53 protein-coding genes and 1 riboswitch (2 of these 54 cut by a window edge) are annotated in these 56,189 nt (G+C 72.8%); of the genes, 33 read left to right on the top strand and 20 right to left on the bottom strand.

Features of this window, described 5'->3' with window-relative positions:
• Window positions 1-111, top strand: partial view of a nucleopolyhedrovirus P10 family protein gene (locus HEK131_RS08565; RefSeq protein ID WP_244334275.1) — the end only. 609 nt of this gene lie to the left of the window's left edge; 111 of the gene's 720 nt are visible here — the last part of the coding sequence; the start codon falls outside the window, past its left edge; the stop codon is at window positions 109-111.
• A gap of 11 nt (window positions 112-122) precedes the next feature.
• On the opposite strand, the gene HEK131_RS08560 is transcribed toward HEK131_RS08565, so the two are convergent.
• The 3 genes from HEK131_RS08560 to HEK131_RS08550 form a co-directional block, all read right to left on the bottom strand.
• Window positions 123-926, bottom strand: a complete 804-nt coding sequence (locus tag HEK131_RS08560; RefSeq protein WP_244334274.1) for an enoyl-CoA hydratase/isomerase family protein — start codon at window positions 924-926, stop codon at window positions 123-125.
• Window positions 927-1,055: 129 nt separating this feature from the next.
• Window positions 1,056-1,277, bottom strand: a complete 222-nt coding sequence (locus HEK131_RS08555) for a helix-turn-helix domain-containing protein (protein ID WP_004002281.1) — start codon at window positions 1,275-1,277, stop codon at window positions 1,056-1,058.
• Window positions 1,278-1,650: 373 nt separating this feature from the next.
• A complete protein-coding gene (locus HEK131_RS08550; RefSeq protein ID WP_217461607.1) occupies window positions 1,651-3,249 on the bottom strand; it encodes an ABC-F family ATP-binding cassette domain-containing protein in 1,599 nt (532 codons plus the stop codon).
• 217 nt (window positions 3,250-3,466) lie between these two features.
• Between HEK131_RS08550 and ypfJ the strand changes: the two genes are divergently transcribed.
• Together ypfJ and HEK131_RS08540 are read left to right on the top strand one after the other, a co-directional pair.
• Window positions 3,467-4,357 carry a KPN_02809 family neutral zinc metallopeptidase gene (gene ypfJ, locus HEK131_RS08545; RefSeq protein ID WP_244334273.1) on the top strand — a complete coding sequence of 297 codons (891 nt, stop codon included), beginning with the start codon at window positions 3,467-3,469 and terminating at the stop codon, window positions 4,355-4,357.
• Window positions 4,358-4,439: 82 nt separating this feature from the next.
• Window positions 4,440-4,850, top strand: coding sequence for a VOC family protein (locus HEK131_RS08540; RefSeq protein WP_244334272.1), 411 nt, complete (start codon window positions 4,440-4,442; stop codon window positions 4,848-4,850).
• A 28-nt stretch (window positions 4,851-4,878) separates the two neighbouring features.
• On the opposite strand, the gene HEK131_RS08535 is transcribed toward HEK131_RS08540, so the two are convergent.
• The 3 genes from HEK131_RS08535 to HEK131_RS08525 all read right to left on the bottom strand — a co-directional run bounded on the left by HEK131_RS08535 (window position 4,879) and on the right by HEK131_RS08525 (window position 8,250).
• A complete protein-coding gene (locus HEK131_RS08535) occupies window positions 4,879-6,282 on the bottom strand; it encodes a hypothetical protein (protein ID WP_217461539.1) in 1,404 nt (467 codons plus the stop codon).
• 122 nt (window positions 6,283-6,404) lie between these two features.
• Window positions 6,405-7,526: an alpha/beta hydrolase gene (locus HEK131_RS08530; RefSeq protein ID WP_244334271.1), complete on the bottom strand. Its 1,122-nt coding sequence runs from the start codon at window positions 7,524-7,526 to the stop codon at window positions 6,405-6,407.
• 55 nt (window positions 7,527-7,581) lie between these two features.
• On the bottom strand, window positions 7,582-8,250 hold the full coding sequence (locus tag HEK131_RS08525) for a class II aldolase/adducin family protein (protein ID WP_244334270.1): 669 nt from the start codon (window positions 8,248-8,250) through the stop codon (window positions 7,582-7,584).
• Window positions 8,251-8,427: 177 nt separating this feature from the next.
• Between HEK131_RS08525 and HEK131_RS08520 the strand changes: the two genes are divergently transcribed.
• The 10 genes from HEK131_RS08520 to cobI all read left to right on the top strand — a co-directional run bounded on the left by HEK131_RS08520 (window position 8,428) and on the right by cobI (window position 22,031).
• Window positions 8,428-9,183 carry a lysozyme gene (locus tag HEK131_RS08520; RefSeq protein ID WP_217461542.1) on the top strand — a complete coding sequence of 252 codons (756 nt, stop codon included), beginning with the start codon at window positions 8,428-8,430 and terminating at the stop codon, window positions 9,181-9,183.
• Window positions 9,184-9,324: 141 nt separating this feature from the next.
• The gene (locus tag HEK131_RS08515) at window positions 9,325-10,581 is read left to right on the top strand and encodes an inorganic phosphate transporter (RefSeq protein WP_217461543.1); all 1,257 of its coding nucleotides are present in this window, start codon (window positions 9,325-9,327) and stop codon (window positions 10,579-10,581) included.
• 27 nt (window positions 10,582-10,608) lie between these two features.
• Window positions 10,609-10,830, top strand: coding sequence for a hypothetical protein (locus HEK131_RS08510; RefSeq protein ID WP_217461544.1), 222 nt, complete (start codon window positions 10,609-10,611; stop codon window positions 10,828-10,830).
• A gap of 140 nt (window positions 10,831-10,970) precedes the next feature.
• Window positions 10,971-11,089, top strand: a riboswitch (cobalamin riboswitch).
• A 97-nt stretch (window positions 11,090-11,186) separates the two neighbouring features.
• Entirely contained in the window at window positions 11,187-12,128 is a 942-nt protein-coding gene (locus tag HEK131_RS08505; protein WP_244334269.1) for a cobalamin biosynthesis protein, read from the top strand.
• Window positions 12,125-13,633 carry a cobyric acid synthase gene (locus HEK131_RS08500; protein WP_244334268.1) on the top strand — a complete coding sequence of 503 codons (1,509 nt, stop codon included), beginning with the start codon at window positions 12,125-12,127 and terminating at the stop codon, window positions 13,631-13,633. The genes HEK131_RS08505 and HEK131_RS08500 overlap by 4 nt, the downstream gene beginning before the upstream one ends.
• Complete coding sequence (cobN, locus tag HEK131_RS08495) at window positions 13,630-17,280, top strand: cobaltochelatase subunit CobN (protein WP_244334267.1); 3,651 nt, start codon at window positions 13,630-13,632, stop codon at window positions 17,278-17,280. The genes HEK131_RS08500 and cobN overlap by 4 nt, the downstream gene beginning before the upstream one ends.
• A complete protein-coding gene (locus HEK131_RS08490; protein ID WP_244334266.1) occupies window positions 17,277-19,277 on the top strand; it encodes a putative cobaltochelatase in 2,001 nt (666 codons plus the stop codon). The genes cobN and HEK131_RS08490 overlap by 4 nt, the downstream gene beginning before the upstream one ends.
• Complete coding sequence (gene cobO / locus HEK131_RS08485) at window positions 19,277-19,876, top strand: cob(I)yrinic acid a,c-diamide adenosyltransferase (RefSeq protein WP_244334265.1); 600 nt, start codon at window positions 19,277-19,279, stop codon at window positions 19,874-19,876. The genes HEK131_RS08490 and cobO overlap by 1 nt, the downstream gene beginning before the upstream one ends.
• Window positions 19,876-21,303, top strand: coding sequence for a cobyrinate a,c-diamide synthase (locus HEK131_RS08480; protein WP_244334264.1), 1,428 nt, complete (start codon window positions 19,876-19,878; stop codon window positions 21,301-21,303). The genes cobO and HEK131_RS08480 overlap by 1 nt, the downstream gene beginning before the upstream one ends.
• Window positions 21,300-22,031, top strand: a complete 732-nt coding sequence (gene cobI / locus HEK131_RS08475) for a precorrin-2 C(20)-methyltransferase (protein WP_244334263.1) — start codon at window positions 21,300-21,302, stop codon at window positions 22,029-22,031. The genes HEK131_RS08480 and cobI overlap by 4 nt, the downstream gene beginning before the upstream one ends.
• A gap of 5 nt (window positions 22,032-22,036) precedes the next feature.
• Here cobI and HEK131_RS08470 read toward each other — a convergent pair whose 3' ends face one another.
• A complete protein-coding gene (locus tag HEK131_RS08470) occupies window positions 22,037-22,768 on the bottom strand; it encodes a ZIP family metal transporter (protein ID WP_217461552.1) in 732 nt (243 codons plus the stop codon).
• A 139-nt stretch (window positions 22,769-22,907) separates the two neighbouring features.
• Between HEK131_RS08470 and cobM the strand changes: the two genes are divergently transcribed.
• Genes cobM through cobC form a run of 6 tightly spaced genes read left to right on the top strand, consistent with a single transcriptional unit; the run spans window position 22,908 to window position 29,198 of the window.
• Window positions 22,908-23,726, top strand: coding sequence for a precorrin-4 C(11)-methyltransferase (gene cobM, locus HEK131_RS08465; RefSeq protein ID WP_161148254.1), 819 nt, complete (start codon window positions 22,908-22,910; stop codon window positions 23,724-23,726).
• Complete coding sequence (gene cbiE / locus HEK131_RS08460; RefSeq protein ID WP_244334262.1) at window positions 23,723-24,958, top strand: precorrin-6y C5,15-methyltransferase (decarboxylating) subunit CbiE; 1,236 nt, start codon at window positions 23,723-23,725, stop codon at window positions 24,956-24,958. The genes cobM and cbiE overlap by 4 nt, the downstream gene beginning before the upstream one ends.
• Window positions 24,955-26,646, top strand: coding sequence for a precorrin-3B C(17)-methyltransferase (cobJ, locus tag HEK131_RS08455; RefSeq protein WP_244334261.1), 1,692 nt, complete (start codon window positions 24,955-24,957; stop codon window positions 26,644-26,646). The genes cbiE and cobJ overlap by 4 nt, the downstream gene beginning before the upstream one ends.
• On the top strand, window positions 26,643-27,230 hold the full coding sequence (locus HEK131_RS08450; protein WP_244334260.1) for a precorrin-8X methylmutase: 588 nt from the start codon (window positions 26,643-26,645) through the stop codon (window positions 27,228-27,230). The genes cobJ and HEK131_RS08450 overlap by 4 nt, the downstream gene beginning before the upstream one ends.
• Entirely contained in the window at window positions 27,227-28,147 is a 921-nt protein-coding gene (locus tag HEK131_RS08445; protein WP_217461556.1) for a sirohydrochlorin chelatase, read from the top strand. The genes HEK131_RS08450 and HEK131_RS08445 overlap by 4 nt, the downstream gene beginning before the upstream one ends.
• Complete coding sequence (gene cobC / locus HEK131_RS08440; RefSeq protein WP_244334259.1) at window positions 28,137-29,198, top strand: Rv2231c family pyridoxal phosphate-dependent protein CobC; 1,062 nt, start codon at window positions 28,137-28,139, stop codon at window positions 29,196-29,198. Before HEK131_RS08445 ends, cobC begins: the two co-directional genes overlap by 11 nt.
• On the opposite strand, the gene sigJ is transcribed toward cobC, so the two are convergent.
• Window positions 29,186-30,067, bottom strand: a complete 882-nt coding sequence (gene sigJ / locus HEK131_RS08435; protein WP_244334258.1) for an RNA polymerase sigma factor SigJ — start codon at window positions 30,065-30,067, stop codon at window positions 29,186-29,188. The genes cobC and sigJ overlap by 13 nt on opposite strands.
• Window positions 30,068-30,169: 102 nt before the next feature.
• On the opposite strand from sigJ, the gene HEK131_RS08430 reads away from it, so the two are divergent.
• The gene (locus HEK131_RS08430; RefSeq protein WP_244334257.1) at window positions 30,170-30,547 is read left to right on the top strand and encodes a hypothetical protein; all 378 of its coding nucleotides are present in this window, start codon (window positions 30,170-30,172) and stop codon (window positions 30,545-30,547) included.
• Window positions 30,548-30,565: 18 nt separating this feature from the next.
• On the opposite strand, the gene HEK131_RS08425 is transcribed toward HEK131_RS08430, so the two are convergent.
• From HEK131_RS08425 to HEK131_RS08405, 5 genes are all read right to left on the bottom strand, one after another.
• A complete protein-coding gene (locus HEK131_RS08425) occupies window positions 30,566-31,519 on the bottom strand; it encodes an SCO1860 family LAETG-anchored protein (protein WP_244334256.1) in 954 nt (317 codons plus the stop codon).
• 147 nt (window positions 31,520-31,666) lie between these two features.
• On the bottom strand, window positions 31,667-32,758 hold the full coding sequence (locus HEK131_RS08420; protein WP_244334255.1) for an amidohydrolase family protein: 1,092 nt from the start codon (window positions 32,756-32,758) through the stop codon (window positions 31,667-31,669).
• A gap of 46 nt (window positions 32,759-32,804) precedes the next feature.
• On the bottom strand, window positions 32,805-33,587 hold the full coding sequence (locus HEK131_RS08415; RefSeq protein ID WP_217461562.1) for an amino acid ABC transporter ATP-binding protein: 783 nt from the start codon (window positions 33,585-33,587) through the stop codon (window positions 32,805-32,807).
• Window positions 33,584-34,417: an amino acid ABC transporter permease gene (locus tag HEK131_RS08410; RefSeq protein WP_217461563.1), complete on the bottom strand. Its 834-nt coding sequence runs from the start codon at window positions 34,415-34,417 to the stop codon at window positions 33,584-33,586. The genes HEK131_RS08415 and HEK131_RS08410 overlap by 4 nt, the downstream gene beginning before the upstream one ends.
• Before the next feature lie 4 nt (window positions 34,418-34,421).
• Window positions 34,422-35,261 (bottom strand): basic amino acid ABC transporter substrate-binding protein, encoded by an 840-nt coding sequence (locus tag HEK131_RS08405; protein WP_244334254.1) that lies wholly within the window; start codon window positions 35,259-35,261, stop codon window positions 34,422-34,424.
• A gap of 199 nt (window positions 35,262-35,460) precedes the next feature.
• Between HEK131_RS08405 and HEK131_RS08400 the strand changes: the two genes are divergently transcribed.
• The 5 genes from HEK131_RS08400 (at window position 35,461) to thpD (ending at window position 40,016) form a co-directional block, all read left to right on the top strand.
• Window positions 35,461-36,561: a pyridoxal-phosphate-dependent aminotransferase family protein gene (locus HEK131_RS08400; protein ID WP_244334253.1), complete on the top strand. Its 1,101-nt coding sequence runs from the start codon at window positions 35,461-35,463 to the stop codon at window positions 36,559-36,561.
• A gap of 317 nt (window positions 36,562-36,878) precedes the next feature.
• The gene (ectA, locus tag HEK131_RS08395) at window positions 36,879-37,397 is read left to right on the top strand and encodes a diaminobutyrate acetyltransferase (protein WP_217461566.1); all 519 of its coding nucleotides are present in this window, start codon (window positions 36,879-36,881) and stop codon (window positions 37,395-37,397) included.
• Between the two features lie 23 nt (window positions 37,398-37,420).
• A complete protein-coding gene (ectB, locus tag HEK131_RS08390; protein WP_217461567.1) occupies window positions 37,421-38,692 on the top strand; it encodes a diaminobutyrate--2-oxoglutarate transaminase in 1,272 nt (423 codons plus the stop codon).
• Window positions 38,693-38,710: 18 nt separating this feature from the next.
• Entirely contained in the window at window positions 38,711-39,115 is a 405-nt protein-coding gene (locus HEK131_RS08385) for an ectoine synthase (protein WP_217461568.1), read from the top strand.
• Window positions 39,116-39,122: 7 nt separating this feature from the next.
• Complete coding sequence (gene thpD / locus HEK131_RS08380) at window positions 39,123-40,016, top strand: ectoine hydroxylase (protein WP_244334252.1); 894 nt, start codon at window positions 39,123-39,125, stop codon at window positions 40,014-40,016.
• A gap of 76 nt (window positions 40,017-40,092) precedes the next feature.
• Here thpD and HEK131_RS08375 read toward each other — a convergent pair whose 3' ends face one another.
• The 4 genes from HEK131_RS08375 to HEK131_RS08360 all read right to left on the bottom strand — a co-directional run bounded on the left by HEK131_RS08375 (window position 40,093) and on the right by HEK131_RS08360 (window position 44,216).
• A complete protein-coding gene (locus HEK131_RS08375; protein WP_244334251.1) occupies window positions 40,093-41,154 on the bottom strand; it encodes an aminotransferase class V-fold PLP-dependent enzyme in 1,062 nt (353 codons plus the stop codon).
• A gap of 76 nt (window positions 41,155-41,230) precedes the next feature.
• A complete protein-coding gene (locus HEK131_RS08370) occupies window positions 41,231-41,950 on the bottom strand; it encodes a DsbA family oxidoreductase (protein WP_244334250.1) in 720 nt (239 codons plus the stop codon).
• Between the two features lie 104 nt (window positions 41,951-42,054).
• Complete coding sequence (locus HEK131_RS08365; RefSeq protein ID WP_217461572.1) at window positions 42,055-42,663, bottom strand: DUF1349 domain-containing protein; 609 nt, start codon at window positions 42,661-42,663, stop codon at window positions 42,055-42,057.
• A gap of 26 nt (window positions 42,664-42,689) precedes the next feature.
• Window positions 42,690-44,216, bottom strand: a complete 1,527-nt coding sequence (locus HEK131_RS08360) for an aldehyde dehydrogenase (NADP(+)) (RefSeq protein ID WP_244334249.1) — start codon at window positions 44,214-44,216, stop codon at window positions 42,690-42,692.
• A 174-nt stretch (window positions 44,217-44,390) separates the two neighbouring features.
• On the opposite strand from HEK131_RS08360, the gene HEK131_RS08355 reads away from it, so the two are divergent.
• Complete coding sequence (locus tag HEK131_RS08355; protein WP_217461574.1) at window positions 44,391-45,164, top strand: IclR family transcriptional regulator; 774 nt, start codon at window positions 44,391-44,393, stop codon at window positions 45,162-45,164.
• A 100-nt stretch (window positions 45,165-45,264) separates the two neighbouring features.
• Entirely contained in the window at window positions 45,265-46,722 is a 1,458-nt protein-coding gene (locus HEK131_RS08350; protein ID WP_244334248.1) for a peptidoglycan D,D-transpeptidase FtsI family protein, read from the top strand.
• 14 nt (window positions 46,723-46,736) lie between these two features.
• Here the strand turns inward: HEK131_RS08350 and HEK131_RS08345 are convergent, their stop codons facing one another.
• The 3 genes from HEK131_RS08345 to HEK131_RS08335 all read right to left on the bottom strand — a co-directional run bounded on the left by HEK131_RS08345 (window position 46,737) and on the right by HEK131_RS08335 (window position 49,903).
• Window positions 46,737-47,531, bottom strand: a complete 795-nt coding sequence (locus HEK131_RS08345; protein ID WP_217461576.1) for an HAD family acid phosphatase — start codon at window positions 47,529-47,531, stop codon at window positions 46,737-46,739.
• Between the two features lie 532 nt (window positions 47,532-48,063).
• Complete coding sequence (locus HEK131_RS08340; RefSeq protein WP_244334247.1) at window positions 48,064-48,651, bottom strand: TIGR03086 family metal-binding protein; 588 nt, start codon at window positions 48,649-48,651, stop codon at window positions 48,064-48,066.
• An 88-nt stretch (window positions 48,652-48,739) separates the two neighbouring features.
• A complete protein-coding gene (locus HEK131_RS08335; protein WP_244334246.1) occupies window positions 48,740-49,903 on the bottom strand; it encodes a hypothetical protein in 1,164 nt (387 codons plus the stop codon).
• Window positions 49,904-50,146: 243 nt separating this feature from the next.
• On the opposite strand from HEK131_RS08335, the gene HEK131_RS08330 reads away from it, so the two are divergent.
• The 6 genes from HEK131_RS08330 to HEK131_RS08305 form a co-directional block, all read left to right on the top strand.
• Window positions 50,147-50,992 (top strand): NAD-dependent epimerase/dehydratase family protein, encoded by an 846-nt coding sequence (locus HEK131_RS08330; RefSeq protein WP_244334245.1) that lies wholly within the window; start codon window positions 50,147-50,149, stop codon window positions 50,990-50,992.
• A 288-nt stretch (window positions 50,993-51,280) separates the two neighbouring features.
• Window positions 51,281-52,051 (top strand): DeoR/GlpR family DNA-binding transcription regulator, encoded by a 771-nt coding sequence (locus HEK131_RS08325; protein ID WP_161146498.1) that lies wholly within the window; start codon window positions 51,281-51,283, stop codon window positions 52,049-52,051.
• Window positions 52,052-52,147: 96 nt separating this feature from the next.
• A complete protein-coding gene (locus HEK131_RS08320) occupies window positions 52,148-53,518 on the top strand; it encodes an ABC transporter substrate-binding protein (RefSeq protein WP_217461580.1) in 1,371 nt (456 codons plus the stop codon).
• Window positions 53,515-54,450 carry a carbohydrate ABC transporter permease gene (locus HEK131_RS08315; protein WP_217461581.1) on the top strand — a complete coding sequence of 312 codons (936 nt, stop codon included), beginning with the start codon at window positions 53,515-53,517 and terminating at the stop codon, window positions 54,448-54,450. Before HEK131_RS08320 ends, HEK131_RS08315 begins: the two co-directional genes overlap by 4 nt.
• Window positions 54,447-55,301, top strand: a complete 855-nt coding sequence (locus HEK131_RS08310; protein ID WP_217461582.1) for a carbohydrate ABC transporter permease — start codon at window positions 54,447-54,449, stop codon at window positions 55,299-55,301. The genes HEK131_RS08315 and HEK131_RS08310 overlap by 4 nt, the downstream gene beginning before the upstream one ends.
• On the top strand, window positions 55,298-56,189 hold the 5' portion of the coding sequence (locus HEK131_RS08305) for a zinc-dependent alcohol dehydrogenase family protein (protein WP_217461583.1). The gene runs 98 nt beyond the window's last position; the window shows 892 of its 990 coding nt (coding positions 1-892); the start codon lies at window positions 55,298-55,300; the stop codon falls past the right edge of the window. Before HEK131_RS08310 ends, HEK131_RS08305 begins: the two co-directional genes overlap by 4 nt.

Genomic DNA, 56,189 nt, shown 5'->3' with positions numbered 1-56,189 from the left:
ACGGACCCCGCCCACCGGGCCGTCGAGGTGGCCCAGCGGGTGCGCGCGGCGGTGCGGGAGACGCTGGAGGACCGCCCGACGGTGGCGGTCCTGGTGACCGGCGTGGAGTGACGCGGCGTGACTCAGTCGCCGATGCCCGCGAGGTCCCGCAGGCGGCGGGTCTGGGCGGCGCGTTCGGCGGTGCGCTGCTCGTCGAAGGAACGGCCGGTGGCGCCGCGCAGCAGGGCCTTGGTCTCCACCACGGCGTCGCGCGGCGCGGCCAGCACGGCGGAGGCCAGGTCGGCGGCCGCGCCGTCGAGTTCGGCGGCGGGCACGGCGACGCTGGCGAGGCCGGAGACGACCGCCTCCTCGGCGTGCACGAAGCGGCCGGTCACACAGATCTCCAGCGCGCGGGCATAGCCGACGAGGCCCACCAGCGGATGGGTGCCGGTGAGGTCGGGGACCAGGCCGAGGCTGGTCTCGCGCATGGCGAACTGCACGTCGTCGGCGACGACGCGCAGGTCACAGGCGAGGGCGAGCTGGAATCCGGCGCCGATGGCGTGTCCCTGCACGGCGGCGATGGACACGATGTCGTTGCGCCGCCACCAGGTGAACGCCTCCTGGTACGCGGAGATGGTCGCGTCGATCCCGGCGTCGTCACGGCGCGCGAGATCGATGAAGGTCGGCTCGCCCTCGATCCCCTCCGGGGTGAACATCTGGCGGTCCAGCCCGGCGGAGAAGGACTTGCCCTCGCCGCGCAGCACGACGACCCGGACGGAGCCCGGCAGCGCCTGGCCCGCCTCGGCCAGCGCCCGCCACAGAGCGGGGCTCTGCGCGTTGCGCTTGGCCGGGTTGGTCAGGGTCACCGTGGCGAGCGCGTCGTCCACGGTGAGCCGTACGCCGTCCTTGTCGAGTACAGGAGCGAGGTCCTGGTCGAACGAAGCCATGGGGCGCCTCCGGTGGGTGCGGTCATCGCGCGATGCCGTACGGCACCGCGAAGTGACTGCACAGTAACCACCCGGACGATCACGGGACCGACCGGGTGGCCACCATCGACGCCGATGGGCCGCCCGGAGTCAGGACGACGCGGCCTTCTTGCCCCGCGTCGCACCGCCACGCCCACGGAGCGTGACGCCCGACTCGCTGAGCATCCGGTGCACGAAGCCATACGAGCGACCGGTCTCCTCGGCCAGCGCTCGGATGCTCGCACCGGAGTCGTACTTCTTCTTCAGGTCTGCCGCGAGCTTGTCGCGCGCGGCGCCGGTTACCCGGCTGCCCTTCTTCAGAGTCTCGGCCACCCGTGCCTCCTCATGGGAAGTGCGCTCTGGTCTTCTCATGATCACCCCTCAGCGTCGGGTTGGCCACCCATTCGGCAAGGTCCGTGAGACGAGGTTGTGACGACAGGAGCGGGTCCCCACATACGGAATCGGCCATTCCGAAGCCGTGTGCGCGTACCGCCGAACGGGTGGATTCGGGAAGTCGCAGGTCAGAGACGCGCGACGGCCGGCCCCCCGGTACCGCTCGGGTACAGGGGAACCGGCCACGAAATCCGTGTATGACACACCTCGGTATGAGGAGATCTCACTCAGATGATGGATCACCGCTGGGCCGAATGATCCGGTCGGGATGGATCACCGGGCCTCGCCGGGGCGCGAGAGGGCCCGTACGAGGTCAGGCGAGCGCGACCAGATCGGCGTAGTCGGAGCCCCACAGGTCCTCCACGCCGTCCGGGAGCAGGATGATCCGCTCCGGCTGGAGCGCCTCGACGGCGCCCTCGTCGTGGGTGACCAGGACGACCGCGCCCTTGTAGGTGCGCAGCGCGCCGAGGATCTCCTCGCGGCTGGCGGGGTCGAGGTTGTTGGTGGGCTCGTCCAGCAGCAGCACGTTGGCCGAGGAGACGACCAGGGTGGCCAGCGCCAGACGGGTCTTCTCGCCGCCGGAGAGGACACCGGCGGGCTTGTCGACGTCGTCGCCGGAGAACAGGAACGAGCCGAGCGTCTTGCGGACCTCGACCAGGTCCAGGTCCGGGGCGGCCGAGCGCATGTTCTCCAGGACCGTGCGCTCGGGGTCCAGGGTCTCGTGCTCCTGGGCGTAGTAGCCGAGCTTGAGGCCGTGGCCGGGGACGACCTCGCCGGTGTCGGGCTGCTCGGCACCGCCGAGCAGGCGCAGCAGGGTGGTCTTGCCGGCGCCGTTGAGGCCGAGGATGACGACGCGGGAGCCCTTGTCGATGGCCAGGTCGACGTCGGTGAAGATCTCCAGCGAGCCGTACGACTTCGACAGGCCCTCGGCCATCAGCGGGGTCTTGCCGCAGGGCGCGGGCTCCGGGAAGCGGAGCTTGGCGACCTTGTCGGACTGGCGGACCGCCTCCAGTCCGGCGAGCAGCTTGTCGGCGCGCTTGGCCATGTTCTGCGCGGCGACCGTCTTGGTGGCCTTGGCGCGCATCTTGTCGGCCTGCGAGTTCAGCGCGGCGGCCTTCTTCTCCGCGTTCTGCCGCTCGCGCTTGCGGCGCTTCTCGTCGGCCTCGCGCTGCTGCTGGTAGAGCTTCCAGCCCATGTTGTAGACGTCGATCTGGGCGCGGTTGGCGTCCAGGTAGAACACCTTGTTGACGACCGTCTCGACCAGGTCGACATCGTGGGAGATCACGATGAAGCCGCCGCGGTAGGTCCTCAGGTAGTCCCGGAGCCAGACGATCGAGTCGGCGTCGAGGTGGTTGGTCGGCTCGTCGAGCAGCAGGGTGTCGGCGTCCGAGAAGAGGATGCGGGCCAGCTCGATACGGCGGCGCTGACCACCGGAGAGGGTGTGCAGCGGCTGGCCGAGCGCGCGGTCGGGCAGGTTGAGGGCGGCGGCGATGGTCGCGGCCTCGGCCTCGGCGGAGTACCCGCCCTTGGTGAGGAACTCCGTCTCCTGGCGCTCGTACTGCCGCATGGCCTTGTCGCGGGTGGCGCCGGAGCCGTTGGCGATCCGCTGCTCGTTCTCGCGCATCTTGCGGATCAGCACGTCGAGGCCGCGGGCGGAGAGGATGCGGTCGCGGCCGAGGACGTCGAGGTCGCCGGTGCGGGGGTCCTGCGGGAGATAGCCGACCTCGCCGGAGCGGGTGATGGTGCCGGCGGCCGGGATGCCGTCACCGGCGAGGCACTTGGTGAGGGTGGTCTTGCCTGCGCCGTTGCGGCCGACGAGGCCGATGCGGTCGCCCTTGGCGACACGGAAGGTGGCGTTCTCGATGAGGACGCGCGCACCGGCGCGCAGCTCGATACCGGAGGCGGAGATCACGGACATACTCCTGGGCGTGCGTGGTTGACGGATGGGCGGCTGTCGAGGGCGTTCCCGCCGTCTAATGCGCGAGGAGAATGGCCATGGGGCCAGTCTAACGGGGGCGGGCAAGCCCTTTTCCTGCGTCGGGTGGCGGCGTGCGGGGCGTCACGGGGTAAGGATGGCGCCAGGGCTGCGGGCGACAGGCGTGGCGGCACGGACCGAGGGTGGTGGGCGTGTGCAGTTCGACGACGACGCGGATCTGGACACCTCCGAGGTGCAGGACGTGCGCGGGAGCAGGGTGCCGGGCGGCCGGGCGACGATCGGCGGCGGTGTCGTCGGGCTGATCGGGCTGCTGCTGGCGCTGTTCCTGGGTGTCGGCCCGGACCAGCTCGGCCTCTCCGAGGGCGGGGACGGTGCCGCGGCCCAGCCCTCGACGCTGGGCGAAGTCCAGCGGGACTGCCGGACCGGCCGGGACGCGAACGCCAGGGACGACTGCCGGGCGGTCGCGGTGGTCAACAGCGTGCAGGACTACTGGTCGCAGGAGTTCCGGCAGCGCGGACAGCGGTACACCCCCGCGCAGACGGTCTTCTTCAGCGGGCAGATCCGCACCGCCTGCGGGGCGGCGACGGCGGCCGTGGGGCCGTTCTACTGCCCCGGCGACCAGAAGGTCTATCTGGACCTGGGCTTCTTCGACGAGCTGCGCACGAAGTTCGGGGCGAGCGGCGGGCCGTTCGCGCAGGCGTACGTGATCGCGCACGAGTACGGCCACCATGTGCAGGACCTGATGGGCACGCTGGACCGCAGCCAGGACGGGATGACCGGCACCGACAGCAACTCGGTGCGCGTCGAGCTCCAGGCGGACTGCTACGCCGGGGTGTGGGCGCACCACGCGACGACGACGCCGGACGAGTCGACGGGACGGCCGCTGATCACCAGCCTGACCCCGGCGGACATCAAGGACGGGCTGAGCGCGGCGGCCGCCGTGGGCGACGACCGCATCCAGGAGCAGTTCCAGGGGCGCGTGACGCCGGAGACCTGGACCCACGGCTCCTCGCTCCAGCGCCAGCAGTGGTTCGACCAGGGCTACCGGACGGGCGATCCGGACCGGTGCGACACCTTCGGCTGAGGCGTTGTCGGTGGCGGGTGCCAGACTGACCGGACCAAGTGGTGCGAATCACCACGGAACCGCTCACGAGGGAGTGATCGGCATGGCGGACACGAGTGGGCGCCCGAGTGTGTACCCGACGCTGCTGTACGCGGACGCGCCGGCGGCCATCGCGCAGCTCACCCAGGCGCTGGGCTTCACCGAGCTGGCGGTGTACGAGTCGGAGGACGGCACGGTGCTGCACGCCGAGCTGACCCAGGGGAACGGCGCGGTGATGCTGGGTTCCAAGGGCCGTGGCGGCGCCTTCGACGAGGCGATGGGGAGCGCGGGCCCGACGGGGGTGTACGTGGTCGTGGACGACGTGGACGCCCATCATCGCCGGGCGGTGGAGCACGGGGTGGAGATCCTGATGCCCCCGACGGACCAGGACTACGGCTCGCGGGACTACATGGCGCGGGACGCCGAGGGCAACATCTGGAGCTTCGGGACGTACGCCCCCGCGATGACTCCCTGAGCGGCGGGGGCGCTGCGGCGGGCCGCTCTCAGCCGCCGGTGTGCACCTGGAAGGCTGCGCGGCGTACGGCCTTGGCCAGGGCGGGGTCGGGGTGGGCGGCGGCGAGCGCGACCAGGACCTGCACGGTGCGCGGGTGGCCGACGGCCCGGACCTCGTCCAGCAGGGCGGGGACGGTGGGCTGCACCGCCGCCTCCAGGTGCCGGACCAGCATGTCGCTCTCGCCGTGGTCGGAGACGGCGGCGGCGGTGTCGACCCAGAGCCAGGTGGCTTCCTCGCGGGTGAGGACCTCGTGGGCGTCCTCCGGGTCGATGCCGTCGTACTCGGCCAGCCAGAGCAGGGCGTAGGGCCGCAGCGCGGGCTCGGCGACGACGGCGCGGACGTCGTGCTCGGCCGGGGCGCCGACCACGCGCAGCGCCTCGAAGGCGAGGCCGCGCAGCAGGGCGTCGTCGCCACGGGCGGCGGCCAGGAGCTGGCCGACGGCGCCGCCGACCGTGCGGGCGGCGAGCCAGGCGCGGTACTCGGCGCGGGCCGCGTTGGGGCGGAGCTGGGCGCAGCCGCGGAGCATGTCCTCGGCGGACTGCTCGATGTTGCCGGCGGGGCTCTGCGCGGCGACGCAGATCTGCTCCAGCTTGACCCAGACCGCCCAGTTGCCGAGCGGGGTGAGGGTGGCCTGGCCGTCGCCGTGGGTGAGGGCGCCGACGGCCGCGAGCGCTTCGACGGCCCAGTCGAGGAGGGGGGCGAGGGGGACGTCCGGGGCGGGGGCGGCGAGGCGGGGGGCCTCCACGGCGCCGGGGGCGTAGGTGATCTCGCAGCGCTCGGTGCGCAGTTCGGTGACCCGCTGCTGGAGCAGGTCGAGCAACTGCTCGGCGGGGACGGGCCCGGCGGAGAGCTGGAGGAAGGAGAGGACCTGGGGCATGGCCGAGACGACTTCGGCGACGGTGGCCGGTTCCTGCCCCCGGGGTTCCGGGCAGGCCAGCGACCAGGCGTCGAAGAGGGCGACCCAGCCGCGCAGTACGGCGCTGTCGTCGCGGTCCCAGGCGCGCAGGCGCCAGCCGGGGCGCGCGCTGTCGCCGTGCACCTCGACGAGTCCGGAGAGCCGGGCGGTGTCCCAGTCGGCGCGGATCTGCGCGGTGGTGAGACCGAGGTCGGCCGCGGCGCGCTCGGCGGTCGCGTCGGAGAGGGTGGCCTTGCCGTCCGCGGTGGCGCCGTCGCCACCGGGACCGAGGGCGTGGTCGGCCCACCGGGCCACGCGGACCGCCCCGGCGAGGACGGTACGGGCCAATCTCGCCAGTTCGGCGGGGGCCGGTGTCCCCTCGGGCGGCCGGGGCGCGGCGCGGCGCGTGCGCCGCTGGTTCACAGCTCTGGGGGCGGCGGCCAGGGGTCGCGGTCGGACGAGTCGAAGCCTGGAGTCGCGCGGGATACGGGACGTCACGGGTGCAGTCTTCCGGTTGACGGTCCGAAAACCCAAACGGGATGTCACAGCGGGCGACACAGAGGGCCAAGGCAGCAGTCCCGTGGCACGGCCGGGGGGACCGGATCAAGCCATCTCCGGCCCTACAGCAGGGGGGTCAGGAATCGGCGGAGGAGGTCTTCGTAGGCCGTGGGGCTCGCGTTCCACATGGCGGCGTGGGGAGCCCTGGGGACGGGGTGGAGGGAGACGAGGCCGGGCTGGCGGGCGGCCAGGCGGCGGGAGTCCGACCAGGGGGCGATCTCGTCGTCGGGGCCGTGGATGATCAGGGTGGGGACCTCGAGGGGTTCCACGCCGACGGCCTGGCGGGCGGTGCGCATGCCGGCGCGGCCCTGGGCTGCGCGTACCGCGAGGGGCAGCAGCGGGCCGGGGACGTGGCGGGCGTGGGCCAGGGCGCGCAGGGTGGACTCCCAGCCGAGGACGGGCGAGTCGAGGATCAGCCCGGCGACACGGTCCCGTACGGAGGAGCGTTCGGCGGCGCGCAGGGCCATGGTGGCGCCGGTGGACCAGCCGAGGAGGACGACCCGGTGGGCGCCGTAGCGGACGGCGTAGCGGATCGCGGCTTCCACGTCCCGCCACTCGGTCTCGCCGAGGTGGCTGAGGCCGTCCGGGGAGCGGGGGGCGCCGAGGTCGCCGCGGTAGGCGAGGGCGAGCACGGGCAGCCCGAGCGCGTGCAGTATCCCCATGACGTTGAGGGTCTGCTCGCGGGTGGCGCCCAGACCGTGCACGGCGATGACCCAGGTGTCCCGCTGTCCGGGCACGAACCACGCGGGCAGCGCGCCGAGTTCGCCGGGCACGTCGATGTCGGCGTGCTCAAGACCGAGGGCGGAGCCGGGGTCCCCCACGTACGCGTTGGGGGTGAGCCAGGCGGAGTCGCCGGGGGCGAAGGTTCCGTGGGTGACGCGTTCGAGGGCGCGTACGACGGTGTCGGCGCTCTGCTCGGCGCCCTCCAGGACCGGTCCGACCACGGCGTGGGAGCCGTTGCCCGCGAGGCCGTAGACGCCGGGGCGGCGGGAGGCGAGGTCGCGGGTGAGGGTGATCCGGCCGCCCTCCACGGCGTGCACGGTGAGCCGGGGTTCGGTGGGCAGCGGGCGGCCGGGCGGCAGCTTCAGCGCGGCACCGCTGGCCAGCCTGCCGACGGCCACGGACGCGGCACCGGCGGCCAGCACGGCACCGATCGCGGCGGCGACTACGTGGACTTTGCGCACGGCTCCAGTGTCGGGGGGCCGGGCGGTACCGGCCAGCGGAGCGCCCCCGCCGGGCTCAGCCCCGCTGCCCGTACCCCCGCAGCCGCTCCCCCGCCTCGGCCAGCTCCGCCTCGCTCAGCAGGGCCGGGGTCAGGCCCGGCACGGAGGAGGCCGTGAGCCACAGGCGGCACATCCACTCGAGCTGGGCGGTGCGGTCGTAGGCGGCGGTCAGGGTGTCGCCGTAGGTGATCGTGCCGTGGTTGCGCAGGAGGCAGCCGGAGCGGTCCTCCAGGGCGCGGAGCATGTGCGCGGCCAGCTCGGGGGTGCCGTAGGCGGCGTAGGGGGCCACTCGTACGGGGCCGCCGAGCGCGCAGGTCATGTAGTGGACGGGGGGCAGCTCGGTGACGAGGGTGGAGACGGCCGTGGCGTGCACGGCGTGGGTGTGCACGACCGCGCGGGCATCGGTGGTGCGGTACACCGCGAGGTGCATGGGCAGTTCGCTGGTCGGCACCAGCGTGCCCAGCACCTGGCGGCCGGAGAGGTCGACGGCGGTGACGTCGTCGGGGGTGAGCCGGTCGTAGGGCACGCCCGAGGGGGTGACCAGGACCGTGTCGCCCACGCGCGCCGAGACGTTGCCGGAGGTGCCGACGACCAGCCCGTCGGCGACGGTCCGCCGGGCCGTGGCCACCAGTTCCGCCCAGGCCCGCGCCTCGTCGCCGTCCGCGTCCCGCCGCTGTTCCGCCATGCGGCGATCCTGCCAGCCGGCGGCCGGGCGCGAGTCGGCTTCCAGGTCACCCCCGCGACTCCGAACGAGCGAAACCAGCGGGAAACGCAGCAAATAGTCACACTTCTCGCGATCCCCCGTCATTGACTGATCCCTCTTGCTTGCTGGACGCCGTTTCACCGCCACTCGGGGGACCGCATGGCCCGTGACCGCTCATCAACCCGTCGCCGCGCGGGCGTCCTCGCGGCGGCCCTCTCGGCACTCGCCCTCACCGGCGCCCACGCCCCGCCCACCGAGGCGTCCGGACCGCGTCCGGGCCTGCCCAGGGGGCACGACGTGTCCTCCCACCAGAAGCGCGTCGACTGGCCCTCGGCCCGCGCCGAGGGCGCCCGGTTCGCGTACGTCAAGGCGACCGAGTCCACGACCTACCGCAACCCCTACTTCACCGGCCAGTACGACGGCGCGCGCCGGGCCGGACTGATCCGCGGCGCCTACCACTTCGCCCTCCCCGACCGCTCCTCCGGCGCCGCACAGGCCGCGTACTTCGTCCGGCACGGCGGCGACTGGCGGGCGGACGGCAGGACGCTGCCGCCCGCGCTCGACATCGAGTACAACCCGTACGACAAGCACCACAAGTGCTACGGGCTGAGCCGCAAGCGGATGGTCCGCTGGGTCAGGTCCTTCAGCGACGAGGTCCGCCGGGAGACCGGCCGCCGCCCGGTCATCTACACCACCACCAACTGGTGGACCGCCTGCACCGGCAACAGCCGCGCCTTCTCCGCCGACCACGCCCTGTGGATCGCCAGCCACGGTTCCGCCGACCCCGGCAGACTGCCCGGCGGCTGGCGGTACTGGACCTTCTGGCAGTACGACACCAAGGGCCGGCTGCCGGGTGACCAGGATCTCTTCGACGGCTCCTCCGCGCGGCTGCGGGCCTTCGCCCGCGGGCGCTGAACGGGCCCTGGAGACGGGCCTGGCGACCCTGGAATCCGGGCCGCCGCTTCCGACACCGTGGCGCCCGGCCCAGTTCACCTTCCGTTCACCCAGGTTGCCTACGTTCATCCCGCCAACGACTTCGAACGATTGCCTGGGTAAATGGAAAGCTTGTCGCTGATCCTCGCGATTGTGGTGGTAACCGCACTCGCGTTCGATTTCACGAACGGTTTCCACGACACTGCCAACGCGATGGCCACGACCATCTCGACCGGTGCACTCAAGCCCAAGGTCGCGGTGGCCATGTCCGCCGCACTCAACCTGGTGGGCGCTTTTCTCTCGGTGGAGGTCGCCAACACGATCTCCAAGGGTCTCGTCGACGAGACCGGCATCCGTCCCGAGGTCATCTTCGCCGCCCTGACCGGCGCGATCCTCTGGAACCTGCTGACCTGGCTGGTGGGCCTGCCCTCCAGCTCCTCGCACGCCCTGATGGGCGGCCTCGTCGGTGCCACCGTCGCCTCGGCGGGCTTCGGCGCCGTCCACGGTGACGTGCTGGTCACCAAGGTGCTGCTCCCCGCGGTCGCCGCGCCGCTCGTGGCGGGCCTCGCCACGATGCTCGCCACCCGCCTCTCCTACCGCATCGGCCGCGACGACGACAGCGACGCCACCCGCAAGGGCTACCGCGCGGGCCAGATCGCCTCGGCCGGTCTGGTCTCCCTGGCGCACGGCACCAACGACGCGCAGAAGACGATGGGCATCATCACCCTCGCGCTGATCGCGGGCGGTGCGCTGGCCCCCGGCTCCAACCCTCCCACCTGGGTGATCCTCTCCGCCGGCCTGGCCATCGCGCTCGGCACCTACATCGGCGGCTGGCGCATCATCCGCACCATGGGCAAGGGCCTGACCGACCTGGAGCCCCGTCAGGGCTTCGCCGCGCAGACCAGTGCCGCGACCGCGATCCTGGCCTCCTCGCACCTCGGCTTCTCCCTCTCCACCACCCACGTCGTCTCCGGCTCGGTGATGGGCGCGGGCCTCGGCCGCAAGGGCGGTGTGGTCCGCTGGTCCACCGCGACCCGGATGTTCGTCGCCTGGGCGCTCACCCTGCCGGCCGCCGCGCTGGTCGGCGCGGGCGCCGAGGCCGTGACCGGCCTGGGCGACTGGGGCACGGCGCTCGTCGCCGCCTTCCTGATCGGCTGCAGCTTCGCCATCTGGAAGATCTCCCGCCGCCAGGTCATCGACCACACCAACGTCACGACCGAGGAATACGTCGAGCCGGCCGGCGTGGTGACCACCGCGATGGCCATGGTGACGCCGCCCCCGGCGGGCACCGTCACGGACGACCTGACGGCCACCATCCCGGCCGCCTCCACCGAGCACACGCCCACCCACGCCACCACCGCCCCGCCCGCCGCGGTCTGACCACCCGGCAACTGGAGGAACATCCCCATGAAGATCGACTGGGCGGCCCTCGGCTCCGTCTTCGGCGTCAGCCTCGTGGTCACGGTGGCCCTGGTGGGCCTGTTCACCCTCGGCATCGGCGGCCTGGCCCGCCGCGAGCGTGCCGCGGCCGCCGGCGGCTCGGCCGCTCTCGCGGTCACCGGCGCGTACGCCTGCTTCGCCGCCTGCGCGGCGGCGGTGGGCTACGGCTTCTATCTGATCGTCGCCTAGCGCTCACCGGAGGGCCCCCGCACGGCACACGCCGCGCGGGGGCCTTCCGCTGTCCCCGCAGACGCCGGTGTGGGGCTCCACACACTCTTCTCCCGCAGGTCACGGGCAGGTTGACGGCCCTTCCGGGCACGTGGTGGACTTCGCGGGCCATGTACGGCGGCAGCAGAGGAAGCCGGTGCGAATCCGGCGCGGTCCCGCCACTGTCACCGGGGAGCAGTCCCCGGAAGCCAGGAACTCTCGCCGCCGGTCTCGTCGAACCAGGGCGTGGACACCCTGAGTGAGGACTACCGTGATGCCCGGCCGCCGATCCAGAGCCCGAACCAGGAACGTCTGCGCGTCCACGGCCGGCTGAGCCGATGGGCGCCGATCGCTCGTACGCGTACGGTGCCGCCGCCGGACTCCTCGGTGACCTCCTCCTGGGCGACCCCCGCCGCATGCATCCCGTCGCCGCCTTCGGGCGGGCCGCCGGGCGTGCGGAACGCGCGCTGTGGCACGACCACCGCGGCTGGGGCGCGCTGCACACCTTGCTGTGCGCCGGAGGCGTCACCGCGCTCGGAGCGGTGGCCGCACGCGCCGTACGCCCCTCCTTCACCGCTTCCGCCGCGCTGACCGCGGCGGCCACCTGGGCCGTCGTCGGCGGCACCTCCCTGGCCCGCGAGGCGCGGGCCGTCGGGCATGCCCTGGAGCGCGGCGACCTGACGGCCGCGCGGGCCCGGCTGCCGCACCTGTGCGGCCGGGACCCGCAGTCGCTGGACGCCGACGCGATCGCGCGTGCCGTGGTGGAGTCGGTCGCGGAGAACACCTCCGACGCCGTGGTGGGCGCCCTGGTATGGGGCGCGGTGGCCGGGGTGCCGGGGCTGCTGGGCTTCCGGGCCGTGAACACGCTGGACGCGATGGTGGGGCACAGGTCGCCCCGGCTGCGCCGCTTCGGCTGGGCCGCCGCCCGCCTCGACGACGTCGCGGGCTGGCCGGGCGCCCGGCTGACCGCCGTGCTCGCCGTGCTCGCCGGGGACGACCCGCGCGGTGCCCTGCGGGCCTGGCGGGCGGACGCGCACCGGCATCCGAGCCCCAACGCGGGCCCCGTGGAGGCCTCCTTCGCGGGCGCGCTCGGCGTACGGCTGGGCGGCACCCTCTCCTACGGCGGCCGGGTCGAACACCGGCCCGTCCTCAACGGCACCGGGCGGCCTGTCCAGGTCGCCGACATCGAGCGTGCGGCACGGCTCTCCCGCCGGGTCGGGCTGCTCGCGCTCGGCGTCACCGTCGCCGGGCGCCTCATCGGGAAGGGGCGGGGCCGGTGAACGGTGGCCTTCTGGTCGCGGGGACGACGTCCGACGCGGGCAAGAGCGTGGTGACGGCGGGGATCTGCCGGTGGCTGGTCCGGCAGGGCGTCAAGGTGGCGCCGTTCAAGGGCCAGAACATGTCCCTCAACTCCTTCGTGACCCGTGAGGGCGCGGAGATCGGGCGGGCCCAGGCCATGCAGGCCCAGGCGTGCCGCACCGAGCCGACCGCGCTGATGAACCCCGTGCTGCTCAAGCCCGGTGGCGAGCGCAGCAGCCAAGTGGTGCTGCTGGGAAAGCCGGTGGGCGAGCTCAGCGCACGCGGGTATCACGGCGGACGTCAACAGGCCCTCCTCGGCACCGTGCTGGACTGTCTGGCCGAGCTGCGGGGCACGTATGACGCGGTGATCTGCGAGGGTGCGGGTTCGCCCGCCGAGATCAACCTGCGGCGCACCGACATCGTCAACATGGGGGTGGCGCGGGGCGCGCGGCTGCCCGTGCTCGTCGTCGGCGACATCGACCGGGGTGGTGTCTTCGCCTCCTTCTTCGGCACCGTCGCCCTGCTGTCCCCCGAGGACCAGGAGCTGATCGCCGGGTTCCTGGTCAACAAGTTCCGGGGCGACGTCTCGCTGCTGGAGCCGGGCCTGGACATGCTGCGCGGGCTCACCGGACGGCACACCTACGGCGTGCTGCCCTTCCGGCACGGGCTCGGCATCGACGAGGAGGACGGCCTCAGGGTGTCCCTGCGCGGGACGGTCCGGGAGTCGACGGTCGCCCCGCCCGTCGGTGAGGACGTGCTGCGGGTCGCCGTGTGCGCGGTCCCGCTGATGTCCAACTTCACCGACGTGGACGCCCTCGCCGCCGAACCCGGTGTCGTGGTCCGCTTCGTGGACCGGCCCGAGGAGCTGGCCGACGCCGACCTCGTGGTGGTGCCGGGCACCCGCGGGACCGTACGGGCGCTCGCGTGGCTGCGCGAGCGGGGGCTCGCGGACGCGCTGGCGCGCCGGGCCGCCGAGGGGCGTCCGGTGCTCGGGATCTGCGGCGGCTTCCAACTGCTCGGCGAGCACATCGAGGACGACGTCGAGTCGCGCGCGGGACAGGTACCGGGGCTCGGACTGCTCCCGGTGCGCGTGCGGTTCCACGCCGACAAGACCCTCGCCCGGCCCGTCGGGGAAGCCCTGGGCGAGCCCGTCGAGGGGTACGAGATCCACCACGGGGTCGCCGAGGTGCTGGGCGGGGACCCCTTCCTGGACGGCTGCCGGGCCGGCCCGGTGTGGGGCACCCACTGGCACGGCTCGCTGGAGTCGGACGCCTTCCGCCGGGCCTTCCTCCGCGAGGTCGCCGCCGCCTCCGGGCGCCGCTTCGTCCCGGCCCCCGACACCTCTTTCGCCGCGCTGCGCGAGGAGCAGCTCGACCTGCTCGGCGACCTGATCGAACACCACGCGGACACGGACGCGCTCTGGCGGCTCATCGAGTCGGGCGCGCCCGCAGGACTGCCCTTCATTCCACCGGGAGCGCCCGCATGAGCACAGTGTTGTTGCTGTCGACCGCCGACACGGACCTGCTGGCCGCCCGCGCCAGCGGCGCCGACTACCGGATCGGCAACCCGTCCCGCGTGGACGCCGCCGCCGACCTGCCCGCCCTGCTCGACGGCGCGGACATCGCGGTCGTCCGGCTGCTGGGCGGCAAGCGGGCCTGGGAGGACGGGCTCGCCGCGCTGAAGGCGTCCGGGGTGCCGACGGTGCTGCTGGGCGGCGAGAGCGTGCCGGACGCCGAGCTGATGGCCGAGTCGACCGCCCCGGCCGGGGTCGTCGCGGAGTCCCTGCGCTACCTGGTCGAGGGCGGCCCGGCGAACCTGCTGGAGCTGTCCCGGTTCCTCTCCGACACCGTCCTGCTCACCGGCGAGGGCTTCGAAGAGCCTTACCGGATGCCGGAGTTCGGGCTGCACGGCAGCCACGAGCAGCGCGCGGGACGCCCGACCGTCGGCGTGCTCTTCTACCGGGCCCACGAACTCAGCGGCAACACCGCCTTCGTGGATACCCTGTGCGCGGCCATCGAGGAGCGCGGCGCCAACGCCCTTCCGGTGTACTGCGGTTCGCTGCGCGACGCGGACGCCGGGCTGTACGAGCTGCTGGGGCGGGCCGACGCCCTGATCGCCACCGTGCTCGCGGCCGGCGGCGCGCACGCCTCGGCCGCCTCGGCGGGCGGCGACGAGGAGGCGTGGGACATCGGCGCCCTCGCGGACCTGAACGTGCCCGTACTGCAGGGGCTTTGCCTCACCTCCACGCGAGCCGCCTGGGACGCCTCGGACGCGGCCCTCTCCCCCATGGACGCCGCGATGCAGGTCGCCATCCCGGAGTTCGACGGCCGCCTGATCACCGTGCCCTTCTCCTTCAAGGAGCCAGGACCCGACGAGGTCCCGGTCTACGTCGCCGACCCCGAGCGGGCGGCACGGGTCGCCGGGATCGCCGTACGGCACGCGGCACTTCGGCACCAGCCGAACGCGGAGAAGCGGATCGCGCTGGTCTTCACCGCCTACCCGACCAAGCACTCCCGCGTCGGCAACGCCGTCGGCCTGGACACCCCCGCCTCGGCGGTCCGGGTGCTGGACGCGCTGCGCGACGCCGGGTACGGGGTGAGTGAATACCCCTCCGAGGGCGACGAGTTGATCCACCGGCTGATCGCGGCAGGCGGTCACGACGTGGAGTGGCTGACCGAGGAGCAGCTCGCCGCCGCGCCCGCCCGGGTGCCGCTCGCGGACTACCGGGCCTGGTTCGACACCCTCGACCCCGAGCTGCGCGACGCCATGCTGGAGGCGTGGGGCGAACCGCCGGGCAACCTGTACGTGGACGGCGACGACATCGTGCTCGCCTCGCTCCAGTTCGGGAACGTCGTCGTGATGATCCAGCCGCCGCGCGGCTTCGGCGAGAACCCCATCGCCATCTACCACGACCCCGACATGCCGCCCTCGCACCACTACCTGGCCGCCTACCGCTGGCTGGAGAACAGTTTCGGCGCGGACGCGGTCGTGCACATGGGCAAGCACGGCACGATGGAGTGGCTGCCGGGCAAGGGCCTCGGCCTGTCGCGCGGCTGCGCCCCCGACGCCGTCCTCGGTGAACTCCCGCTGATCTACCCGTTCATCGTCAACGACCCCGGCGAGGGCACCCAGGCCAAGCGGCGCGGGCACGCCACGGTGGTCGACCACCTGGTGCCGCCGATGGCCCGCGCCGACACCTACGGCGACCTCGCCAAGCTGGAACAACTGCTGGACGAGTACGCGCTCGTCTCCGACCTCGACCCGACCAAGGCCCCGGCCGTGCGCGCGCAGATCTGGACGCTGGTCAAGGCGGCCGAGCTGCACCACGACCTGCACGTGGACGAGCAGCCGGAGGACGACGACTTCGACTCCTTCGTCATGCACATCGACGGCTACCTCTGCGAGATCAAGGACGTGCAGATCCGCGACGGACTGCACATCCTGGGCGGCGGCCCGGAGGGCGAGCCCCGCGTGAACCTCGTCCTCGCCGTGCTGCGCGCCTCCCAGGTGTGGGGCGGCCAGGCCAACGCGCTGCCGGGACTGCGGGCCGCGCTCGCCCAGCATTTCGGGCTGGTGGAGAAGGAGCTGCTGGCCGAGCCGGGCGCGCCGGTGAAGGTTCCGGTGGAGCTGACCGACCTGGCCGAGGGTCCGGCGCGCACCGGGGCCGACGCGATCGACCTGCTGGAGAAGCTGTGCCGCGGGGTCGCCGAGGGCATGGAGGCGCGGGACTGGGACCGGGCGGCCGTACCGGCGGTGCTGGACGAGGTGCTGGGCTTCGAACTGGCCGACGCCTCGGCGGTGCTGGAGTTCGCCTGCACGGAGGTCGTGCCCCGGCTCGCCCGGACCACCGACGAGATCGGGCACATCCTCCGCGCGCTGGACGGCGGTTACGTCCCGGCGGGCCCCTCCGGCTCCCCCACGCGGGGTCTGGTCAACGTGCTGCCGACCGGGCGCAACTTCTACTCCGTCGACCCCAAGGCGATCCCGTCCCGGCTGAGCTGGGAGGTCGGGCAGTCCCTCGCGGACTCGCTGGTGCAGCGGTACCTGGCAGACACCGGGGAGTACCCGAAGTCGGTGGGCCTCACCGTGTGGGGCACCTCGGCGATGCGCACCCAGGGCGACGACATCGCGGAGATCCTCGCCCTGCTGGGCTGCCGCCCGGTGTGGGACGACGCCTCGCGCCGTGTGACCGGCTTCGAGATCGTGCCGGCTGCCGAGCTGGGCCGCCCCCGCATCGACGTCACCGTCCGCATCTCCGGCTTCTTCCGGGACGCGTTCCCGCACGTGGTCGGCCTGATCGACGACGCGGTGCGCGCGGTGGCCGACCTGGACGAGCCCGGCGAGTCCAACTACGTCCGCGCGCACGTCGAGGAGGACACCGCCGAGCACGGCGACCGCCGCCGCGCCACGGCCCGCGTCTTCGGCTCCAAGCCGGGCGCGTACGGCGCGGGCCTGCTGCCGCTGATCGACGCCCGCAACTGGCGGAGCGACGCCGACCTCGCCGAGGTGTACGCCGTCTGGGGCGGCTACGCCTACGGGCGCGGGCTCGACGGGCGGGCGGCGCGGGGGGACATGGAGACGGCGTTCAAGCGGATCGCGGTGGCGGCGAAAAACGTCGATACCCGAGAACACGATCTTGTCGACGCCGACGACTACTTCCAGTACCACGGTGGCATGGTCGCCATGGTCCGCCATCTGACGGGCACCAGCCCCGAGGCGTACGTGGGCGACTCGGCCGTCCCCGATCAGGTCAAGACCCGCACCCTCGGCGAGGAGACGCACCGTGTCTTCCGCGCCCGCGTGGTCAACCCGCGCTGGATGGCCGCGATGCGCAGGCACGGCTACAAGGGCGCCTTCGAGATGGCGGCGACCGTGGACTACCTCTTCGGATACGACGCCACGGCGGGCGTGGTGGACGACTGGATGTACGAGAAGCTCAGCGCCGAGTACGTCTTCGACCCGGAGAACCGGGACTTCATGAAGAAGTCCAACCCCTGGGCCCTGCGCGGCATCACCGAACGCCTGCTGGAGGCGGCGGACCGGGGACTGTGGGAGGAGCCGGACCAGGAGACCTTGGAACGGCTCCGGGCGACATATCTGGAACTCGAGGGAGAGCTGGAGGGAGACGAGTGAGCACGCGATTCCCGTTCACCGCGGTGGTCGGCCAGCAGGATCTGCAACTGGCCCTGCTGCTCAACGCGGTCGCGCCGAACATCGGTGGCGTCCTCGTCCGGGGCGAGAAGGGCACCGCCAAGAGCACCGCCGTGCGGGCGCTGGCGGCGCTGCTGCCCGAGGTCGAGGTGGTGGCCGGGTGCCGGTTCTCCTGTGACCCGGCGTCGCCCGATCCGACCTGCCCGGACGGGCCGCACACGGTGGAGTCGGCCGAGGCGCGGGATGCGCGGATGGTCGAGCTGCCGGTGGGGGCGTCCGAGGACCGGCTCGTCGGGGCGCTGGACATCGAGCGGGCGCTCGCGGAGGGGGTCAAGGCGTTCGAGCCGGGGCTGCTGGCCGCGGCCAACCGGGGCATCCTCTACGTCGACGAAGTGAACCTGCTGCACGACCACTTGGTGGACGTGCTGCTGGACGCGGCAGCGATGGGCGCCTCGTACGTCGAGCGCGAGGGTGTCTCCGTACGGCATGCCGCGCGGTTCCTGCTCGTCGGCACCATGAACCCCGAAGAGGGCGAGCTGCGGCCGCAGTTGCTCGACCGGTTCGGGCTGACGGTCGAAGTGGCCGCCTCGCGGGAGCCCGATCAGCGGGTGGAGGTCGTCCGGCGCCGGCTGGCGTACGACGACGATCCGGCGGGGTTCGCGGCGCGCTGGGCGGACGAGGAGAGCGCCGTACGGCAGCGCGTCGTGGCGGCGCGGGAGTTGCTGCCGAAGGTGCGGCTGGGCGACGGGGCGTTGAAGCAGATCGCGGCGACCTGTGCGGCCTTCGAGGTGGACGGCATGCGGGCCGACATCGTGATGGCGCGTACCGCGACCGCGCTGGCCGCGTGGGACGGGCGCAGCGATGTGCTGGCCGAGGACGTGCGGCAGGCCGCGCTGCTGGCGCTGCCGCACCGGCGGCGCCGCAATCCGTTCGACGCGCCGGGGCTGGACGAGGACAAGCTCGACCAGACGCTGGAGGAATCGGCCGGGGACGATGACGACCCCGATCCCGGCCCGGACGGGCCTGGTGGGGGCGGGCAGCCGTCGCCCGAGGAAGGTCCGCAGGGCGGGGACGCCGGTGCGCAGCCCGAGGCCGGTGAGGACGGGGAGCCGCAGCCGTCCGCCGGTGGTGCGGGTGAGCAGGCGCCGGCGCGGGCGGCGGAGCCGTTCCGGACCAAGGCGCTGACCGTGCCCGGTGTCGGGGCGGGTGCGGCCGGGCGGCGTTCGCGGGCGCGGACCGAGCGCGGGCGGACCACCGGGGCGCTGCGGCCGCGCGGGGCGCTGACCAAGCTGCACCTGGCCGCCACCGTACGGGCCGCCGCTCCGCATCAGCGGGCGCGGGGCCGGTCGGGGCCGGGGCTGGTGCTGCGCCGGGACGATCTGCGGCAGGCGGCGCGGGAGGGGCGTGAGGGGAACCTCGTGCTGTTCGTCGTGGACGCCTCCGGCTCGATGGCGGCGCGGCAGCGGATGAGTGCGGTGAAGGGTGCCGTGCTGTCGCTGCTGCTGGACGCCTACCAGCGGCGGGACAAGGTCGGTCTGGTGACCTTCCGGGGTTCGGCGGCCGAGGTCGCGCTGCCGCCCACCTCGTCGGTGGACGCGGCGGCGGCCCGGCTGGAGTCGCTGCCGACCGGTGGCCGCACGCCGCTGGCGGCGGGGTTGCTGAAGGCGCACGACGTGCTGCGGGTGGAGCGGCTGCGGGACCCGTCCCGGCGGGCGCTGCTGGTGGTGGTGACGGACGGCCGGGCGACCGGTGGTCCGGAGCCGGTGGCGCTGGCGGGGCGTGCGGCGCGGCTGTTCGGCGCGGAGTCGGTGGCCTCGGTGGTCGTGGACTGCGAGTCGGGGCCGGTGCGGCTGGGACTCGCGGGGCGGCTGGCCGAGGAGCTGGGCGGTACGGCGGTGACGCTGGAGGAGCTGCGGGCGGATGCGATCGCCGGGCTGGTCAGGGATGTACGGGGAACGACGTCGAGGAGGGCCGCGTAGTGCCGCAGGGGCAGCCGAGTGTGGTGCCGGACGACGGGCTGACGACGCGTCAGCGGCGCAACCGTCCGCTGGTGGTCGTGCACACGGGGATCGGGAAGGGCAAGTCGACGGCCGCGTTCGGGCTGGCGCTGCGGGCGTGGAACCAGGGGTGGCCGATCGGGGTGTTCCAGTTCGTCAAGTCGGCGAAGTGGAAGGTCGGCGAGGAGAACGCGCTGCGCGTACTCGGTGCCTCCGGCGAGGGCGGGACCGTCGACTGGCACAAGATGGGCGAGGGGTGGTCCTGGGTGCAGCGGGACGCCCAGCTCGACAACGAGGAGAAGGCGCGGGAGGGGTGGGCGCAGGTCAAGCGGGACCTGGCCGCCGAGACGTACCGGCTGTACGTGCTGGACGAGTTCGCCTACCCGATGCACTGGGGGTGGGTGGACACCGAGGAGGTCGTCGAGGTGCTGCGTGCCCGGCCGGGTAACCAGCACGTGGTGATCACCGGGCGCAATGCCCCTGCTCCGCTGGTGGAGTTCGCGGATCTGGTGACCGACATGTCCAAGGTGAAGCATCCGATGGACGCCGGGCAGAAGGGGCAGAGGGGCATCGAGTGGTGATGTCCGTTCCCCGGCTGGTCGTCGCGGCGCCGTCGTCCGGCAGCGGGAAGACCACCGTCGCCACGGGGCTGATGGCCGCGTTCGCCGCGCGGGGGCTCGCCGTGTCTCCGCACAAGGTGGGGCCCGACTACATCGATCCCGGTTACCACGCGCTCGCCACCGGGCGGGTGGGGCGCAACCTCGACGCGTACCTGTGCGGGCCGGAGCTGATCGCTCCGCTGTTCGCGCACGGTGCCCGGGGCTGTGATCTGGGCGTGGTCGAGGGCGTGATGGGGCTGTACGACGGGGCCGCCGGGCAGGGTGAGCTGGCGTCCACCGCGCAGGTGGCGAAGCTGCTCCGGGCGCCGGTGGTGCTGGTCGTGGACGCGTCGTCGCAGTCGCGGTCGGTGGCCGCGCTGGTCCACGGGTTCGCCTCCTGGGACACGGGGGTGCGGATCGGGGGCGTGATCCTGAACAAGGTGGGCTCCGACCGGCACGAGGCGCTCTTGCGGGAGGCGCTGGAGGAGTCGGGGGTGCCTGTGCTGGGCGTGCTGCGGCGGGCTCTGCAGGTGGAGACGCCTTCGCGGCATCTCGGGCTGGTGCCTGTCGCCGAGCGGGGTGCGGCCGCGGTGTCGGCGGTCGCGGCCATGGCGGCGCAGGTGTCCGCCGGGTGCGACCTGGACGCGGTGATGGCGCTGGCGCGGAGTGCGGGGGCGTTGCCGGGTGCGGGGTGGTCTCCGGTCGAGGCCCTTTCCTTGCACACCGACGACCACCCGTCCCGGTCGGTCGAGAGGCGGGACGAGGGGTCGGAACAGTCGGCCGTCATCGGCACACCCGCACCTGACCGTCCCGTCATCGCCCTGGCCGGAGGTCCCGCGTTCACCTTCTCCTACGCCGAGCATGCCGAGTTGCTCGCCGCAGCCGGGGCTGACGTCGTCACGTTCGACCCGCTGCGGGATGAGCGGTTGCCCGAGGGGACTCGGGGGCTCGTCATCGGCGGGGGTTTCCCGGAGGTCTACGCGAGTGAGCTCGGGGCCAACGAAGCGCTGCGCAAGGAGATCGCGGAGCTGGCTCTCGGTGGAGCGCCCGTAGCCGCCGAGTGTGCCGGGTTGCTCTATCTGTGCCAGGAGCTGGACGGGATCCCCATGTGCGGGGTGCTCGACGCGTCCGCGCGCATGACCGAGCGGCTGACCCTCGGGTACCGGGACGCCGTGGCCGTCGGGGACAGCGTGCTGGCGGTGGCCGGGACCCGGATGCGGGGGCACGAGTTCCACCGGACCGTGATCCGGCCGGGGGCCGGCAGCGCGCCCGCCTGGGGGGTGGTCGCGCCCGCGCGGCGGGTCGAGGGGTTCGTACAGCGGGGCGTGCACGCGAGTTATCTGCACACCCACTGGGCGTCGGAGCCCGGTGTGGCACGGAGGTTCACGGAGAGGTGCCGGACGTCATGAGCAGCAGGCTGGTCGGGGTCGGGGTGGGTCCTGGCGACCCGGAGCTGGTGACCGTGAAGGGGGTCAACGCGCTGCGGGCCGCCGACGTGGTCGTCGTACCGGTGATGGACACCGGGGAGCGGGGGCGGGCCGAGGCGACGGTGCTGCACCACGTGTCCGGCGGGAAGATCGTCCGGGTGGTGTTCGCGCTGAACGAGCGGACGGACCGGGCGCGCCGGGAGGCCGCGTGGGACGCGGCGGGCGCGCGGGTCGCGGAGCTGCTGCGGGAGCACCCGTACGTCGCGTTCGCCACCATCGGCGATCCGAACGTGTACTCGACCTTCACCTACCTGGCGCAGACGCTCAGGGAGCTGGTGCCGGGACTGGTGGTGGAGACGGTGCCCGGTATCACCGCGATGCAGGATCTCGCGGCCAGGTCGGGCGCGGTGCTGACCGAGGGCACCGAGCCGCTGACGCTGGTGCCGGTGACGGCGGGCGCTGAGGCGCTGAAGGAGGCGCTGGCGGGTCCGGGGACCGTGGTGGCGTACAAGTTCGGGCGGCGCGCGGCGGAGGTGGCCGAGGCGCTGCGGGAGGCCGGGCGGCTTCAGGACGCGGTGTGGGGGTCGGCGCTCGGGCTGGCGGAGGAGTCGGTGCGGCCCGCCGCCGAGCTGGACGGCGACGCGCTGCCGTACCTCTCCACGCTCATAGCGCCGCCCCGGCGCGAGGGCGGCCGGGGCGGGAAGCTGTGAGGGGCTCAGCCGCCGGAGAGGCCGACCACCAGCCAGATGAAGGCCGCGCCCGCGACGGTGCAGAGCACGGTGGAGCGGGCCGGGTGGTCGTGGTGGGCCTCGGGCAGGATCTCGGCGGCGGCGAGGTAGAGCAGCGCGCCGCTGAAGAGGCCGAGGTAGCCGCCGAGCAGCGGTTCGGGGATGTGGACGAACATCGTCGACAGCGCGCCCAGCAGCGGCGCGCAGGCGTCGGCCACCAGCATGGCCACGGCCCGGCGGCGGGCGTTGCCGTACAGGCTGGTGATGGTGAAGGTGTTGAAGCCGTCGGCGAAGTCGTGCGCGATCACCGCGAGGGCGACGGACAGGCCCATGCCGCCGCCGATCTGGAAGGCGGCGCCGATGGCCACGCCGTCCATGAAGCTGTGTCCGACCATCGCGGCCGCCGCCGTCAGGCCCACCTCGGGCGCCCGGTGGGTGTGCTCGCCGGCGCCGTGCGCGGCCTGACGTCCGGCGAGGAGACGTTCCACCAGATGGGCCAGCAGGAACCCGGCGACGAACAGCACGAGCGCCGCGGGTACGCCGAACACCTTGTGGCCGGCCGCCTCCAGCGCCTCGGGCAGCAGGTCGAAGCCGACCACGCCCAGCATCAGGCCGCCCGCCAGCCCCAGGACCAGGTGGCGACGGTCGGTCACGCGCTGTGCCGTCCAGCCGCCGGCCAGCGTCATCAGGAACGCGCCGAGCGCGACAAGGACCGCCATAAGCCCTTGCTATCCGATGCGGGGCCATGTGCGCACATCCAGCGACCCGCAAACCTCATCAGACCCTGACATTCACCACAGTTTCGTCTGTCACACCCGGACCACGCGTCCGGGCTTCCCGTAGGAGAGGACCCTTCCCATGGCCGATGCCCCCGCCGGCAAGGTGACGTTCGTCGGTGCCGGGCCCGGTGCCGCCGACCTGCTGACGTTCCGCGCGGCCCGCGCGATCGCGGAGGCGGACGTGGTGATCTGGGCGGCCAGCCTGGTCCGGCCCGAGGTGCTGGAGCACGCCCGCGCGGACGCGGAGATCCTGGACTCGGCCACGCTGTCCCTGGAGGACGTGGTGGCCGTGTACCGGCGCGCTCACGAGGAGGGGCTGAAGGTGGCCCGCGTGCACTCCGGGGACCCGGCGCTGTGGGGCGGCACGCAGGAGCAGTGGGACCGGTGCGCGGAGGTCGGGATCGCCACGGAGATCGTGCCGGGCGTCTCGTCGTTCTCGGCGGTCGCCGCGCTCGCGGGGCGGGAGCTGACCATCCCGGAGGTGGCCCAGTCGGTGATCCTGACCCGGCTCGGCGGCGGCAAGACGCCGATGCCGCCCGGTGAGGAGGTCCGCGAGTTCGCCCGGCACGGCACCACGATGGCGGTGTTCCTGTCGGCGGCGCGCAGCGGCCAGTTGGTGCGCGAGCTGCTGGAGGGCGGCTACCCGACCTCCACCCCGGTCGTCGTCGCCCATCAGGTGACCTGGCCGGAGGAGCTGGTGGTGCGGTGCACCATCGGCACCCTGGAGGAGACGGTCAAGGAGCACAAGCTGTGGAAGCACACCCTGTTCCTGGTCGGCGCGGCGCTGGACGCGCACGGCACCCGCTCGCACCTGTACCACCCCGGCCACTTCCACGGCTTCCGCAAGGCCGACCCCGAGGCGCGGCGGGCGCTGCGTGAGCGGGGGGCGAGCAGTTGATCACGGTCGTCGGCGCGGGAACGGGCACCCCGGTCCCGCCGGACGCGCTCACCGGGGCGGAGCTGGTGGTCGGCGGGCAGCGCCATCTGGACGCGGCTCCGGTGCCCGAGGGCGCGGCACGGGTGGTGCTCGGCCCGCTGGCGCCCGCCCTGGACGCGATGGAGAGGTACGTGGCCGAGGAGCGGCCGGTGACGGTGCTGGCCTCGGGCGATCCGGGGTTCTTCGGGATCGTGCGGGTGCTGGCGGAGCGCTTCGGGGCCGGGCTGCTGGATGTGCGGCCGGGGGTGTCGTCGGTGGCGGGCGCCTTCGCCCGGCTCGGGCTGACCTGGGACGACGCGGTCGTGGTGAGCGCGCACGGGCGGGACCTCCGTACGGCGGTGAACGTGTGCCGGGCGCGCCCGAAGGTCGCCGTGCTGACCGGGCCGGGGTCGGGTCCGGCCGAGCTGGGTGCCCGGCTGGACGGCACCGGCCGGGTGCTGGTCGTGGTGCGCGCGCTCGGCGATCCGGAGCGGGAACGGGTGGAGCGGGTGACGCCCGCCGAGGCCGCGGCGCGGGACTGGGGTCCGGCGGTGAGCGTGGTGCTGTGCCTGGACGAGACGCGTGACGAGGACGGTCCGCGCACGGTCGCCGGGGCGGGTGCCGGGCCCGCGCGGTGGGCGCTGCCGGAGAGCGCGTTCACGCACCGGGACTCGATGATCACCAAGTTCGAGGTGCGGGCGCTGGCGCTCGCCCGGCTCGGGCCGCGCCTGGGCGACCTGGTGTGGGACGTGGGCGCGGGTTCGGGTTCGGTGGCGGTGGAGTGCGCGCGCATGGGCGCGGCCGTGACCGCCGTGGAGAAGACCGAGGACGGCGCCGGGCGGGTACGGGCCAACGCGCGCGCCCACGGCGTGGACGTGCACGTCGTGCACGGCGCGGCTCCGGAGGCGCTGGCCTCTCTCGACGAGCCAGACGCGGTGTTCGTGGGCGGTGGCGGGCGGAATCTGCCCGCCGTGGTCGGCGTCTGCGCCGAGCGGGCCCGGCGCACGGTCGTGGTGGCCGTCGCCGCGCTGGACCGGGTGCCGGCGGTGCGCGAGGCGCTGACGCGGGCCGGGCTGAGCTGCGACGGCGTGCTGTTGCAGTCGTCGCGGCTGGCGCCGCTGCCCGGTGAGGTGACCCGGCTGGCCGCGGCCAACCCCGTTTTCCTGCTGTGGGGCGACCGCCTCCCGGCACGGACTGAAGGAGGAGTTCAGTGATCGGCCTGATTTCCGCCACCGCGGCGGGGGCGGCGGCCCGCGACCGGCTGGCCGCGGCCTGGCCGGACCGTACCCGCGTGTACGAAGGCCCGGTCGGGGAGGCCGTGCGAACGGCTTTCGCGGAGTGCGACCGGCTGGTGTGCTTCCTGGCCACCGGCGCCACGGTCCGGCTGCTGGCCCCGCTGCTCGGGGACAAGGCGGCCGATCCGGGCGTGGTGTGTGTGGACGAGGGCGGCCGGTTCGCGGTGTCGCTGGTCGGCGGGCACGGCGGCGGCGCCAATGAACTGGCGCGCGAGGTGGGTGAGTTGCTGGGTGCGGAGCCGGTGGTGACGACGGCGACGGACGCGGTGGGTCTGGCCGGTCTCGACACCCTCGGCCTGCCGGTGGAGGGCGCGGTCGCGGCGGTGTCGCGGGCGTTGCTGGACGGTGAACCGGTGGCGCTGGCGGCCGAGTTGGCCTGGCCACTGCCCCCGGTGCCCTTCGCCGAGCAGGGCGCGTACACGGTGCGGTTGACCGACCGGGCTGTCCAAACCGGCCCGCATGAGGTGCTGTTGCGGCCGCCGTCGCTGGTCGTCGGGGTCGGTGCGTCGAAGGGAGCGCCCGCCGAGGAGGTGCTCGGGCTGATCGGGGAGGCGCTGCGCGAGGCGGGGCTCTCGGTGCTGTCGGTGGCCGAACTCGCCACCGTGGACGCCAAGTCGGAGGAGCCCGGCATCGTGGCCGCCGCCGAACGGCTGGGCGTGCCCCTGGTGACGTACCCGGCGGACGAGCTGGCCGCCGTGACCGTGCCGAACCCCTCCGACGCGCCCCTCGCGGCGGTCGGCACCCCGTCCGTTGCGGAGGCCGCCGCGCTCAGACAAGGCGGCGAACTCCTCGTACCCAAGCGGAAGTCGGCGGCCACGCCCGCCATGGCGACCTGCGCGGTGGTACGGCGTCCCGGCCGGGGCCGGCTCGCGGTGGTCGGGCTCGGTCCTGGCGCCCGCGATCTGCTCACCCCGCGCGCGGCCGCCGAACTGCGCCGCGCCTCGGTGCTGGTGGGCCTGGACCAGTACGTCGACCAGATCCGCGACCTGATCCGGCCCGGCACCCGGGTGCTGGAGTCGGGGCTCGGCGCGGAGGAGGAGCGGGCCCGTACGGCGGTCGCGGAGGCCCGCAAGGGGCACGCGGTGGCGCTGATCGGCAGCGGGGACGCGGGCGTGTACGCCATGGCCTCCCCCGCGCTCGCGGAGGCGTCCGACGACATCGAGGTGATCGGCGTACCGGGTGTGACGGCGGCCCTCGCGGCCGGAGCGATCCTGGGCGCGCCGCTGGGCCACGACCACGTGTCGATCAGCCTCTCCGACCTGCACACCCCGTGGGAGGTCATCGAGCGCCGGGTGCGCGCGGCCGCCGAGGCGGACATCGTGGTGACCTTCTACAACCCCCGCTCGCGCGGCCGGGACTGGCAGCTCCCCAAGGCGCTCGCCGTCCTCGCCGAGCACCGGGAGCCGGGGACGCCGGTCGGTGTGGTGCGCAACGCCTCCCGGCCGGACGAGTCCGCCCGGCTGACCACGCTCGCCGAACTCGACCCGGCGACCGTCGACATGATGACGGTGGTCACCGTCGGCAACACCGCCACCCGGGACATCGCCGGGCGCATGGTGACCCCGCGCGGCTACCGCTGGCAGCACGCCCCGGAGGGAGCCCGGTGAACCGTGTCGTCCACCCCATCGAGCAGGAGTCGTTCCGGCGGCTGCGCGCCCGCCTGGACACCTCCGGCTTCCCGCCGCTGACCCGTGCGGTGGTGGAGCGGGTCATCCACTCCGCCGCCGACCTCGACTACGCCACCGACCTCGTCACGACCGAGGACGACCTCAGGCGCGGGCACACCGCGCTGCACGCGGGGGCGCCGGTCGTCGTGGACGTGGAGATGGTGGCGGCCGGGATCACCCGCCGCGACACCGTCTGCCGACTGCGGGAGGCCAAGTCCTCCGACGGCCTGACCCGTTCGGCGCACGCGATACGACTCGCCTACGAGCAGGTCGGCCCCGGCGCCCTGTGGGTGATCGGCTGCGCGCCGACCGCGCTGGAGGAACTGCTCACCCTCGACGCCGACCCGGCGCTCGTCATCGGGCTGCCCGTCGGCTTCGTGGGCGCCGCCGAGTCCAAGGAGGCGCTGCGCGCGAGCGGGCTGCCCGCCGTGAGCAACGTGTCCGAGAAGGGCGGTTCGGCGGTCGCCGCCGCCGCGCTCAACGCCCTGCTGTACCACCCGACTTCCCCCGAGGAGACACCGTGACCACCCAGCCCGCCCTGCTCATCGCCGGACACGGCACCCGTGACGAGGCCGGAGCCGAGGCGTTCCGCGACTTCGTGAAGGAGCTGGGCCGCCGCCATCCCGAACTGCCCGTCGCGGGCGGCTTCATCGAGCTGTCGCCGCCCCCGCTCGGCGAGGCCGTCACCGAGCTGGTCGAGCGGGGCGTACGCCGCTTCGCCGCCGTGCCGCTGATGCTGGTGTCCGCCGGCCACGCCAAGGGCGACATACCGGCGGCGCTGGCCCGCGAGAAGGAGCGCCACCCTGGCCTCACCTACACCTACGGCCGCCCCCTCGGGCCGCACCCCGCCCTGCTGAGCGTGCTGGAACGCCGGCTGGACGAGGCCCTCGCGGGCAGCGGCCGGGAGGACGTGACCGTACTGCTGGTCGGGCGCGGCTCCACCGACCCGGACGCCAACGCCGAGGTGTGCAAGGCGGCCCGGCTGCTGTGGGAGGGGCGCGGGTACGCCGGGGTGGAGACGGCGTTCGTGTCGCTGGCGGCGCCGGACGTGCCGAGCGGCCTGGACCGGGTGGCCCGGCTCGGGGCGCGGCGGGTCGTGGTGCTGCCGTACTTCCTGTTCACCGGCATCCTGCCGGAGCGGGTGCGGCGGCAGACCGAGGAGTGGGCGGCCGCGCACCCGGAGGTCGAGGTGCGTTCGGCGGACGTGATCGGGCCGGAGCCGGAGCTGCTGGACCTGGTGATGGAGCGGTACGCGGAGGCCGTGGCCGGTGACCTGCGCATGAACTGCGACTCCTGCGTGTACCGGATCGCGCTGCCGGGCTTCGAGGACAAGGTGGGCGCTCCGCAGCAGCCGCACTTCCACCCGGACGACGACGGCCACGACCACGGGCATGGCCACGGCCACCACCACGGCGGGCACAGTCACAGCCATGCGCACTGAGACCGGGCCCGATCTGCGGCACCACGGGGACGCCGAGGTCCGCGACGCCGGGGCGGACCTGGTGGACCTCGCCGTCAACGTCCGCGCGGACACGCCCCCGCGCTGGCTGCGTGAGGAGATCGCCGCCTCGCTGACCGGTCTAGCGGCCTACCCGGACGGGCGGGAGGCGCGGGCGGCGGTGGCTCGGCGGCACGGGCTGCCGGTGGAGCGGGTGCTGCTGACGGCGGGCGCTGCGGAGGCGTTCGTGCTGCTGGCGCGCGCGCTTCGGGTGCGGCGGCCGGTGGTGGTGCATCCGCAGTTCACCGAGCCGGAGGCGGCGCTGCGGGACGCGGGGCACACGGTGGAGCGGGTGCTGCTGAGCGCGCGGGACGGGTTCCGGCTGGACCCGGCGGCGGTGCCCGAGGACGCGGATCTGGTGATCGTCGGCAATCCGACGAACCCGACCTCGGTCCTCCACCCTGCCGGGGTGCTGACGCGACTCGCCCGTCCTGGGCGGACGCTGGTGGTCGACGAGGCGTTCATGGACGCGGTGCCGGGTGAGCGGGAGGCGCTGGCCGGGCGGACGGACGTGCCGGGGCTGGTCGTGCTGCGCAGCCTCACCAAGACCTGGGGCCTGGCCGGGCTCCGGGTCGGGTACGTGCTCGCGCCGCCGGAGACGGTCGCCGCCCTGGAGCGCGCCCAGCCGCTGTGGCCGGTGTCCACTCCGGCCCTGGCCGCGACACGGGCCTGCGTGGCCCCCCGCGCCCTCGCCGAAGCGGCCCACGCGGCCCACCGCACGGCCGCCGACCGCGCCCATCTCCTCACCGGAATGGCGGAGTTGGCGCCGTACGGCCTCAAGGTGACCGGCCCCGCGGAGGCCCCCTTCGTCCTGCTGGAGCTACCGGGCGCACAGCGCGTACGGCACCGGCTGCGCGAGCTGGGCTACGCGGTCCGGCGCGGGGACACCTTCCCCGGCCTCGGCCCCGGCTGGCTCCGGGTGGCGGTGCGGGACCGGACGACGATGGCGGGGTTCGTCCAGGCGCTGGGCACGGTGCTGACTCAGGAGGGCTGAGGTGCCCAAGGCCGCAGTTTCTCCGGATTGCGCACCACCCAGATCCGGGTGACGCGGTCGCCGTCGATCTCGAAGGCGGCGACGGTGACCACCGCCCCGTCGCGGCGGGCCACCAGGCCGGGCAGGCCGTTGACCGAGCGCTCCAGGAGTTCGAGGCCGGGAGCCCGGTCCGCGATGGCGGCCATGTACCGGGCGATGCCCGGGCCGCCCTCGACCGGCCGCAGGACGGTGCCCACCATGCCGCCGCCGTCGGCGGTCATCACGGCGGCCGGGTCGAGGAGGCCGACGAGGGCGGCGATGTCCTTCGTCTCCCACGCCTCCTTCACCCGCCGCACCACGTCGGCCCGCACCGGCGCCGGAGCCCGCGCGGTGCCCACCCGCCGCCGCGCGGAGGCCGCCAACTGCTTGCAGGCCGCCGGGGTCCGCCCGAGCACCTCCGCGATCTCCGCGAACGGGTACCGGAAGACGTCGTGCAGCACGAACGCGACCCGTTCGGCCGGTGTCATCGACTCCAGGACGACCAGGAACGCCATCGCCACCGACTCGTCCCGCACGATCAGGTCGGCGGGATCGGCCTCGCCCGTGCCATCCCACTCGGCACGGTCGGGCAGCGGCTCGGGCAGCCACGCGCCGACGTACCGCTCCCGGCGAAGGCGCGCCGAGCCGAGCAGGTCCAGGCAGATCCGGCCGGTCACCGTGGTCAGCCAGGCGCCGGGCGACAGGATCTCCGCCCGCCGGCCGTCCGGCAGCCCGTACCAGCGCGTGTACGCGTCCTGTACGGCGTCCTCGGCCTCGGTCACCGAGCCGAGCAACCGGTACGCCATGTTGAGCAGTTGGCGTCGCTCGCCGCTGTCCTCCACCGTCCCCATGCGTACGGCCGCCCCCTCGCCTTACCTTTCGCGGGCCCGCGTCGTCGGACTGGTGAGACCTTATCGAGCCGCTGCCCGACGGGCGGAAAAGGGGACCGTGACATGGCCACTCAGGTGACAACCACGACGGAAGCGCGACGCGACGGCTCCACGTTCCTCCGCGTCGCCATAGCCCTCCAGACGCTGACCATCTTCCTCCAGGCCGCCTCCGCAGGGCTGTTGCTCACCACGTCCTACGGAGAGACGCTGCACGGCATCGGCGCCCGCGTGATGTACGGGGCGTCGATGCTGTACGTGCTCGCGGCGGTGCTGGCGTGGAAGCCGGGCGGCGGCTCCACCCGGCCGATATGGCACGCCTCGGGCTTCCTCGCGCTCGCCTCGGTCCAGGTCGTACTCGGCATCGCCCATGTGCCGTCGGTCCATCTCCCGCTGGGCGTGCTGATGTTCGGCCTGAGCCTGCTGGCGCTGGCCCGCCGGTGAGACCCCGGCCGGGGAGAGTCACCCCCGGCGCCTGCGGGCCACCGTCACCGCGCCGCCGCCCAGCAGGAGCAGGGCCAGAGCACCGCCCGCGATGTACGGGGTGAACGAACTGCCGCCGGTCTCGGCGAGGTTGCTGTGGGTGCCCTGGGGCTCGACCTGGGGAGCGGGTGCCTCACCGGACTCCTCCTGCTCGGGCGCGGCGGGCGCGGCGGGCGCGGCCGGCTCGGGGGCCTCACCGGGAGCCGCCTCCTCCCCCGCCGGTGTCTCACAGCTCGCCTCCGCCAGCGTGACCGTGCCCGTCACCTCGGCCACGTTCAGCCGGAGCGGGTTCACCGAGACCTTGAGCCGGAGCGCGGTGGCCGCGGCCGTGCCGGAGGTGGTCCGGTGCTCGGCGAGGTCGAGGCGGACCTCGCCGACACCGGGCACCCGCACCTCCGTCGGGCCGCCCGCCGTGAGGGTGGTGCGCTTGCCGAACACGGTGACGGCGCCGAGCACGTTCGCCTCGGCCTCGGGCTCCGCCCCGGCCGCGCAGGTGGCCCGCGCGGTGACCGTGCCGACCTCGATCAGGGAGAGCAGTGGGAGTCCGGGCACGTGCAGCCGGGCGTCGGTCAGCCGGACCGAGCCCTCGGCGCGCTCGTCGGTGGCGGTGGCTCTGGCCGAGGCCACGTCGGCGCGCAGCACGGAGAAGGGCCGGCCGCCGTTCACACCGTCGAGCCTGGCCGACAGGGCCGTGCGGTCGGCGCTGCCCGGTGCGCGGACCTCGTTGAGGGAGAGCGTGAGCGGGACGTCGGCGGTGTGGTGGAGCAGGGACACGTCGAGCCCGGCGCGCAGGACGGCGGCGGAGGCGTGTCCGTGGCCGCCGGTGGCGTGCGCCGGGCTCGCGCCCAGGAGCAGGGGCGCCGCCGCGAGGGCGGCGGCCGTCGCGGCGGCGGCGGAACGGCGTGCGGGCATGCGGAAGTTGTCGCTGTTCAAGGCGGTGGGACCCCCAGGTGGGACTTGCTTGGGACCCGACAACTTTTACGCACTGTGGGTGAACGAGCGGCGATCCTGGGTTACTTCACTCCATCGTGGGGTTTCCGCCCCTGCTTTCGATTAAGAGGGCACGCCCGTTCGTCCGGCCTACTGCACGACCCGCCCGTTCAGCACGACCCGGCGGGGCGCCGCGAGCACCCGTACATCGGCGCGCGGGTCGGACTCGTAGACCACCAGGTCGGCGGGGGCGCCCTCCTCCAGGCCGGGGCGGCCCAGCCAGGCGCGGGCGGCCCAACTGGTCGCGGCCAGCGCTTCGAGGGGCGGGATGCCCGCGGTGACCAGTTCCGCCACCTCGGCGGCGACCAGCCCGTGCGGCAGCGAGCCGCCCGCGTCGGTGCCGACGTACACCGGGATGCCCGCGTCATAGGCGTCGCGCACCGTGTCGTAGCGCCGCTCATGGAGGCGTCGCATATGTGCCGACCAGCGGGGGTACTTGTCGTCGCCGCCCGCCGCCAGGTCCGGGAAGGTGGCGATGTTGACCAGGGTCGGCACGATGGCGACGCCGCGCTCCGCGAACAGCGGGATCAGCTCGGGGGTGAGGCCGGTGGCGTGCTCGACGCAGTCGATGCCCGACTCCACCAGATCGCGCAGCGAACTCTCCGCGAAGCAGTGCGCGGTGACCCGCGCGCCCAGCCGGTGCGCCTCCGCGATGCCCGCCTCGACCGCCTCGCGCGGCCAGCAGGGCGCCAGGTCACCGAGGCCCCGGTCGATCCAGTCGCCCACCAGCTTGACCCAGCCGTCGCCGCGCCGCGCCTCCTGGCCGACGTAGGCCACCAGGTCGGCGGGCTCGATCTCGTGGGCGTAGCCCCGGATGTAGCGGCGGGTGCGGGCGATGTGCCGTCCGGCGCGGATGATCTTCGGGAGGTCGTCGCGGTCGTCCACCCAGCGGGTGTCGGAGGGGGAACCGGCGTCGCGGATCAGCAGGGCCCCGGCCTCGCGGTCGGTGAGCGCCTGCTTCTCGGCGGTGTCCGCGTCGACCGGCCCGTCCGCGCCGAGGCCGACATGGCAGTGGGCGTCGACCAGGCCGGGCAGCGCCCAGCCCTGGACGGTCGTGATGTCACCGGCTCCGGCGGGGCGGTCGTAGGTGACGCGGCCGCCGACCACCCACAGCTCGTCGCGGACGTCGTCGGGCCCGGCCAGGACCCGCCCCTTCACGTGCAGCACCGCGTGATCGCTCATGCACCGCACCTTAGTGAGCGGGCCCCGCGCACTGAAGCCCCGGCTGCTACTCCGCCGTCTTGCCTGGCACGTCATCGACCTCGGCCATCGCCGGGTCCAGGACGCGGGAGAGGAAGTGCCGGGTCCGCTCGTTCTTCGGGTTCCCGATGACCTCCTCGGGGGTGCCCTGCTCGACGATGACGCCGCCGTCCATGAAGACGACGCGGTCGGCGACCTCGCGGGCGAAGGTCATCTCGTGGGTGACGACCATCATCGTCATGCCCTCCTCGGCGAGCCCCCGCATGACCGCGAGCACGTCACCGACCAGCTCGGGGTCGAGCGCGGAGGTCGGTTCGTCGAAGAGCATGACCTCGGGGCCCATGGCGAGCGAGCGGGCGATGGCCACGCGCTGCTGCTGGCCGCCGGAGAGCGAGGACGGGTAGGCGTGTGCCTTGTCGGCGAGCCCGACCCGGGCCAGGTTCTCCGCGGCGACCTTCTCCGCGGCGGCCTTGTCCCGCCCGAGGACCCGGCGCTGGGGCAGCGTGAGGTTCTCGGTGACGTCGAGGTGCGGGAAGAGGTTGAACTGCTGGAACACCATGCCGATACGGCGGCGTACGGCGTCGATGTCCACGTCCGGGTCGGTGATCTCGGTGCCGCCGACGGTGATCGTGCCCTGCTGGGGTTCCTCCAGCAGGTTGACGCAGCGCAGCAGGGTGGACTTGCCGGAGCCGGACGGCCCGATGACGCAGACCACCTCGCCTTGGCCGATTTCCAGGTCGATGCCGCGCAGGACGTGGTTGTCGCCGAAGGACTTGTGCAGCCCCTCGACGCTGATCTCGGGGGTGGTCACCGGATCGCCTCCTGGGACTTGGACTCCATCCGCCGTACGACGAAGCCGAGCGGGATGGTGACCAGCAGATAGCACAGGCCGGCCACCAGGATGGGGGTGGAGTTGGCGGTGGTGCTGGCCAGGTCGTTGCCGAACTTGGACAGCTCGCGCTCCTCCAGCGTCACCCCGAGGAACAGCACCAGCGAGGAGTCCTTGAAGAGCAGGACGAGTTCGTTGGTGAGCGGCGGCAGGATGATGCGGAACGCCTGCGGGATGATGATGGAGATCATGGCCCGCGCGGGCGAGAAGCCCAGCGAACGGGCCGCTTCCATCTGTCCCTTGGGCACCGCCTGGATGCCCGCCCGGATCGTCTCGGCCATGTAGGCGGCCGAGACGAGGCCGAGGGCGACGGCGACCTTGCCGTAGGTGCCGCCCGGATACTGCACGTCCGGGAAGGCCAGCGGCACGCCGACGCCGACGAAGATGAAGATCAGCAGGGCGGGCAGGCCCCGGAAGATCTCGATGTAGATGCCGGCGAGCCAGCGGTACGGCCCCACGGAGGACAGCCGCATCAGGGCGACGACGACGCCCAGCACGAGTCCGACGACGAAGCCGGACAGCGTGTAGAGCACGGTGTTCTTCAGCGCCAGCGTGATGATGTCCGGGAACATCTGCTCGGCGATGGGCAGTTGCGCGAACTGGTTCTTCAGCCGTCCCCAGTCCGCGGAGAACGCGAAGGCGAGGACGGCGGCGACGAAGACGACGTACTGCGCGCCGCGCGAGAGCGTGCGCCGCTGCCGTCGGGTGAGGCCCTTCTTGCGGGGCTGGATGCGGGTGTCCGTGTCGGCCATGGGGTCAGGAGCTCGCGGAGGGGGAGGCGGCGGACGGGTCGTACGGGCCGATCCACTTCTCGTAGATCTTCTTGTACTCGCCGTCGGACTTGGCGCGGGCCAGCGCCTTGTCGATGGCGTCCTTCAGGGCGGTGTTGCCCTTCTTCACCGTGAAGCCGTACTGCTCGCCGGTGTTGATGTTGTCCACCACCTGGAAGGCGGAGGCGTTGGCCTTGTCCTTCAGCCAGCCCTGGACCACCGGGTAGTCGATGACCACGGCCTGGACCTGGCCGGTGCGCAGGCCGTTGAGGACCGCGTCGGAGGAGTGGAAGGAGACCGGGTCCAGGCCCTTGCTCTTGGCCAGGTCCTCACCGGTGGTCTGGGCCTGGGCGCCGAGCTTCTTGCCCTTGAGGTCCGCGAGCGACTTGATGCCGCTCTTCTTGTTCACCAGGACGGCCTGGGTGGCCTCGAAGTACGGGTCGGAGAAGTCGACGTTCTTCTTGCGCTCGTCGGTGATCGTCATGCCCGCCGCGGCCAGGTCGCACTGGCCGGAGTTGAGGAAGGCGCCGGTCTTGAAGTTCTCGAACGGCGTGTCCACGATCTTCTGCTTCACGCCCAGGTCCTTGGCGACCAGGTCGATCAGGGAGACGTCGAAGCCCTGCACCTTGCCGTCGACGACCGACTGGAACGGCGGGTAGGGCAGGTGGGTGCAGACGGTCAGCGCTCCGCCGTTGGCGAGGTGGACCCCCTTGACGGTGGTCTTCCCGCCCCCGCCGCCGGAGGAGCAGCCGGCGACGAGCGCGATCGCGGCCGCCGCGGTGATGGCTGCCAGCACACGGGGCCGGCGCTGAAGGAGCGTCTTCATGGGGGGAATCTCCCGATCGGGGGAACTGTGGGTTCCGATTATAAGGAGAGGTTTGGGCCTCTCAAATCAAACTGATGGGTTCGCGGCCGCCCAGCCTAAGATGTCGCCGGTCAGAACGGCACGGAGGCCGACAGTTACCCTCGTCACCGTCGGCTCCCGGCCGGCCTCGTGGACCTCGTGAGCGAAGAAGGCACCTGCCGTGACCCACCCCCTCCTCGACCTGCCCCCGCTGAGCGCCGCGCGGTTCGCCGCGATCGAGGACCGGGTGGCCCGGCTGCTGGACACCCGGCAGGACGTGCTGATCACCCAGGGCGAGGCGCTGCTGCCTCTGGAGGGCGCGATCCGCGCGGCCGCCGGTCCGGGCACGGTCGCGCTCAACGTGATCACGGGCCCCTACGGCCAGACCTTCGGCGACTGGCTGCGGGACTCCGGCGCGACCGTGCACGACCTCGCGGTGCCGTTCGACTCGGCGGTCACCGCGGACCAGGTCCGGGCGGCGTTCGCCGAGCACCCGGAGATCGACTTCGTCTCCCTGGTGCACGCGGAGGCGGCCACCGGCAACACCAACTCGGTCGCGGAGATCGGCGAGGCGGTGCGGGAGCAGGGCGCCCTCTTCTACCTGGACGCGGTCGCCTCGGTCGGCGCGGAGCCGGTGCTGCCGGACGCGTGGGGTGTGGACCTGTGCGTGATCGGCGCCCAGAAGGCCATGGGCGGGCCTGCCGGGGTGTCCGCGATCTCGGTGAGCGAGCGGGCGTGGCAGCGGATGGCCGCCAACCCGGACGCGCCGCGCCGTTCCTACCTCTCCCTGCTGGACTGGAAGGAGCGCTGGATCGACGGCGGCCGCAAGGCGCTGCCGCACGCCCCGGCCCAGTTGGAGATGCTGGCGCTGGACGCGTGCGTGGAGCGGATCGAGGCGGACGGCCTGGACACGGTGATGGCCCGGCACCGCGACGCGGCGCGGGCGACGCGGGCCGGGGCGCTCGCCCTGGGCGGCGGCCTGGAGCCGTACGTGCGCGAGGAGCGGGACGCGGCGCCGGTGGCCACGACGCTGCGGGTGCCGCCGGGCACGGTGGCCTCGGAGCTGGTGGCGCGGGCACTGGAGAGCGACCCGGCGCTGCCGCTGGCCGCGGGCGGCGGGGCGCTGGCCAAGGAGATGGTGCGGGTGAACCACTACGGCCCCGACGCCACGCCGCAGGTGGTGCGCCGCTCGCTCGTGGCGCTGGGCGAGGCGATGGCCCGGCAGGGGCTGACGGTGGACCCGGAGGCGGCCCTGCGGGCGGTGGACGAGGTGGCGCGCTGACGCCCGCCACCTGAGTGCGGCCCGCGCGAATTCGCGCGGGCCTTTTTCTTTTCCAGCCGCCCTTCCGGCCGCTTATGCATGTGCTCCAAATTCCCCGTGAATTCAGTCGATCTGGCTCGGCCTTTTTCTTCTGCCCTGTTTTTGCAGAGCTAAACAACTTAGGTTTCCGACAGGTTTCCGTCCTGTGACACACTCCACACACGAAACCATTTGTCCGTGTTTGATGTAGGTCGAACACGACATAACACCCGGCGACTCCGGTCCGTCCATGATCGCCCCCGTGCAATTCGCTATTCACCTCGCTAAATTCAGGCCGCATGACTGCCGCACCCGCAGACCTGCTCATCGACAGACCCGCGGTGACCGACGGCGCCGCACTCTGGCGTCTCGCCAAGGACTCGAAAACGCTCGACCTGAACTCCTCGTACAGCTATCTGCTGTGGTGCCGGGACTTCGCCGGCACCTCGGCGGTGGCACGCGGCGCGGAGGGCGAGCCCGTCGGGTTCGTCACCGGCTACGTCCGCCCGGACCGTCCGCACACCCTGCTCGTCTGGCAGGTGGCCGTGGACGGCTCCCAGCGCGGCCGGGGCGTCGCCGCCGCGCTGCTGGACGGGCTGACCGCGCGTCTGTCCGCCGAGCAGGGGATCACGGATGTGGAGACCACCATCACCCCCGGCAACACCGCCTCCGAGCGGCTCTTCACCTCGTTCGCCGAGCGCCACGGGGCGCGGCTGACCCGCGAGGTGCTGTTCGGCGAGGAGCTGTTCCCGGACGGCCCGCACGACCCCGAAGTGCTGTACCGCATAGGCCCGCTGACCCACGTCCCGGCGCACTGACGTCCCCCGAGGAGCGAATCACCGTGACCATCACCCAGCCCGACCTGAGCGTCTTCGAGACCGTGGAGTCCGAGGTCCGCAGCTACTGCCGCGGCTGGCCCGTCGTGTTCGACCAGGCGCGGGGCAGCCGGATGTACGACGAGGACGGCCACGCCTACCTCGACTTCTTCGCCGGGGCCGGCTCACTCAACTACGGCCACAACAACCCCGTACTGAAACGGGCGTTGATCGACTATCTGTCCCGCGACGGGGTGACCCACGGGCTGGACATGTCGACCACGGCCAAGCGCACCTTCCTGCAGACCTTCCAGGACCTGGTGCTCCGGCCGCGTGACCTGCCGTACAAGGTCATGTTCCCCGGCCCGACGGGCACCAACGCGGTGGAGTCCGCGCTGAAGCTGGCCCGCAAGGTGAAGGGCCGCGAGGCGATCGTGTCGTTCACGAACGCCTTCCACGGCATGTCGCTGGGCTCGCTCGCCGTCACCGGCAACGCCTTCAAGCGCGCCGGCGCCGGTGTCCCGCTGGTGCACGGCACCCCGATGCCCTTCGACAACTACTTCGAAGGCACCGTGCCGGACTTCCTGTGGTTCGAGCGGCTGCTGGAGGACCAGGGATCGGGCCTGAACAAGCCCGCCGCGGTGATCGTGGAGACCGTGCAGGGCGAGGGCGGCATCAACGTCGCCCGGCCCGAGTGGCTGCGCGCGCTGAAGGAGCTGTGCGAGCGGCAGGACATGCTGCTGATCGTCGACGACATCCAGATGGGCTGCGGCCGCACCGGCGCGTTCTTCTCGTTCGAGGAAGCCGGGATCACCCCCGACATCGTCACGGTCTCCAAGTCGATCTCCGGCTACGGCCTGCCCATGTCGCTGTGCCTGTTCAAGCCGGAGCTGGACATCTGGGAGCCGGGCGAGCACAACGGCACCTTCCGCGGCAACAACCCGGCCTTCGTGACCGCCACCGCGGCGCTGGAGACGTACTGGGCCGACGGCGCCGCGATGGAGAAGCAGACCCGCACGCGGGGCGAGCAGATCGAGCGTGAGCTGATCTCCATCACCGAGGAGAACCTCGCCGACGTGAAGGAGTACCGCGGACGCGGGCTGGTGTGGGGCATGGAGTTCCACCACGCCGACCGTGCCTCGCGCGTCGCCAGGCGCGCCTTCGAGCTGGGGCTGCTCATCGAGACCTCGGGACCTCAGGGCGAGGTCGTCAAGCTGCTGCCCGCCCTGACCATCACCCCGGAGGAGCTGGACGAGGGCCTGAGCATCCTCGCCCGCGCCGTCCGGGAGACCGCCTAGCAAGAAGGAGGAGACACCGTGATCGTCCGTTCGTTCAAGGACATCGAGGGCACCGACCGGCATGTGAAGGCCAAATCGGGTACCTGGGAGAGCAAGCGCATCGTGCTCGCCAAGGAGCGGGTCGGCTTCTCCGTGCACGAGACGGTCCTGTACGCCGGGACCGAGACGTCGATGTGGTACGCCAACCACATCGAGGCCGTCGTCTGCACCGAGGGCGAGGCCGAGCTGACCGACCACGAGGACGGGCAGGTGTACACCATCACGCCCGGCACCATGTACCTGCTCAACGGGCACGAGCGGCACACGCTGCGGGTGAAGGAGGACTTCCGCTGCATCTGCGTGTTCAACCCGCCCGTGACCGGGCGGGAGGACCACGACGAGAACGGCGTCTACCCGCTGCTCACCGAGCCCGAGGAGGTGTGAGAGACCCATGACCACCCTCACCAGCACCGACCTGTACCCGAGCCGGGGCGCCACCGAGGTCCGCGTACCGCGTAAGGACCCGGTCCTGTGGGGTTCCCCCGACACACCGGGCCCCATTCCCGCGGCCCATCTGGAGGGATTCGCGCGCGACGGCTTCCTCACCGTCGACCAGCTCATCACCCCCTCCGAGGTCCAGGTGTACCGGCGGGAGCTGGACCGGCTGATCGGCGACCCGGCGATCCGCGCCGACGAGCGCTCGATCGTGGAGCCGAAGTCCCAGGAGATCCGCTCCGTCTTCGAGGTGCACCGGATCAGCGAGATCTTCGCCAACCTGGTGCGCGACGAGCGGGTGGTCGGCCGCGCCCGGCAGATCCTCGGCTCGGACGTGTACGTCCACCAGTCGCGGATCAACGTCAAGCCCGGTTTCGGCGCGAGCGGCTTCTACTGGCACTCGGACTTCGAGACCTGGCACGCCGAGGACGGCCTGCCCAACATGCGCACGGTGTCCGTCTCGATCGCGCTGACCGAGAACCACGACACCAACGGCGGCCTGATGATCATGCCGGGGTCGCACAAGACGTACCTGGGCTGTGCGGGCGCCACGCCCGAGGACAACTACAAGAAGTCGCTCCAGATGCAGGACGCGGGCACCCCGTCCGACGAGGCGCTGACCGACCTGGCCGCCGAGCACGGCATCCGCCTGTTCACCGGCGCGGCGGGCTCGGCCACCTGGTTCGACTGCAACTGCATGCACGGCTCCGGCGACAACATCACGCCGTTCCCGCGCAGCAACGTCTTCATCGTGTTCAACAGCGTGGAGAACACGGCGGTGGAGCCGTTCGCGGCGCCGGTACGCAGGCCGGAGTTCATCGGGGCGCGGGACTTCACCCCGGTGCGGTAGCCCGCGCCCGACCCCGATCACCGGGCCGGTGCCTCTTCGTGTGGGACGGGAGGCATCGGCCCGGTCATGTCCGCGCTCAGCCGGAGAGCGCGTCCAGCAGGCGGTCCACGTCCGCGTCGGTGTTGTAGAGGTGGAAGGACGCGCGCAGGTTGCCCGCGCGGTCGGACACCTCGATGCCGGCGCGGCTGAGGTCCGGCTGGCGGGAGCCGAGGCCCGGCACCGAGACGATCGCGGAGCCCGGCGCGGGCAGCGCCTCGTGGCCCAGCGCGGCGAGCCCGGCCCGGTAGCGGTCGGCCAGGGCGGTGTCGTGGGCGTGGATCGCGGGCACGCCCAGCTCCTCGATCAGCTCCAGGGAGCGGCGCAGCGCGGGGTAGCAGAACAGGGCGGGACTGACGTCGAACCGCCGGGCGGAGTGGGCGAGTTCGGTGACGGGCCCGTAACAGCTCTCCCATGGCCGCTCGCCCGCGACCCAGCTCGCGAGCAGCGGGGTGAGGCCGCCGAAGTCCTCGGGGACGACGAGGAAGGCGACGCCGTGCGGGCCGAGCAGCCACTTGTAGGACACCGACGCGGTGAAGTCCCACTCCCCCGCCTCCATCGGCAGCCACCCGGCCGCCTGGGAGAAGTCCACGTACGTACGCGCGCCGTGGGTGGCGGCGGCCTCGCGCAGCGCGGGCAGGTCGGCGACCTTGCCGTCGGCGGACTGCGCGGCACTGACGGCGACGAGCGCGGTGCCGGGGCGGACGGATTCCGCGATGCGCTCCACCGGGACCGCGCGCACCTTGAGGTCGCCCCGGACGTGGAACGGGTTGGGCACGGAGGCGAAGTCGTCCTCGGCGGTGAGGACTTCGGCGCCGGGCGGCAGCGAGGCGGCGATCACCGCGCCGTGGGCGGCGACCGAGGCCCCCAGCCCGACCCGCTCGACGGGGACGCCGGCGAGCCGGGCGTAGGCGGCCCGGCACACCTCCACGTCGTCCCAGAGCGCGGTCAGCGGCCGCCCCTGCGCCCGCAGCAGGGCCGCGTCCTGCAAGGCGGTGACGACGCGGGCGGGCAGCAGGCCGCTGCTGGCGGTGTTGAGGTACGTGCCGACCGGGGCGAACTCGGCTCGGACGAGGCTCTCGAACGTCTCCGTGGTCTCCATGACTCCACTGTGCGGCGCCGGGATGCCCTCGTCCATCACGCATCTCTACAGGGTGTCTCCAAGCAACCCTTATGCGTCAGCCCTGCGTGGGCACCGCGCAGCCGTCCGGGCCGCAGGTCCCGGCGTCGTCCTGGGCGAGCGTCTTCAGCGGGGAGCGGTCGCCCCACGCCTGGGCGAGGGCCTGGGTGAAGACCTCGGCGGGCTGGGCGCCGGAGACGCCGTAGGTGCGGTCGAGGACGAAGAAGGGGACGCCGTTCGCACCGAGCTGGGCGGCCTCCTGCTCGTCGGCGCGGACCTCGTCGGCGTACGCGGCGGGGTCGGCGAGGACCGCGCGGGCGGCGTCGGCGTCCAGGCCCGCGTCGGCGGCCAGCTCCACCAGGTGCTCGTCGCCCGAGGTGAACACGGAGCGCTCGTCGGCGAAGTTGGCCCGGTACAGCCGGTCCAGCAGCGCGTCCTGCCTGCCGTGCTCCTTGGCGAAGTGCAGCAGGCGGTGCATGTCGAAGGTGCTGCCGTGGTCGCGGCCGCGGGTGCGGTAGTCCAGCCCCTCGGCGGCGGCCTGGGCCCCGAGGTTGTCCTCGCCGGCCTCGGCCTGGGCCGCGCTCATGCCGTACTTCCGGGTCAGCATGGTGACCACCGGCTGGACGTCGCCCTTGTCCCGCCCGGGGTCCAGCTCGAAGGACCGGTGCACGACCTCGACCTCGTCCCGGTGCGGAAAGGCGGCGAGCGCCTTCTCGAAACGGGCCTTTCCGACATAGCACCACGGGCAGGCGATGTCGGACCAAACCTCGACGCGCATTTCCACTCTCTCCGACTCTGACCGGGGCGAAGCCGTGCTCCGCCCCGAAACGGGAACATCCAAACTATGTGAACATTCAAAGAGCCCGGCGCATTCCCGGACCCTCAGCTTCCGTCGCGCAGGTCCGCGGGCCAGACCGGCCGGTACTCCAGGTGGTCGTACGTCACCACGCACCCCTCCCCCAGGGGCGACTGGGTCATGAAGCCGATCAGGGCGGCGCCGGTCTCCTTCTCGTCGCCGAGGGTGAAGAGGCGGACGAAGGTCCAGCGCTCGCCGTCGCGGGAGGCGTGGAAGGCCAGGGTCCGGCCGGTGCGGCTCAGCCGGAGCCAGGCGGAACTGCCGGGCACGGTGAAGGAGTTGGCGTCGTCGGAGTGGCCCCGGGTCACCACCGTGCAGATCGTGGGCACGTCCGGGGAGTTCTCCAGGCAGAGCTTGGCCCAGGCCCGGTCGCCGACGTGGGCGTAGAGCACCCCGGCGTCGAAGGCGGCGTTGAAGCCGACGGTGACGCGGGCGATCAACTGGAAGTCGCCCTCGGGCGCCCCGAGCAGCCGTGGCGCGTCGGAGGCCGGGTCCAGCGCCTCCCCGGTCGGTGTGACGAACCGATCCTGCCGGGGCCCGGCCCAGCCGGTGAGCACGCCCTTCTCGTAGGACCAGTGGCCGTCGGGGCCGTACGTCCGCAAGGGGAAAGGGAGTTCGGGAAGCTCTATGTCCATCGGGCGATTCTCGCAGGCACCCGGCGTCAGCGTTCGAGCACTCCGCGGTAGCGCCGGGGCAGGTTCAGGGGGTTGTCGTCGCGCAGCTCCGGCGGGAGGAGGGGCTCGGGGGTGTTCTGGTAGGCGACCGGGCGCAGCCAGCGTTCGACGGCGGTGCCGCCCACCGAGGTCGAGGTGGAGGTGGTGGCGGGGTAGGGGCCGCCGTGGTGCTGGGCCGGGGCCACCGCGACCCCGGTCGGCCAGCCGTCGACCAGGACCCGGCCCGCCAGCGGGGTCAGCCGGGCCAGCAGCCCGGCGGCGTCCCCCTGCCCCGCGGCCTCGGCCGAGGAGAGCTGCACGGTGGCGGTGAGGCTGCCGGGCAGCCGGTCCAGTACGGCCGTCAGCTCGTCCTCGTCGGCGTAGCGGGCCACCACGGTGACCGGGCCGAAGCACTCCTCCAGCAGCAGCTCGTGCGCGCTCTCGGTGAGCCGGGCGGCCGGGACGGTGAGGAAGCCCGCGCCGACCGTGTGCGCCCCGGCAGCGCCCGGCGTGACGGGCGACTCCACCTCGGGCAGGGCCGCGCGTTCGCCGACGCCCGCGAGGAAGGCGTCCCGCATGCGGTGGTCGAGCAGCACACCGGGCTCGGTGTCGCTGACGGCGGCCGTCAGCGCCTTGACCAGGCCGTCGCCCTGCGCCCCGGACGGCACCAGCACCAGGCCGGGCTTCACGCAGAACTGGCCGACGCCCAGGGTCATGGAGGCCGCGAGCCCGGCGCCGATCTCCTGCGCCCGCTCGGCCGCCGCCGCCTCGGTGACCACGACCGGGTTGAGCGAGCCCAGTTCGCCGTGGAACGGGATCGGCACCGGGCGCGCGGCGGCCGCGTCGAAGAGGGCCCGCCCGCCGCGCACCGACCCGGTGAAGCCCGCGGCGGCCAGGAGCGGGTGCCGGATCAGGTCGACACCCGCCGTGAAGCCGTGCACCAGGCCGACCACGCCCGCGGGGAGCCCGTGTCCGGCGGCGGCCCGGCGCAGCACCTTGGCGACCAGCTCGGACAGGGCCGGGTGGTCGGGGTGGGCCTTGACCACGACGGGGCAGCCCGCGGCGAGCGCGCTCGCGGTGTCGCCGCCCGCGACGGAGAAGGCGAAGGGGAAGTTGGAGGCAGCGTAGACGGCCACGACACCGAGCGGGATCTTCCAGCGGCGCAGGTCCGGCACGGGCGGGGCGGCGGCGGGGTCGGGGTGGTCGATGACGACGTCCAGGAAGGCGCCCTCGTCGACGAGATCGGCGAAGGCGCGCAACTGGTATGCCGTACGGGCCAGTTCACCGGTCAGCCGGACCGGGCCGAGGGCGCTCTCGGCGTCGGCGACCTCGATCAGCAGCGCGCTGACCGCTTCCAGGCCGGCGGCCGCCGAGCGCAGGAAGGCGGCGCGGACCGCGCGGTCCGCGAGGGCGCCGCGCGCGGCGTGCGCCTCCCGGACGGTGGCGTCCACCTCCTCGGCCGTGGCTTCCACCGCGACCTGCTCACGGTGCTTCCCCGTACGCGGGTCGACACTCCAGACTGGTGCTGCTGTCACCGCGGTTCCCTCCAGACAAGGCCGCACTGCCGGGATTCGGCCATCGGCGCGTTCGATATGCTGAACGCCGTCCCCGATGGTGAATGAGCTGCTCGGAGACTATAGGTCCGGGGGCGTCGGCATCCAGGCCCCGCGGTCTTGCGAAAGCTGAACAGAGCGAAGGGTCGGGAAGCGATGACGGCAGCCGAGACGGGCGGCGGGGCGCAGGTCAAGTCCGCGGTGCGGACAGTGGAGTTGCTGGAGTACTTCGCGGGCCGGCCCGGCATGCACTCCCTGGCGGACGTGCAGGAGGCCGTGGGCTACCCCAAGTCCAGCCTGTACATGCTGCTGCGCACGCTGGTGGAGCTCGGCTGGGTGGAGACGGACGCCACGGGCACCCGGTACGGCATCGGGGTACGGGCCCTGCTGGTCGGCACCTCCTACATCGACGGCGACGAGGTGGTCGCGGCGGCCAGGCCGGTACTGGACCGGCTCGCGGACGACACCACGGAGACCATCCACCTGGCCCGGCTGGACGGCACCAACGTGGTCTACCTGGCCACCCGCCAGTCCCAGCACTATCTGCGCCCCTTCACCCGCGTCGGCCGGCGGCTGCCCGCGCACTCGACCTCGCTGGGCAAGGCGCTGCTCGCCACGCATACCGACGACCAGGTGCGGTCCCTGCTGCCCGAGAAGCTGCCCGCGCTCACCGAGCACACGGTGACCGACCGGGAGGAGCTGATCGAGGAGCTGCACCGCGTCCGCGAGCAGGGCTACGCCGTGGACCGCGAGGAGAACACCCTCGGCCTGCGCTGCTTCGGCGTGGCCGTGCCGTACCGCACCCCGGCCCGTGACGCCGTGAGCTGTTCGGTGCCGGTGGCCCGGCTGACCCCGGCGCACGAGCAGATGATCAAGGACGCGCTGCTGGACGCGCGGGACCGGCTGACGCTGGCGACGCGACGGCTGTGAACAAGCTCCCGCGAAAGCGGCACTGAAAATCTGAACATGTGATGAGAAGGGTCGCCGGTCGGGAACGAAACCCACCGCTCCACGCGTCTACCCCTGCGCCATGAACAAGACGATCAGGCGCGCCGCCGTCTTCTCCCTGCTGCTCGTGCTCGCCCTGCTGGTACGGGCGACCTGGGTCCAGTTCTACGAGGGCAAGGCCCTCGCGGACTCCACCGACAACCGCCGGAACGCCATCGGCACGTACTCCCGCCCGCTCGGCGACATCGTCGTGGCCGGGAAGCCGGTCACCGGCTCGGCCCGCGCCAAGGGCAGTGACCTCGCGTACAAGCGCACCTACACCGACGGTTCGCTGTACGCGGCGGTGACCGGCTACGCCTCGCAGGCGTACGCGCCGACCCAGTTGGAGGGTGTCTACGGCGACCTGCTCAACGGCACGGACACCCGGCTGCGCACGGTGATGGACACCGTCACCGGGCGGCGGGCCGATCCGGGCAACGTGATCACCACGATCGACCCGGCCGTGCAGCGGGCCGGCTACCGCGCGCTGGGCGGCAACACCGGCGGCGCCGTGGCGATCGACCCGAAGACCGGCAAGATCCTCGCCATGGTCTCGACGCCGTCCTACGACCCCTCGGCGCTGACCGCGGCGAACACGGCGGGGCCGGCCTGGCAGCGGCTCACCAAGGACAAGGAGAAGCCGCTCGTCAACCGCGCGATGCGCCAGCCGCTCCCGCCGGGATCGACCTTCAAGCTGGTCGTGGCGGCGGCCGCGCTGGAGGACGGGCTGTACACGGACGTGGACCAGCGCACCGAGAGCCCGGCCCCGTACACCCCGCCGGGCACCACGCGCGAGCTGCCGAACGAGAACACCGCGGCGCCCTGCGAGAACGCCTCGATCCGCGTGGCCCTCCAGTACTCCTGCAACAACGTCTTCGGCAAGCTGGCCGTCGACCTCGGCCAGGACAAGGTGCGGGCCATGGCCGAGAAGTTCGGCTTCGGCGACGACGAGCTGGACGTCCCGGTGCGGGCCTACGAGAGCGTGTACCCGTCCGGCATGGACAAGGCGCTGACCGCGCTGTCCGGCATCGGCCAGTACGACGTCACCGCCACCCCGCTGCAGATGGCCATGGTGTCCTCGGCCATAGCGAACGGTGGCGAGCTGGTGGCGCCGCACATGGTGTCCCAGCTCACCAGCGGCGACGGCGACGTGTTGCAGGACTTCGGGGACGCGAAGGGCGAGCGGGTCGTGAGCACCCGTACCGCCGAGCAGCTCCAGTCCGCGATGCAGACGGTGGTCCGGGACGGCACCGGACGGAACGCGCTCATCGACGGGGTCACGGTCGGCGGCAAGACCGGTACCGCCCAGCACGGCCCGAACAACAGCGAGACGCCGTACGCCTGGTTCACCGCGTACGGCAAGTCCGACAGCACCGGCCAGGAGGTCGCGGTGGCGGTGATGGTCGAGCAGTCCAGCGCGGCCCGCTCGGAGGTCAGCGGCAACGGCCTGGCGGCACCGGTGGCCAGGGCGATGCTGGCGGCGGCGCTCAAGCGGAGCTGAGCGCCGCCGGGGCGTCAGGAGACGAAGTACGTCGGGTTCGGCAGCTTGTACGTCCGGTCGGCGTAGCCGCCTTCCAGGTCGGAGTACTGGTCGCCGAAGTTGGCGATGATCTCGTACCCGAGGTCCTCGATGTGCTTGCGGGTGCCCGACTTGTACTGGACGGTGGTGCAGGTCCAGGTGCCCGGCGTGGCGCAGCCGGACAGGTACGCGGGCGGGTTGGCCTTGTCCTTGAGGAACATGTGGCCGGGGTCGAGGTTGACGTCGGCGCCGACCTTCTTCAGGTTCTCCACGGCACCGGGGCGCTGGGCCTCGCTGAGGCCGGAGTTGTAGAACACCGCCACGCCCTTGGAGGTGGCGTACCGCACCAGCTCGGGGCTGCCGAACACCTCGGGGCGGTCGGCGCGGTTGACGTAGTCGTTCCAGGTCGCGCTGTCGTACGTGTAGTTGTAGCGCTTCTCGTAGTCGAGGCTGAGCAGCAGGGTGTCGTCGATGTCGAAGACGACGGCCGGCTTCTCGCCCCGGTGGTGGGCCTTGCGGGCCGCCTTGTCGATGTACCGCTTGGCGTCGGCGTCGATCCGGGCCAGGTCCTTGGCGTACGGGCTGGTCGGCGACGCCTGGTACTTGCCCGAGCTGTCGGCGGTGGTGCCGTAGTAGGTGTCGATGTCCTTCACCAGGAGCCCGATGTTGTACGGCTCGTGGGTGGAGTTCGCCGTCGACTGCCCGGCGGTGGCCGCACCGGCGCCGTACAGGGCGCCACCGGCGAGAGCACAGGCGGCGGTGGCGGCCGCGATTCGCAGTGATTTATGCATGACAGGTTTTCTACGCGCGTCATCGCACGCGCGCGACGGACGTTGCACGATCGAGATCAAGCCATCGCCCTGGCCGGGCGGGCAGGCGGTCGGGTGGGTGGCACTCGGCCGGCGGGCGCGGGGGCCGACGGAGTCCCGGCGGGCGCTGTCCGGCTCGGCGCCGGGGCCCGCTTCCGGCGTTCCGGGGCGTGCCAGGCCGGATGCACCGGGGCAGGGGCGGCGAGGGGGCTGTCCCTCGGGCGCTCCCCGATCCGGATCGCGGCCGGGTCGGCGCGGGAGTTCACGGGCCCGCGAGGGGGCCTCCCGGTGTCGGCAAGCGGGAGGCGGACGCTCGGGCTCCCCCCTCACGCCCACCGATGCGAAGCAGGGGCGGGGCGACGCGGGCGCCCACGGCGGCCCCGTGCGCGCCGCCGGTCCCGCGGCGCCGGTCAGGCGCGAGCCAGGTAAGGCGCGTCAAGACGGCGTCGGCACGATAAGGGGCGGGCTCCCGGCAACGCGGCCGCTTCGGCCGACCGTCCGCTCCGGCGGCCCCCTACGCCCGCCACCCCGGATCACGGCCGCTGAGCCCCACCGCGCGGTCCAGCAAGGGGGCCTCGGGTGGGACCGGGACCGCTGGGCCGAAGATGCCGCCGCCCCCGTCCGGGTCCTCGGCGACGGCCTGCAGGAAGCCGTGGGCGGAGGCGAGGGCGGGGAGGTCGGGAGTGTAGGGGAGGCCCAGGGCGCGGGCCAGGTCCCAGCCGTGGACGACCAGTTCGTCGGCGGCGACGGCGCCCGCGATCTCGCCGAGGAGGTCCACTCCCCCGGCGCGGGTCCGCCCGGTCCAGGCGGCCGGGTCGCGCCAGGCCTCGGCGAGTTCGTCCAGGGCCTTGGGCAGCTCGGCGCGCCAGTCCGGGCCGATGTCGGGGACGGTCTCGGTGGGGCTGGTGTCGGTCGTGGCGCCGAGGTCCTTGCGGGCGGCGTCCCGGAAGGCGATGGACAGATGCAGCAGATGGCCCAGCAGGTTCCGGACCGGGAGGCCGGGGCACGGTGTGGGCGCCGAGAGCCCCTCGTCGGTGACGGCCTCGGCGAGCCGGGCGACGATCCGGGCCTGCGGGCCGAGATCCAGGGTCGGGTCGGTCATGTCTGGCTCCTCGCGGGTGCGCACCAGGGGTACGAAGGGGTGACCGCCCCGCTGCCCGGAACTCATCGGCGCCGGGGCCCGGACCTGCTCACCGCCCCGCGAGCCCCTCCCGTACCGCGGCGAGGTCCGCGTCCGAGGCCAGCCCGGCGTGGTAGAGCCGCAGCTCGTTCGCCCCCTCGGCGCGCGCCCGGTCGGCGTCGGCCGCGAGGCGGGCGGGGTCGCCGCCGAGGCCCCGGACGACGGTGAGGTTGGCCGCCAGGACCGTGTCCTCGCGCGCGTGCTCGGCGAAGGGTGCCAGGCGGTGCGTACCGTCGACGCAGGGGACGACCACCCCGTCCGCGACCGAGAGTATGTGGGCCGGGTCCACCCCGGCGTTGGCTCCGCAGTGGTACGGGACCGGGTCGGCGTGCAGGAGGACCCGGAAGCCCTCGGGGGCGGCCGCGCGGACCGCGGCGACCGCCTCCTCCTGGAGCGTGCGGGCCACCGCCTCGCGCCACGCGCGCGTGGCGGCCGCCGTCTTCGCGCCCAGCCCCCGCTCCACGCCCCGCCAGCCGTCGCCGTCGGCCGCGCCCCGCCACACCGGCTCCAGCGCGGCCCGCACAGCGGAGGCCAACTCATCTGCTTCCAGGCCCTGTTCGGCGTACCCGTCCCGGCAGGCAGGGCAGAAGCAGAGGGACATCAGATACTGCCCGGCCTCTCCGAGCGCGACCCCGGCGGTCTTGTCGTGGGCGTGCAGATGCTGGAGTCCGTACCAGCCGAGGGACTCCAGCTCGGTGCCGCTCGCGCCGGGGCGTACGGCCGCCTCGGCGGCGAGGCCGGCCAGGTAGGCGCGGGTGGCCGGCTGGGCGACGCAGGGCGCCCAGGGGTAGCGGTCGCCGTAGGCGTTGACGACACAGGTGTGCGGATGCTCCGCGCCCAGGCGGGAGTTGTGCGCCAGGACGACCCAGCTGTGCACCTCGAGACCGGCCCCGGCGAGCGCGGCCGCCGCCTCGCCGAAGGCGTCGCCGGGGGCCCAGTCACCGGCCGGGTGGGGCCGGAGATCCCGGTCGGCCCACTGCTCACCCGGGAGGTAGAGCACGGCCGCGTACTCGGCGGTGACGATCCGGTGGCGCGGGTGGCGCGGGGTGAGCGCGCGGGTGGAGTGGTAGGCGGCGGCGAGGGTCACCTGTGCCACGCCGAGGCCGGCGATACGGCCGGGAGCCTCGGGATCGCCGTTGACGTCCCAGGGGTAGACGAACGCGGACGCCCGCACGCTTCCTCCTCCAGCGGCCCGACCGCACCACTGGGCAGCAAGCTGACCGGTGTCCGCATGCGTGAACGCTACGAGCACGGCCGAAGGCGGTCAAGGCCGCGCGCACCCCGTACCCATCAGCCGATTGACCGTACCCGGCAACCCACTTGACCCGCCTCTGCCCTCTCTCTAGCTTCGCCAAGGATGTGAACCGCGTCCACACCCACGGCCGACGCCAGGCCGGATCAGGCAAGGAGGCCGAGGATGCCCGCACCCCGCACCGCACCCGACACCGCACCCCGCACCACGCCCCGCACCATCCTGCTCACCGGAGCCGCAGGCGGCCTGGGCACCCTGATGCGCTCCCTGCTGCCGGCCCACGGCTACACCCTGCGCCTCCTGGACGCCCGCCCGATACCCGGCGTCCCTGACGCCATCACGGCGGACCTCGCCGACCTGGACGCGCTGCGCGAGGCGGTACGGGGTACGGACGCGGTGCTGCACCTGGCGGGCATCTCCCTGGAAGCCCCGTTCGAGAAGATCCTGAAGTCGAACATCGAGGGCACCTACCACCTCTACGAGGCCGCCCGCCTCGAAGGCGTCCCCCGCGTGGTGTTCGCCTCCTCCAACCACGCCGTCGGCCACACCCCCGTCCCGGCCCAGGGGGACCCGCTGATCCCGGTCGGCACCCCGCGCCGCCCGGACACCTTCTACGGCCTGTCCAAGTGCTTCGGCGAGGATCTGGCCCAGCTCTACTGGGACCGGCACGGCCTGGAGACCGTCTCCGTACGCATCGGCTCCTGCTTCCCGGAGCCGACCAGCGTGCGCATGCTCTCGATCTGGCTGAGCCCCGCCGACGCCGCCCGCCTCTTCCACGCGGCCCTGACCGCCGAGGGTGTCGGGCACACCGTCGCCTACGGCTCCTCCGCCAACACCCGCCTGTGGTGGGACCTCTCCTCCGCGCGCGCCCTCGGCTACACCCCCGAGGACGACTCGGAGCCGTACGCCGAGAAGCTCATCGCCGAGCAGGGCGAACGGGACCCCGCGAACCCCGCCCACGACCGCCTCGGCGGCCACTTCCTCACCGACCCGCCGATCTGGCCGTACTGACCACGCCACCGGAGTCCCTCCGGTCGGCCCCTCGGCCGAAAACGATCGCGGACGGGCACCAAACGGGCCCGTCCGCAGTCATGTTCGGGCACGCGCGGCGCCCGCTCCCACCCGGCACCCCGCTGCCGCGCAGGTCCGAGGCGGGCGCGGCGGGATGTGATCGGGCACACACGGGCAGGATCGGGCACGGAACAGACCTGGTCAGCGCCGCGCGTCCGCTGTAGAACTTCCCCCAGGGCCCGAACGGGCATCCCAGCGGGCATCTCGATGACGAGAGCGGGTGACGACATGAACACCAGGACGGCCGAGGAACGCCAACGCGAGATCGTGCGCGCGGCGCGGGCCACCGGTTCCGTCGACGTCACCGCGCTCGCCGACGAGCTGGGCGTGGCCAAGGAGACCATCCGGCGCGACCTGCGCGCCCTGGAGGACCACGGGCTGGTCCGCCGCACCCACGGCGGCGCCTACCCGGTGGAGAGCGCCGCCTTCGAGACCACGCTCGCCTTCCGCGCCACCAGCCACGTACCCGAGAAGCGCAGGATCGCGGCCGCCGCGGCCGAACTGCTCGGGGACGCGGAGACGGTCTTCGTCGACGAGGGCTTCACCCCCCAGCTCATCGCCGAGGCCTTGCCGACCGGCCGGGCGCTGACCGTGGTGACCGCCTCCCTGCCCGTCGCGGGCGCCCTGGCGGAGGCCGAGAACGTGTCGGTCCTGCTGCTGGGCGGCCGGGTCCGGGCGGGCACGCTCGCCACGGTCGACCACTGGACGACCAAGATGCTGGCCGGCTTCGTGGTGGACCTCGCCTACCTCGGCGCCAACGGCATCTCCCGCGAACACGGCCTGACCACGCCCGACCCCGCGGTCAGCGAGGTCAAGGCGCAGGCCATCCGGGCCGCCCGGCGCACGGTCTTCGCGGGGGTGCACACCAAGTTCGGGGCCGTCAGCTTCTGCCGGTTCGCCGAGGTCGGCGCGGTGGACACGATCGTCACCAGCAGCCAGCTCCCGGCGGCCGAGGCCCACCGCTACTCCCTTCTGGGGCCGCAGGTCATCAGGGTCTGACGCTCCTTCGCACCACAGATTTCGCATCACCCCTCCCTGAGGGCACCCCTGCGCGGGGACACGCCCTCTTTGTCCCCATATATCCAGGAGCGATCCATGCGCACCCCGAGCCGACGGAGGCCGCGAACCACGTTCGCCATGGCCGCCGCAGGGACGCTGCTCGCCCCGCTGCTCTCCGGCTGCTGGGCCGGCGCGGGCGGGACCGGTTCCGGCGGCGATTCCATCAACGTGCTGATGGTCAACAACCCGCAGATGACCGAGTTGCAGAAGCTGACCCGCGCCCACTTCACCAAGGAGACGGGCATCAAGGTCAACTTCACCGTGCTGCCCGAGAACGACGTCCGCGACAAGATCAGCCAGGACTTCGCCAACCAGGCCGGCCAGTACGACGTGGCCACGCTGTCCAACTACGAGATCCCGATCTACGCCCGCAACGGCTGGCTGCACGACATGGACTCGTACGTGGCCAAGGACAAGGCCTACGACCAGCAGGACGTGCTCGGGCCCATGCGGCAGTCGCTGACCGGCGACGACCACAAGCTCTACGGGCAGCCCTTCTACGGCGAGTCGTCCTTCCTGATGTACCGCAAGGACGTCTTCGCGGCCAAGGGCCTGAAGATGCCCGCGCACCCGACCTGGCAGCAGGTGGCCGACCTCGCCGCGAAGGCGGACGGCGCCCGGCCCGGCATGAAGGGCATCTGTCTGCGCGGCCTGCCCGGCTGGGGCGAGGTGATGGCGCCGCTGACGACGGTGGTGAACACCTTCGGCGGGACCTGGTTCGACAAGGACTGGAAGGCCCGGCTGGACTCCCCCGAGTTCGAGAAGGCCGTCAAGTTCTATGTGGACCTGGTACGTGAGCACGGCGAGTCCGGCGCGGCCCAGTCCGGCTTCGCCGAGTGCCTGAACAACATGACCCAGGGCAAGACCGCCATGTGGTACGACGCCACCTCGGCGGCCGGACTCCTGGAGGGCAAGGGCTCCCCGGTCAAGGGCAAGCTCGGCTACGCCCCCGCCCCGGTGGAGAAGACCAAGTCCTCCGGCTGGCTCTACACCTGGGCCTGGGGCATCCAGCACGCCTCCCACAACCCCGACAAGGCGTGGAAGTTCGTCTCCTGGGCCTCCAGCAAGGAGTACGAGCAGTTGGTCGGTGACACCAGCGGCTGGGCCGACGCCCCGGCGGGCAAGCGCGCCTCGACGTACACCAATCCGGAGTACCGCAAGGAGGCCGCCTCCTTCCAGGAGATGACCAAGGAGGCCATCGAGAGCGCCCGGCCCACCGACCCCGGTGTGCAGCCGCGACCCGCGCCCGGCATCCAGTTCGTCGGCATCCCCGAGTTCACCGACCTCGGCACCAAGGTGTCCCAGCAGATCAGCGCGGCCATCGCCGGCCGCCAGTCGGTCGACTCGGCCCTGCGCAAGTCCCAGCAGCTCGCCGAGCAGATCTCCAAGGAGTACGAGGGACGATGACAGCGACGACAACGGCCCCGCTCGCGGCCGGCTCCGCACCCGCCATCAAGCACCCCCCGGCCCGGCTGCGGGCCTGGGCCACCCGCGCCCCGCTCCTGCCTGCCCTGGTCTTCATGATCGTGGTGACCCAGTTGCCCTTCGTGGCCACGCTGGTGATCTCGTTCTTCGACTGGAACGCGCTCTACCCCAAGGCCCGCCGCTTCACCGGGATCGACAACTACCAGCAGGTCCTCACCGACGCCGACCTGCGCCACTCGGTATGGGTGACCGTGCTGCTCACCGCCTCGGTGGTGGTGGCCAGCCTGGTGCTCGGCCTCGCGCTGGCGCTGCTGCTGGACCGGAAGTTCAAGGGCCGGGGTGTGGTCCGCACCCTGCTGATCGCCCCGTTCCTGGTGGTCCCGGTGGCCGCCGCCCTGCTCTGGAAGCATGTGCTCTACAACCCGGAGTACGGTCTTCTCAATGGGTTGCTGCACTATGTGGGCGGCCCACAGCCGGACTGGGTCTCCAACACCCCGCTGCTCGCGGTGGAGGCTTCGCTGGTGTGGCAGTGGACGCCGTTCATGATGCTGATCCTGCTGGCCGGACTGCAGAGCCGGGACCAGCAGCAGATCGAGGCCGCCCGGGTGGACGGGGCGAGCGACTGGCAGATCTTCCGCCACCTCACCCTCCCGCACCTGCGCCGCTACCTGGAACTGGGCGCCCTGCTGGGTTCCATCTACATCGTGCAGAACTTCGACGCGGTGTTCACGCTCACCTCCGGCGGCCTCGGCACCGCGAACCTGCCGTACACCGTCTACCAGAGCTTCTACCAGGCCCATGAGAACGGCCTCGCCTCGGCGGCGGGTGTCCTCGTCGTCATCGGCTCCATCGTCATCGCCACCTTCGCCCTGCGCGTGGTGTCGTCCCTGTTCCGCGAGGAGGTGTCCCGATGAGTTCCACCACCGCCACCCCCGCGCGGCGCACCGGCCGAGGCGGGCGCGGCCTGGGCCTGGTGGCCTGGCTGGCCGGCATCGTCTTCTTCCTGCCCATCGCCTGGATGGTCCTGACCTCGTTCCACTCCGAGGCGGACGCGGCCACCAACCCGCCGTCCTTCGCCGCCCCGCTCACCCTGGACGGCTACCGCGAGTTCTTCGGCGCGGCCGGAGGCGCCAGCCCCTGGCCCGCGCTGATCAACTCCACGGTCGCCTCGCTGGCCTCCACCCTGTTCGTGCTGGTGCTGGCGCTGCCGGCGGCGTACGCGCTGTCGATCCGGCCGGTGAGGAAGTGGACCGACGTCCTGTTCTTCTTCCTCTCCACCAAGATGCTCCCGGCCGTGGCGGGCCTGCTGCCGCTGTACCTGTTCGCCAAGAACGCCGGGCTGCTGGACAACATCTGGCTGCTGGTCGTCCTCTACACCTCGATGAACCTGCCGATCGCGGTGTGGATGATGCAGTCCTTCCTCGCCGAGGTGCCGGTCGCCGTCATCGAGGCGGCGCGGGTGGACGGGGCTTCGCTGCCGGTGATCCTGGCCCGCGTGGTCGCGCCGATCGCGCTGCCCGGCATCGCGGCCACGTCCCTGATCTGCTTCATCTTCAGCTGGAACGAGCTGCTGTTCGCCCGTGTCCTGACCGGGGTGGTCGCGGAGACCGCGCCCGTCTTCCTCACCGGCTTCATCACCAGCCAGGGACTGTTCCTGGCCAAGGTGTGCGCCGCGTCGCTCGTCGTCTCCCTGCCGGTACTCGCCGCGGGGTTCGCCGCCCAGGACAAGCTGGTCCAGGGCCTGTCGTTGGGAGCCGTGAAATGAAGGCCGCCGTCATCGAGTCCGTGGGCCGCGCCGTCGTCAGCGAGGTCCCCGACCCGACCCCGGGTCCGCGTGACGTCGTCGTGGAGGTCGCCGCGTGCGGGATCTGCGGTACCGATCTGCACATCCTCCAGGGCGAGTTCGCGCCCAAGCTGCCGATCGTGCCGGGTCATGAGTTCGCGGGCCAGGTCGTCGGGATCGGCAGCCAGGTCACCGAGGTCGCGGTCGGCGACCAGGTCGCGGTGGACCCGTCCCTGTACTGCTACGAGTGCCGCTTCTGCCGCGACGGCCACAACAACATGTGCGAGCGCTGGGCCGCGATCGGCGTGACCACGGCCGGCGGTGCCGCCCAGTACGCGGTCGCTCCCGTGGCCAACTGCGTGAAGCTGCCCGAGCACGTCCGCCCCCAGGACGCGGCCCTCATCGAGCCGCTGTCCTGCGCGGTGCGCGGCTACGACATCCTCAACTCCCGCCTCGGCGCCCATGTCCTGATCTACGGCTCCGGCACCATGGGCCTGATGATGCTGGAGCTGGCCAAGCGCACGGGTGCGGCGAGCGTGGACATGGTCGACATCAACCCGGCCCGGCTGGAGACGGCCAAGCTGCTCGGGGTCTCGGGCTCGGCGGCCAACGCCGACGAGCTGGACCGGCCGCAGGGCTGGGAGGTCGTGATCGACGCTACCGGCAACGCGGCGGCGATCCAGGACGGCCTGGGCCGGGTGGCGAAGGCGGGTACGTACCTCCAGTTCGGCGTGGCCGACTACGCGACGCGGGTGACGATCGACCCGTACCGCATCTACAACCAGGAGATCACCATCACCGGCTCGATGGCGGTGCTGCACAGCTACGAGCGGGCGGCGGAGCTGTTCGCGAACGGTGTGCTGAACCCGG

This window comes from Streptomyces seoulensis, from assembly GCF_022846655.1.
Taxonomy (GTDB): domain Bacteria; phylum Actinomycetota; class Actinomycetes; order Streptomycetales; family Streptomycetaceae; genus Streptomyces.
Note: the sequence above shows the minus strand (reverse complement) of the source record. Positions and strands in the feature narration are given on the sequence as shown.

Coding starts and splice junctions, on each gene's coding strand:
- HEK131_RS08560 (WP_244334274.1), bottom strand. CDS start 926: ATGGCTTCGTTCGACCAGGACCTCGCTCCTGTACTCGACAAGGACGGC.
- HEK131_RS08540 (WP_244334272.1), top strand. CDS start 4,440: ATGGCGGACACGAGTGGGCGCCCGAGTGTGTACCCGACGCTGCTGTAC.
- HEK131_RS08525 (WP_244334270.1), bottom strand. CDS start 8,250: ATGGCGGAACAGCGGCGGGACGCGGACGGCGACGAGGCGCGGGCCTGG.
- HEK131_RS08520 (WP_217461542.1), top strand. CDS start 8,428: ATGGCCCGTGACCGCTCATCAACCCGTCGCCGCGCGGGCGTCCTCGCG.
- HEK131_RS08515 (WP_217461543.1), top strand. CDS start 9,325: ATGGAAAGCTTGTCGCTGATCCTCGCGATTGTGGTGGTAACCGCACTC.
- HEK131_RS08510 (WP_217461544.1), top strand. CDS start 10,609: ATGAAGATCGACTGGGCGGCCCTCGGCTCCGTCTTCGGCGTCAGCCTC.
- HEK131_RS08505 (WP_244334269.1), top strand. CDS start 11,187: ATGGGCGCCGATCGCTCGTACGCGTACGGTGCCGCCGCCGGACTCCTC.
- cobN (WP_244334267.1), top strand. CDS start 13,630: ATGAGCACAGTGTTGTTGCTGTCGACCGCCGACACGGACCTGCTGGCC.
- HEK131_RS08480 (WP_244334264.1), top strand. CDS start 19,876: ATGTCCGTTCCCCGGCTGGTCGTCGCGGCGCCGTCGTCCGGCAGCGGG.
- cobI (WP_244334263.1), top strand. CDS start 21,300: ATGAGCAGCAGGCTGGTCGGGGTCGGGGTGGGTCCTGGCGACCCGGAG.
- HEK131_RS08470 (WP_217461552.1), bottom strand. CDS start 22,768: ATGGCGGTCCTTGTCGCGCTCGGCGCGTTCCTGATGACGCTGGCCGGC.
- cobM (WP_161148254.1), top strand. CDS start 22,908: ATGGCCGATGCCCCCGCCGGCAAGGTGACGTTCGTCGGTGCCGGGCCC.
- cobC (WP_244334259.1), top strand. CDS start 28,137: ATGCGCACTGAGACCGGGCCCGATCTGCGGCACCACGGGGACGCCGAG.
- sigJ (WP_244334258.1), bottom strand. CDS start 30,067: ATGGGGACGGTGGAGGACAGCGGCGAGCGACGCCAACTGCTCAACATG.
- HEK131_RS08430 (WP_244334257.1), top strand. CDS start 30,170: ATGGCCACTCAGGTGACAACCACGACGGAAGCGCGACGCGACGGCTCC.
- HEK131_RS08420 (WP_244334255.1), bottom strand. CDS start 32,758: ATGAGCGATCACGCGGTGCTGCACGTGAAGGGGCGGGTCCTGGCCGGG.
- HEK131_RS08410 (WP_217461563.1), bottom strand. CDS start 34,417: ATGGCCGACACGGACACCCGCATCCAGCCCCGCAAGAAGGGCCTCACC.
- HEK131_RS08405 (WP_244334254.1), bottom strand. CDS start 35,261: ATGAAGACGCTCCTTCAGCGCCGGCCCCGTGTGCTGGCAGCCATCACC.
- ectA (WP_217461566.1), top strand. CDS start 36,879: ATGACTGCCGCACCCGCAGACCTGCTCATCGACAGACCCGCGGTGACC.
- thpD (WP_244334252.1), top strand. CDS start 39,123: ATGACCACCCTCACCAGCACCGACCTGTACCCGAGCCGGGGCGCCACC.
- HEK131_RS08375 (WP_244334251.1), bottom strand. CDS start 41,154: ATGGAGACCACGGAGACGTTCGAGAGCCTCGTCCGAGCCGAGTTCGCC.
- HEK131_RS08370 (WP_244334250.1), bottom strand. CDS start 41,950: ATGCGCGTCGAGGTTTGGTCCGACATCGCCTGCCCGTGGTGCTATGTC.
- HEK131_RS08365 (WP_217461572.1), bottom strand. CDS start 42,663: ATGGACATAGAGCTTCCCGAACTCCCTTTCCCCTTGCGGACGTACGGC.
- HEK131_RS08355 (WP_217461574.1), top strand. CDS start 44,391: ATGACGGCAGCCGAGACGGGCGGCGGGGCGCAGGTCAAGTCCGCGGTG.
- HEK131_RS08350 (WP_244334248.1), top strand. CDS start 45,265: ATGAACAAGACGATCAGGCGCGCCGCCGTCTTCTCCCTGCTGCTCGTG.
- HEK131_RS08345 (WP_217461576.1), bottom strand. CDS start 47,531: ATGCATAAATCACTGCGAATCGCGGCCGCCACCGCCGCCTGTGCTCTC.
- HEK131_RS08340 (WP_244334247.1), bottom strand. CDS start 48,651: ATGACCGACCCGACCCTGGATCTCGGCCCGCAGGCCCGGATCGTCGCC.
- HEK131_RS08330 (WP_244334245.1), top strand. CDS start 50,147: ATGCCCGCACCCCGCACCGCACCCGACACCGCACCCCGCACCACGCCC.
- HEK131_RS08325 (WP_161146498.1), top strand. CDS start 51,281: ATGAACACCAGGACGGCCGAGGAACGCCAACGCGAGATCGTGCGCGCG.
- HEK131_RS08320 (WP_217461580.1), top strand. CDS start 52,148: ATGCGCACCCCGAGCCGACGGAGGCCGCGAACCACGTTCGCCATGGCC.
- HEK131_RS08315 (WP_217461581.1), top strand. CDS start 53,515: ATGACAGCGACGACAACGGCCCCGCTCGCGGCCGGCTCCGCACCCGCC.
- HEK131_RS08310 (WP_217461582.1), top strand. CDS start 54,447: ATGAGTTCCACCACCGCCACCCCCGCGCGGCGCACCGGCCGAGGCGGG.